This window comes from Pseudomonas sp. Marseille-Q5115 (assembly GCF_916618905.1).
In the GTDB taxonomy this organism is placed as follows: Bacteria; Pseudomonadota; Gammaproteobacteria; order Pseudomonadales; family Pseudomonadaceae; genus Aquipseudomonas; species Aquipseudomonas japonica_A.
Window position 1 is genome coordinate 1 of record NZ_CAKAKI010000004.1, and the last position, 55,267, is coordinate 55,267.

A 55,267-nucleotide genomic window follows, 5' to 3' on the forward strand; every position below is an offset into this window, starting at 1 on the left:
TGAAGGGCCGCTTGCGGGTAGTTACGCCTGAGGCCAAGGAACAGGGTTACCGCCCTATGGCATTGCTTACGATCGGGCTATGACCCGGCTGCAGGTAGTGCTTTGCGCAGGTGACACAGCCAGGGTTTTCCACGATGGAGTCGCATAAGTCTTTATGTCGCTATCCGAAGGGAGGATCGCACCACACCATCATGAGCTGTCGTGCGTGGCTATTCGTCACACCGCGGACAAGTGCTCATAAAGGATGGTCGACCCAACCGCCATCAGCACTACACCCCCGATGATCTCAGCTCGTTTACCCACGACCGTTCCCAGCACGCGGCCCAGCATCATGCCGACCGTGACCATCACCGTCGTGGCCACACCGATAGCCGAGGCGGCAACCAGGACGTTCACATTGACGAAGGCCAAGCCAACCCCGACGGCTAAGGCGTCAATACTCGTGGCAACGGCCGTCGCGGCCAGGATGAAAAACGAGTGCTGGTTGGGCTTCTCTTCCTCGGCTTCCTCGTGCTTGAGGCCGTTGTAGATCATGTGCACGCCCAGCGCCAACAGGAGGAAGAAGGCGATCCAGTGGTCCCAGTTTTCAACGTATTGGGCAGCGGCTTGCCCGATGACCCAACCTACCAGGGGGGTGATCGATTCAATCACGCCAAAGATAAGGCCGGTGCGCAGCGCTTCGGCAAAGCGTGGTTTATGGAGGCTTGCGCCCTTGCCAATGGCCGCTGCGAAAGCGTCCGTGGACATCGCCAGGGCAAGGAACAGAAGGGAAATGGGGCTCACGGTTAACGTCCAGTCGGGCTTTGAGTCAACGACACAACCACACGCCCGACTTCAGGCATGGATGCATCGTCGGTCTCGCCAACCAGAGGGTGTTCGTGCCACGGCATGCTGCCGAGAATGTTGACACGAACGCTCTATACCAGGTCTAGAGCAGGCTACTCCCCGACAAGGGGCGCCACTATAGCGGCGTGAATGTAAAAAAGCATCAATAGGATCTGCCGGTTACCCATCACCCGATGGCGCGCGCGGACCTCAAGCCCAACCTTACAGAAACGTAATTAAACTCTAGAAACCCCTACCACCAGGCTGAGTCGGACCTCATGTGCCTTGGAAAAAGGCCTTGGATGTAAACGCGAGAATCGACCGTCAACCTCGGAGATAACTCATGAACGGTGGTTATGATGATTGCATTGAGGAATGCCTGCGCTGCGCCCTAGCCTGTGAGCGCTGCGCTTCAGCCTGCTTGCAAGAGCAAGATGTTCAAATGATGGCTAACTGCATAAAGCTGGACAGGGACTGCGCCGATATGTGCAAGCTCGCGGCGAGCCTGATGGCGCGCCAGAGTCCCCTAGCGAAGGAATTCTGTGCCCTTTGCGCGAAGGCCTGCAAAGCTTGTGGTGAGGAGTGCGGCAAGCATGACGCTGACCATTGCCAGAATTGCGCCAAGGCCTGCCACGCCTGCGCCCAGGCCTGCGAGGCCATGGCGGCTTGAGTTCCGGTCCCGGCAAGGAGCATAAAGACCACGGAAGGGTTGCCGAGCCGACAGCGCGCGCCAGCATTACGGGCGATCAGGACGTAGAGCGTCAGGATGAAGGCCGTTCTGTCACCACAGGCTTGCATCAATAGTCGGCGCGGCAGCAGTTCTATGGCACGGTACTGCTATCGCGACCGGCAAATCGTAGGCACAAAAAAACCGCCTTAGGAGGGCGGTTTTTGCCTCGAAGCCGGTCAGTCTTGCGCATTGGGTGGATACAAAAATCTGGTAAATGCGTATGAGTTCCAAGCCACCACCTCGACCTTGATTCATTCCTGTAAGGAGGGTCGAGGAAGCCGCTTGGTGTCAAAGCCGAGGTGATTTTTTATGCATTTCAGCCGCTCTGCTCGCGCTGACCCGCTAAAAAAATCACCATGCTGCGAAAAACCAGTCATCGTCAGTGTTTGCCCAGCCAGGATTTTAGTTCCGCAATACTTTTGCTTTGCTCTTGTATATTTTTTTCAGCCATCTGTTTAATAGCAGGATCTTGAGTATTTTTAAGCACAATCCTGGACATGTCGATGGCGCCTTGATGATGTTCGACCATCATCTGAGCCCAGCTTTTCGACGGGTCAGGCGCCATACCACTCATCATCCCTTTATTCATCTTCTCCATCGCTTGCTTGTATTCTGTGGACGCACCTCCACCCGTCGTGACCGAAGCCATATTGTCAGCACCGCCTTTCTCATTAAAAGCAGCATGAGAATCGTTGTTATCAGCGAACGACAAAGGAACTGAACTTAAAAAAAGAATACTTGTAAGAGCGACACCGCTTAGATGCTTATTAAGCATAGTAGACCTCTTGGCGAGCGTTATTCGATTGATATTTGTATCGGCTTCGGCAGTAAGAATATCCGACGTCTTCGGAAGGGTAGCTAAGAAAAGGGCGCTGGTAGGGTTTGCCACGATTACATTTCTGTAAGGTTTACGCGAAAAAAGCGCAGCCGTTGAAGCTGACCATTTCGTCTCAGTGGGCCAAGCGCTGGTTATAGCTGTCCAAACTGTAATCTTCCCCTCAGCTGTCTGAAAGGTACAGACCCTTAATATTGCCTCAGCGCCAAACGCGCTCCACCTGAACGGGCTAACCCTTACCGGGTACCTTGAACTGAGGATTTACCTATGAATGCTGTCAAAATTCTTCTCGTTACCCTCGCGCTGGGCGCATCTTCCTTGGCACTTGCCGAAGGTGGGAGTGAGCGGGTATCTGCTCGCATGGCCGAAGCTCGTGAGACGGCCATGACCGCCCATAACGCTAAAGCCGCTTCGCAGGAGGCTCCGGAAGTGGCGCAAGAAGGGCCAGAAACGAAGCCAAAGCATTGCTAACCGCTCTGGCAAGCTTACAGAAATGTAATCGCCGTGTTGGTTAGGCTGTGCCACTCTTTGAGACGAATTCGTCCAAGTATTGTTTTCAAGCGCAACCGCAGTAGATTTTTCTAACTATCAGGCAGATATATGCAATCGAAAACGTCGCGACGCACTTTCGTCAAGGGCCTGACGGCCATGGGGGTTCTAGGTGGCCTGGGTCTCTGGCGAAACCCGTCGTGGGCGCTTTCAGGGCCTGGTCAACTGAACACGCTTACCGGCACTGATTTTGATCTTTCAATCGGTGAGATGCCTGTAAACATCACCGGCAAACCGCGTACGGCAATGGTTATTAACGGTGGGCTTCCGGGGCCCCTATTGCGCTGGAAAGAAGGCGATACTGTAACCCTTAGGGTGCGCAACAAGCTGCGCGATCACACATCGATCCATTGGCACGGTATTATTTTGCCCCCCAATATGGACGGTGTACCAGGACTAAGCTTCGCCGGCATCGAGCCGGACGGGATGTACGTTTATAAAATCCACGTCAAGCAGAATGGCACTTACTGGTACCACAGCCATTCCGGTTTCCAAGAGCAAGCCGGGGTTTATGGGCCATTGGTGATTGAAGCCAAGGATCCCGAGCCTTTTACGTATGATCGCGACTATGTGGTGATGCTGACTGATTGGACTGACGAAGACCCCGCTTCGTTGATGCGAAAGCTGAAAAAACAATCGGATTACTACAATTATAACAAGCGCACGGTTGGCGATTTTATCGAGGATGTCCACAAGCAAGGCTGGTCAGCGACCGTGGCTGACCGAAAAATGTGGGCTGAAATGAAGATGAACCCCACTGACCTGGCCGATGTGAGCGGGGCTACCTACACCTATCTCCTGAATGGCCACGCGCCGAACACGAACTGGACGGGCGTTTTCCGCCCGGGTGAAAAGATTCGGCTTCGCTTCATTAATGGCTCCTCCATGACGTATTTCGACATGCGTATCCCTGGCCTGAAAATGACGGTGGTCGCCTCGGATGGGCAATACGTAAAGCCAGTCACCGTTGACGAGCTGCGCATCGCGGTTGCCGAGACCTATGACGTCATTGTTGAGCCTACCGAGCAGGCTTACACCTTGTTTGCTCAGTCGATGGACCGTACTGGTTTCGCACGCGGCACCCTGGCGGTTCGTGAAGGCCTCGTAGCGCCCGTACCGTCGCTTGATCCTCGGCCACTGGTGACCATGGCCGACATGGGTATGGGCGGTATGGATCACGGTTCGATGGGCGACATGGGCAGCATGGAAGGCATGGAAGGCATGGATCACGGCGCCATGGGCGCAGGTGACATGCAGGGCATGAACAGTATGTCTGGCGTACCCATGCAGGGCATGGACGGCGGGCAGATGCAGGGCATGGACCATAGCAAAATGGCAGGCATGGACCATGGGGCCATGGGAGACATGGCCGGCATGGCGGGAATGTCAGGCATGGGTGACATGCCGATGCAAGCCCACCCGGTTACCGAGAAGGACAATCCCTTGGTTGACATGCAGGCCATGAGTCCTACGCCAAAATTGGATGATCCCGGATTAGGCCTGCGCAATAACGGTCGTCGGGTGCTTACCTATTCCGACCTGCGAAGCACCTTTGAAGACCCGGACGGCCGAGAGCCCGGGCGAACGATCGAGCTGCACCTCACAGGCCATATGGAAAAATTCGCCTGGTCATTCAATGGGGTCAAGTTCGCCGATGCTGAGCCCCTGCGATTGAAATATGGCGAGCGAGTGCGCGTGGTCCTGGTAAACGACACCATGATGACCCACCCCATTCACCTGCACGGGATGTGGAGCGACCTCGAGGACGAGAACGGCAATTTCATGGTGCGCAAGCACACGATTGACATGCCTCCTGGCTCCAAACGCAGTTATCGAGTCACCGCGGATGCGCTAGGCCGTTGGGCCTATCACTGCCACCTCCTGTTCCACATGGAGATGGGCATGTTCCGTGAAGTCCGGGTAGAGGAATAACAGGTATGGACACATTACTAACGCGTAATGGGGTGCGTCTGGCGGTCACGGCAAGTCTGATGCTGGCCCCATTTGCCTATGCGGCAGCGGAGGACACCATGCAGGGGATGGATCACAGCCAGATGCAGGACATGGATGACTCCATGACGGGCATGGCCTCGTCCCCCCAAAAGCCTGCTCCGACTCAGAGCCGTACGCCCATTCCAGCGATTAACGCAGCGGACCGCGCCGCCGTTTATAAATCGGACGCCGGCCACACGGTGCATGATGAGTCGGTCAACTACATGCTTCTGTTCGATCAGCTTGAATGGCAGGACGCTGACAGCGGCAGTGCGCTGAACTGGGATTTCACCGGCTGGGCTGGTGGCGACATCGACAGACTGTGGGTGCGCTCGGAAGGTGAGCGGCTCAATGGCAAAACCGAAGAAGCGGAAGTTCAGGCCCTGTGGGGCCATGCCGTTGGCCCCTGGTGGGATGTTGTGACAGGCGTTCGCCAGGATTTCAAGCCAGGAGATCCACAGACCTGGGCCGCTTTTGGTCTCCAAGGTCTGGCGCTGTACAACTTCGAAGCCGAGGCTACGGTCTTTGTTGGCGAAGGTGGCCAAACAGCCATGCGGCTTGAAGGTGACTACGACATCCTTCTGACCAATCGACTCATCCTGCAGCCTACTGCCGAGGTCAATTTCTACGGCAAGAATGACCCACAGAGGGGTACCGGTGCGGGTCTGGCCGAGAGTGAAGTCGGCGTACGACTGCGCTACGAAATCCGCCGCGAGTTTGCCCCCTACATCGGTGTGACCTGGAACCGGTCATATGGGAACACGGCCGATTATGCCCGCGACGAGGGTGAGGATCGTAGTGAAGCCCGCCTGGTCCTCGGCGTGCGCCTGTGGTTCTAACCGCTACATTCACCCAATAATTACCCCCAATCGAACAGCCATCCGCTGTGAGGAGCGTTTTATGTCTCTCTTGAAGTCCACAGGTATCGCCACCCTTCTGGCTGCCGGCATGCTGGCAAGCGCCCTGGCTCAAGCCCATCCGAAGCTTGTGTCTTCCACGCCTGCGCAAGGGGCCGATGGTGCTGCGCCGGAGAAGGTCGAGCTTCATTTCTCGGAGAACTTGGTCACTCAGTTTTCCGGTGCCAAGCTGATCATGACGGACATGCCTGGCATGCCTAATTCCCCCATGCCGGTAAAAGCAAGCGTGGCCGCTGGCAGCGATCCTAAGACGATGGTCATTACCCCAGCGTCGCCGCTCACAACGGGCAGCTATAAGGTGGAATGGCGCGCGGTCTCGTCCGATACCCATCCCATTACAGGCAACGTCACCTTCAAGGTGAAATAAGCATGGCCGACCCACTCAGCATCGCGCTTCGTTTTGCGCTTTATACCGACCTGATGGTGTTGTTTGGCTTGGCCCTTTTCGGTCTGTACAGCTTGAGGGGAACGGAGCGCCAGTCAGGCGCGGTGCTGAACTTCAAGCTATTACTCACCGGGACAGCCGTGCTGGGAGCGTTGCTGTCCCTTGCCGCGCTGTTGCAGATGGCTAAAGCCATGAGTGGTGCTACTGAGTGGGAGGAGCTTTTCCCTCATGTCAAAATGATGCTGGCAGAAACCGAGGTGGGTTTTTCCTGGGACGTACGCATGGCGGCCCTTGCCATGATAGCGGTCGCTGGCCTGCTAACCAGCCGCAGCCCGACAGGCAGTCTTTGGGTGGTCACAGCACTCAGCGGGGTTGCCTTGGCCACACTGGCCTGGACAGGCCACGGTGCTATGGACGAAGGAAGTCGCCGTTTCTGGCATTTTGCGACCGACATCGTGCATTTGTTTGCCGCAGGCGGCTGGGTAGGTGCTCTGGTCGCCTTTGCCTTACTGCTGCGAGCTAAAAAGGTAGATAACCACGGTTCTGTGAAGATCTTGGCGCGGACGCTGACCGGCTTTGAATCGGCAGGTGGTGTCATCGTCGCGACCATCCTGGTCACAGGGATAGTCAACTACCTGTTCATCGTTGGCCCCCAGTTGGACAGCCTGGCTGATACCACGTACGGGTGGTTGCTGATGGCTAAACTGGTGCTGTTTGCGGCAATGATTGGTTTGGCCTCGTTGAACCGCTTTCGGCTCAGCCCTCACCTTGAGCATTCCATTGGGCACGGGGACTACACCGGGGCCGCCAAGGCCTTGCGTTGGAGTATGGCCACAGAGCTTGCTGCAGCAGTCGTTGTTCTTGGGCTGATCGCCTGGCTGGGTACGCTGAGCCCGGAGGTGGACATGGCGATGCAATAGTTGCCCTACTGGCTGTGCATTAAGCCTGGCTCAGCCTCCAAGAAGAACCAGGCGGCTCCTCCTGAGGAGCCGCCTGTATGGAAGCCTTAGGGCCTGGCGTCATACGTTGCGACCGTTTCCTGCTGTCCGGCAACAGTCACCCCAATGACCTTGTAAGCGTGCCGGGCAGTGCCGTGCTCCATGCCCGGCGAACCCAGCGGCATGCCGGGGACCGCAATCCCCACCAGGTCAGTACGTTTGCTCAGCGCTTTGAGCTGTTCTGCCGGCACATGCCCTTCCACAAAGCGACCGTTGATGACGGCGGTATGGCACGAGCGCAGCCCCTGTGGCACACCAAGCTGCCCCTTCACAGCCGCCATGTCTTGCTCCACCTGGTCATTTACCGTGAAGCCCTCAGCCTCCAAATGTTTGATCCAGCCTTTGCAGCACCCGCAATTGGCATCACGGTGGACATCGACCTTAAGCGTCTCCGCCGCCTGAGTGGTACCGGCGATAAGCAGGGTCGCCAAGGTCATGATTGTCTTTCTTTTCATCGTTGCTCCTGATTGAAGCCAGGCCCTTTGGCAAGAGGCTGCTCGAATAGTCACCTGGAATGGAATAGCCCAAGGATATCTTCCAAGCTGCCACGACCCCATTACAATGCTGTAAGCAAGGCGCGCCATAGCTGGCCCAGCAAGCGTTTCGCTCTATAATCAGCCTCGGTGACAGCCAATGGTTTGGCTCGCTTCATGGAATCCTATGGCTCGCGTGGTTTTCGTACTTGCTCTTATTCTAAGTCTTCTTCTCCCCGCTTATGGCCAGGGTGGCGGGCCGCTGCCAGCGGAGCCATGTCCAATGCAAGCAGTCCAAAAGCGCGCTCAGACACCGTGTGCGGATATGGAGAAAAAGGTCAAGGATAGCCAGACAGCGCCATGCAAATGGGGACAGGATTGCAAAACCAGCTCTCTGATCAGCCTGTTCATCCTACAAATCCCAAAGCCGGGCCCCCTGCCGGTTCACGCCTGCGTAGCTAGGCCAGCGCCTCAAGAGGCCTTCGCTACGCCTTGGCGTCCACCACGCTTCGTGTAATTCCTTTGTCCGAACGCATTACCAACGGCGCAATACCGCTGGGGCTGCGTATACATTGGTTTCGCATGGAGGCAGGTCATGCCTGTTCGTCCCGCTTTTGCCGCTGGCATACCCAGCGCGCTTGCACTCTTGCTGCTTGTAACTGCGGCGCAGCCGGCCCTGGCTGACGCCCTTACTTTCGATTATGCGCTGAAGCTGGCAGAGACAATGGCCCCTGAAAATCTAGCCAGGGCCGCTCAGGTCGCGTCGGCAAATGCCGCCATTCGCCCCGCTGATGCGCTACCTGATCCCAAGCTCTTTCTGGGCATCGACAACTTGCCCGTAGAAGGGCAGCAGCGCTACTCATTGGACGACGACTCAATGACGATGCGTCGGATCGGGGTTATGCAAGAGGTTCCTAACAGCGACAAGCGCCGTGCACGGCGCCATTCGGCTGAAGCCTTCGCTGAGCTTGCGCAAGCCGAGCAGCGCCAGGCTCTGATCAAGGTCAAGCAGGACGTTGCCGCCAGTTGGCTGAGGCTCTTTTATGCTCAGCAACGCTTTTCCGCTTTTGATGACCTGTTGAAACAGCTCAACCTACAACGCTCTACGGTACCTGCGCTGATTGCCGGGGGAACAGCAAAGCCTGCTGATGCTGTGGCGCTCGAACAGGAGACGTTGGACCTTGAAGACAGGCGCGATCAGCTGATCAGTGATGTAGCCGGCGCCAGGGCGCAACTGCGCCAGTTCCTGGGTGCGCAAGGTGACCAACCCTTGGCTGGGTCGGCGCCTGTATTGGAGTGGTCAGCTACTCATAGCCAGCATGGGCTGGCCCATCATCCCGATATCCAGGCCGCCGCCGCTCGGGTCGGTGAGGCCAAGGCCGAGCTGGGCGAAGCAGTCGCCGAGAAAAAGCCCGACTGGGGCGTGGAGCTTGGTTATGGCAACCGCGACAAGCGATTCGGCGATATGGTCAGCCTACAGGTGACGTTCGACCTTCCACTGTTCACCGGGGCCAGGCAAGGGCCGCGAATCACATCAAGGGAAAAGAACCTCTCGCGCATGGAGCAAGAACAGGAAGTGATGCTACGCAGTCACCAGATGGAGTTGGAATCGGGGCTGGCTGAACAGGATCGCTTACGTGCGGTACTCAGGCGAAGCACCGAGAGCGCTATACCGCTGGCCCAGCGTAGGTTCTCCTTGGAAATGGCAGCTTACAAGGCTGGCAGCGCTGACATCGGCACGGTCGTTTCTGCGCGCCGGCAGCTGATTGAAGCGACTTTGCGCAAGGTCGGGTTGGAGGAAGAGCTGTCGGTTCTGACCGCCAAACTCTTCTTTGCCTACGCGGAGGGCGCGCAATGAAGGGCTCATACGTGATGGGTACGTTGTCCGCCGCCTGCCTGGTAGGCGTGGGGGCTCTGCTTGGCTTTTGGCTCGGCACGGCAAGCGAATCGACAGCTGTCGAACCTGGCACTACCACGACCCAAGCGCGCAAGGCGCTGTATTGGTATGACCCCATGAAGCCAGACCAGCATTTTGATAAGCCTGGTCGATCGCCGTTCATGGACATGGCCCTGGTTCCAAAATACGCCGATGAGCAAGCGTCAACATCCTTGGGACTGGCGGCAGGAACAGTGCAAAGCCTGGGTGTTCGAACCGTGCGGGTGCAACGGGGGGCATTGCCATCAAGCATTGATGCCGCCGGCACTTTGGGATACAGCCAGCGGGAGCTGGCCACGGTCCAGGCCCGTGCCGACGCCTACGTTGATAAGGTCTACGGCCGGGCTCCGGGCGACGTATTAGCCGCCGGCACACCGCTTGTAGACCTGCTCATCCCTCAGTGGTCCGCGGCGCAGCTTGAATACCTGGCTGTAAAACAGACCGGAGACTCTCAGCTCACTGCCGCTGCGAAAGAACGCCTTCGCTTGCTGGGAATGCCCGGATCCACCATTGCAGCTGTAGACCGCACCGGCCGAGCGGCTGCCGTACAAACCATCGTGATGCCCATCGCCGGTGAGCTGCTGACCCTCGACGCCAAGGCCGGAATGGCTATCTCCAAAGGCCAGGACCTGGCTCGGATCAATGGGCTTTCGAGGGTATGGCTGGACATCTCCGTACCTGAGGCTCTGACATCCAGTGTGGCGGTGGGCAACCCCATTTCTGCCTTTTTCGTCGCCTGGCCTGGCCAAGCTATACAGGGAAAGATCATTTCCATGTTGCCCTCCGCTGACAGCGCAACGCGGACGGTCACGGTGCGCGCTGAACTACCCAATGCCAACGGGAAGCTTCGTCCAGGCATGTACGCTCAGGTTCGCCTGCAGGGTGAAGAGCAGCCCTCTGTACTCCTAGCCCCGAGCGAAGCCGTAATCCGCAGCGGTAAGCGGTCCTTCGTCATGGTTGCGTTACCCGAGGGGCGATATCGACCGCAGGTGGTCGAACTGGGCAAAGAATCTGGGGGGCAAGCAGAAATCATCAAGGGCCTGACCGAAGGAGATGAGGTAGTCAGTTCAGGGCAATTTTTGCTTGATTCGGAAGCGAGCCTCCAAGGCCTGCTCGCGCGTGGGGGGCCCTCCGAGGGAGCACAATGGCACACAAGTACGGGTCAGATCATTGACCTGGACAGCGAGACCGTCACACTGGCCCATGGCCCGTTCCAAAGTCTTGGCATGCCCGGCATGACCATGACCTTCCCACTGGCGAGGCCGGACGTGGCTAAAGGGCTCAAGGTGGGTGATCACGTCGCCATTGGAATTTCCCAAAGCGACGCTGGGCTTATCGTTGAACAGCTCTCCAAGCAGGAGACTGGCCAATGATTCGCCGGCTGATCTACTGGTCTATCGCCAACCGATTCCTGGTGTTGCTAGCTACGCTCGTCGTGGTAGCCGCAGGGCTCTGGGCCGTGCGCAACACACCACTGGACGCGCTGCCTGATTTGTCTGATACCCAAGTCATCATTCGAACCAGCTATCCCGGTCAGGCTCCACAGCTTGTGGAGAATCAGGTGACCTACCCTCTGACCACGATGATGCTTTCGGTGCCAGGCGCAAGGACGGTCCGAGGTTACTCGTTCTTTGGCGACTCGTTTGTCTATGTGCTCTTTGAAGACGGGACTGACCTGTACTGGGCGCGATCAAGGGTGTTGGAGTACCTCAGCCAAGCGCAGGCGCGCATGCCAAAAGGCGTTACGCCTAGTCTGGGGCCTGATGCAACGGGCGTGGGTTGGATTTACCAATATGCGCTCGTTGACCGCTCGGGTAGCCACGACCTCGCTCAGTTACGGTCGATCCAGGACTGGTTCCTTCGGTACGAGCTCAAGTCCCTCCCTAACGTGGCTGAAGTCGCGACAATCGGCGGCATGGTCAAACAGTACCAGGTGGTACTCGATCCCCTGAAGCTGGCAGCGTACGGAGTAACCCAACAGGAAGTGACCCAGGCCATCCAGGGCGCCAACCAGGAAGCGGGTGGTGCGGTATTGGAGATGGCCGAAAGGGAATACATGGTCAGGGCGTCCGGCTATCTGGAAAGCCTGGAGGACTTCAAAAACATTCCTCTTCGGACCTCTCGCAATGGCATCCCGGTGTTGCTCGGGCAAGTTGCCAATATCCAGCTTGGGCCTGAAATGCGGCGCGGCGTTGCTGAGCTGGACGGCAGAGGTGAGGTTGTGGGCGGGGTCATTCTTTTGCGCTCCGGCAAAAATGCACACGATACCCTGATTGCCATTAGGGAGAAGCTGGAACACTTGCGCACCAGCCTGCCGGCTGGGGTTGAAATAGTCACGACCTATGACCGCTCACAGCTTATCGATCGCGCCATCAGCAATCTGGGTTTCAAGCTGCTTGAAGAATTTGGGGTGGTCGCGCTGGTCTGCCTAGTCTTCCTCTGGCACGTACGTTCCTCGCTGGTGGCCATCGTGACCTTGCCCCTGGGCATCTTGGTTGCCTTTCTTGTGATGCACTACCAGGGCGTCAATGCCAACATCATGTCACTGGGGGGGATTGCGATTGCCATCGGGGCGATGGTCGATGCTGCAGTAGTGATGATCGAAAATGCGCACAAACACATCGAGGCGTGGCAACAGCAGCATCCTGGAGAGCCGCTGGAAGGCCAGGCTCACTGGCACGTAATCGCTCAAGCCGCTGCCGAGATCGGGCCGGCTGTGTTTTTCAGCCTGCTGGTGATTACGTTGTCTTTCTTGCCTGTTTTCACGCTACAGGCCCAGGAAGGCAAGCTATTTGGGCCTCTGGCCTTCACCAAGACCTATGCAATGGCAGGCGCGGCAGGGCTCTCGGTGACGCTGGTCCCCGTGCTGATGGGTTACTGGATCCGGGGAAGGATTCCATCCGAGCATCAGAACCCTCTCAACCGCGGGCTGATCGCGGTGTACCGCCCGGCAATCGACACGGTTCTGGCGTGGCCAAAACTCACCTTGCTTATCGCCGCCCTGGTGTTTTTCTCGACGCTTTTGCCTTTAAGCCGACTGGGGGGAGAGTTTCTTCCTCAAATGGATGAAGGCGATTTGCTGTACATGCCATCGGCCTTGCCTGGTTTATCGGCCAGCAAGGCGAGCCAGCTCCTCCAGCTTACTGACCGAATGATCCTCTCAGTTCCTGAAGTGGAGCGGGTATTCGGCAAGGCGGGACGTGCGGATTCAGCTACCGATCCTGCGCCGTTGGAAATGTTCGAGACTACTGTACGGTTCAAGCCCAGGGAGCAATGGCGAGCCGGGATGACCCCTGAAAAGCTGATCGAGGCGCTGGACAAGGCGGTACAGGTCCCAGGCCTCTCGAACATTTGGGTGCCCCCCATTCGCAACCGCATCGACATGCTTGCCACGGGCGTTAAAAGCCCGGTGGGGATCAAGGTGGCCGGCACCTCGCTTGCGCAGATAGACCAGGCAACTCAACAGATCGAGGCCGTGGCCAAGCAAGTCGCCGGTGTCCAATCCGCACTGGCGGAACGGCTGACAGGAGGACGCTACGTAGACGTACGTATCAATCGCCAGGCCGCAGCGCGTTATGGCATGAATATCAGCGAGGTGCAGGCAGTGGTTTCTGGTGCCATTGGCGGAAGCAACATCGGCGAAGTCGTGGAGGGGCTCGCCAGATACCCTATAAACCTGCGCTACGGGCGCGAATGGCGAGATACGGCACAGGCGCTAAAAGGGCTCCCCGTCGTCACCAGCAGCGGCCAGCAAATTACCCTATCGATGGTGGCAGATGTCAGCATCACCGACGGCCCACCGATGCTGCGTAGCGAAAATGGCCGGCTTTCGGGTTGGGTCTATGTGGACGTGCGTGGGCGCGACCTTGCCACGACAGTGAAAGAGCTTCAGACACAGATAGCATCCAGAGTCCAACTGGCTCCCGGCCTCACTGTCTCGTACTCGGGTCAGTTCGAGTACCTGGAGCGGGCAAACCAGCGCCTGCTGTGGGTGATACCGGCTACCCTGGCGATCATTTTCGTGTTGCTGTACTTCACCTTCGGTACGGCCAGCGAGGCGCTACTCATCATGGCGACGCTGCCTTTTGCGTTGTCCGGCGGAATCTGGCTGTTGTATGTCCTGGGCTATAACCTGTCCATCGCTACAGGCGTGGGCTTCATCGCCCTTGCCGGCGTTTCTGCCGAGTTTGGCGTCATCATGCTGGTGTACCTGCGCAGCGCCTGGTCGCCCCGCCTCGCAGCAGGACATGGAACCGAGCAGGATTTGACAGAAGCTATCAAGGAAGGCGCAGTGCTCAGGGTGAGGCCCAAGGCGATGACGGTGGCCGTGATCATCGCGGGGCTGCTGCCCATACTCTGGGGGTCAGGGGCCGGTTCGGAGATCATGAAGCGAATAGCAGCACCGATGATAGGGGGTATGCTTACCGCACCGCTGCTATCGATGCTACTGATTCCAACATGCTATTTCCTCCTCCAGGCTCACCGTATTCGAGCGCGACGATTAAAGATCTGAGTACCTGAACGTACCCTGATTCGTAGGTACCGCAAGTGCAGGGCGCCTGGCTTAACACGCTGGCTGGCCTGACATCAGGGCTTTGCGCTATTTGCCCTCGACTCCGGCCAGCGAGTCGAGAATGGCGCAGGTAGAATCGTTGTTGCCCTGGCATTCATTGATCAAGGCCTGCAGCGTATCGCGCAGGCTGATGAACTCCTCGATTTTGCGGTTCAAGTCCTGCACATGAGCATTGGCCAGCGCTTTTACGTCGGCACTGGCACGGTGTCGGTCGCGTTGCAGTTCGAGCAGGGTGCCGACTTCCTCCAAGGAAAAGCCCAGGTCTCGAGCACGTTTGAGAAAAGCCAGGGTATCCAGATCGGCAGGCCGGTACTGGCGATAACCGCTTGCTGTTCGTATGGCAGGCTCAAGCAAACCAATGCTTTCGTAATAGCGCAGCATCTTGGGCGTCAGCCCACTGGCGTGTGCAGCTTGGCTGATGTTCAGGGTGTGTCCTCCAATGCCGGTTGCCAGCGTTTGAGCAGCAGGGCATTGCTCACCACGCTTACGCTTGAAAAGGCCATGGCTGCGCCGGCAAAAACCGGATCGAGCAGACCGAACGCTGCCAATGGGATGCCGATCACGTTATAGACGAAGGCCCAGAACAGATTTTGGCGGATTTTGCGGTAGGTGCACCGGGCGATATCCAGCGCTGCCGGTACAAGTCGTGGATCACTGCGCAGTAGGGTGATTCCGGCAGCATGCATGGCCACATCGGTACCGCTGCCCATGGCAATGCCGACATCGGCAGCCGCCAGGGCGGGCGCATCATTGATACCGTCGCCGACCATGGCCACCCGTGTGCCCTTCGCCTTGAGGCCTGCAACGACGGCCGCCTTTTCGGCCGGCAGTACCTGGGCATGAATGTTCTCAATGCCCGTCTGAGCAGCGACCTGCCGGGCACTGCTCCAGGTATCCCCGGTAATCAAATGGCTGCTGATCTGACGTGCTGCCAAGGCCGCTACAGCCTGCTGGGCGCCAGGCTTAAGCGCATCGCCAAACGCGAGCAAGGCCAGCACCCTGGGCGCAGCGCCCAGCTCGATCAACCAGGACAAGGTCCGGCCTTCGGCGTCCCATTGCTGAGCGTGTTCAGCTAACGCGCCTGGCTCGAGCCCTAGCTCTTCAAGCCATCGGCCATTGCCCAAGGCAAGCTGCCGGCCTTCGACAGAGCCTTGGACACCACGACCAGACAGCGCACGGACGCTGTCAGCCACTGGGGTATCAAGGTCGCGTTCACTACAGGCCGCCAGAACAGCACGACCCAGGGGATGTTCACTACCTCGTTGCAAGCGGCCCGCCAGCGCCAAGGCTTCCGCTTCGGGGATCGAAGCTACCGCTATATGCACCAGATGGGGCTCCCCTGAGGTCAGGGTACCGGTTTTGTCAAAGGCCACCGCTTGCACGGCATGGGCGACTTCCAGGGTTTGTGCATCCTTGATCAGGATGCCGTGACGTGCCGCAACGCCGGTGCCTGCCATGATTGCAGTTGGAGTGGCCAAGCCCAAGGCACAAGGGCAGGCAATGACCAGTACGGCTACCGCGTTGATCAGCGCCGTCTCCCAGCCGCTCCCTGCCAGCAGCCAGCCCACAAGCGTTAACAGGGCAATGCCGAGCACCACCGGCACGAAAATTTCGCTGACCTTGTCCACCAGGCGTTGGATGGGTGCCTTGGCCGCCTGCGCGTCTTCAACCAGACGAATGATCCGCGCCAGTACGCTCTCTCCCCCAAGGGCTGTGACCTGGACGATCAGCATGCCTTCACCGTTGATGGAGCCACCAATGACCTTGTCGCCGGCTTGTTTGGCCACCGGGCGGCTCTCGCCACTGATCAGGGCTTCGTCCGCATGGCTGTCGCCTGTCTCAATGAGGCCATCCACCGGGATGCGCTCGCCGGGCCTGACCCGTACGCGTTCTTTCAGGCGTAAGTCAGCCACCGCAACCTCCTGCTCACGGCCATCAGCTTCCAGACGTAGGGCGCGCTCGGGCCTTAACCCCTGAAGCGCACGTATGGCTTCACCGGTCTGCCGCTTGGCCCGGCTTTCAAGGTATTTGCCCAGACGGACCAGGCCAATCACGACAGCTGCAGCTTCTAGATAAAGGTGGGGGAACTGGCCGGGCACAGCGGTCGCGGCTTGGTAGACGCTCAAGCCATAAGCAGCGCTGGTCCCCAGGGCGACGAGTAAATCCATATTGCCAGTGCGGGCCCGTAGCGCTTTCCAGGCTGCGCGGTAAAAACGGGCACCGAGCAGGAATTGCACCGGTGTGGCCAAAGCGAACTGAAGCCACACCGGCAACATGATGTGAATGCCTAACGGTTGCAGCAGCATGGGCAGCACGAGCGGAGCGGCCAGCAGCAAGGCTGCGATCAACGCCCAGCGCTCCTGTGTGAGTCGAGTATTTTCAGCGGCTGGGACCTTGGTAGTGGGAGGTTGAGCCTGGTAGCCCGCGTCCCTTACGGCGGCGATCAAGGCCTGCACAGACGTGCCTGCTACGGCAGTGACATGGGCCTGTTCGGTGGCTAGATTGACGCTGACCTCGCCCACGCCGGGCACTTTGCGCAAGGCCCGTTCGACACGGTTAACGCAACTGGCACAGGTCATGCCGGTGATGCTCAATACGAGGGTTTCGTCCGGGACTCCATAGCCGGCGCGGGTAATCGCCTCACGTAAAGCCGGCATGGCGTCCTGCGGCGCTTCAATTCGGGCTTGCTCGTTGGCCAGATTCACACTGGCTTCCTGTACGCCGGCCACTTTCTTCAGCGCACGCTCCACGCGACCGGCACACGCGGCGCAGGTCATCCCTTGGATAGGTAGATTAAATTCAGCCATGGCGGATTCCTCGCTATCAATGCGTAGAGGATCAACCTTGACCTCATGTAAAGGTCAACCTCCAACCGCGCCTAACGCTTCAGAACAGAAGAGGCTTGACCTTGACCTCATGTCAACGTTGAAAGTAGCGCTGCCCCCCATGATTTGGAGACACGCTATGTATCAGTTCAACGTGCAAGGCATGAATTGCGGTCATTGTGTCAAATCGATCACCGCAGCGGTCACTGCTTTGGATAGTGAGGCCGCGGTCGATGTGGACTTGGAAAGCCGTACCGTACAGGTTCAAAGCCGCCAGCCAGCGCAGGCCCTGCTCGAAGCAATCCAGGAAAAAGGCTATCCCGCTGAGCTTGCCTGATTCCTGTCCTTCCCTTGGGTTCAGGCTTTCCTAAGACGGTTCTTTGCAAAAGAAACGGCGCCTGGACAGGCGCCGGAGACCAAGGAGCGGAGGTCTTTGAAGGGAGCTGAGCCCAGACTAGCCCTTGGCAGCTGACGTGCACCTGATTTGCCGATTACATTTGTGTAAGGTGGCACCAAACCTATCGGTTTGTCGGCAGACTAAACCTCATCTGTAAATGAGGTTGCTGTCATGAAACTGTTGGTGGCTGAAGACGAACCTAAAACCGGCATGTATCTGCAGCAAGGCTTGATGGAAGCTGGATTTAGCGTAGATCGGGTAATGACCGGTACCGAGGCACTAAACCAGGCACTAAGCGAAGCCTATGACCTGCTTATTCTCGATGTGATGATGCCAGGCCTCGATGGCTGGGCAGTCGTCAAGAGCGTGCGCGACGCTGGCCAGTCTGTCCCCGTGCTGTTTCTCACGGCACGAGACGGCGTCGATGACCGGGTGAAAGGGCTTGAATTGGGAGCTGATGACTACCTGATAAAGCCTTTTGCCTTCTCCGAACTATTGGCACGTGTGCGAAGCCTGTTGCGTCGGGGCAGTACTGCCCAGACCCAGACAACCATGCAGATAGGTGATCTTCAGGTGGATTTGCTCAAGCGCAGGGCCACCCGCTCAGGCAAGCGAATTGACCTCACCGCAAAAGAATTTGCCCTCCTCGAACTGCTTATGCGCAGACGGGGCGAAGTGCTACCAAAGTCGCTCATTGCCTCTCAGGTCTGGGACATGAATTTCGACAGCGACACGAACGTGATCGAAGTGGCGATCCGAAGGCTGCGCGCCAAGATCGATGACGGTTTTGAAACCAAGCTGATTCATACCTCGCGTGGCATGGGCTATATGCTCGACACTCAGGAAGACGTATGAAGCGTGGGTCATTGACGCTGCGCTTGAGCATCATGTTCGTGGTTTCAGTCGTAGCCGTGCTGGTAGTAGCGGGCACCGCTTTCAACGAGCTGAGCAGACATCACTTCAGAGCCCTGGATAAACAAGCGCTCGTCGAGAAGCTTGAAGCCACACGGCTAATCCTTAACAGCAGTGAAAGCGCAGAAGCCCCATCAGGTATTCAGCTGCAGTTACGCGCCTTACTGAGCGCACACCCTGACCTATCGGCATTAGTCCTGGCATCAGACGGGTCCGTTGTTTTCTCAGCCCCGCCTGACCTTGAGCTTCCGTCTCTGGATGACGGTAAATTGCGCGATGACGTCTGGGAATGGGGGCATGGTCACCATCTCTACCGTGGTTTGACCGCCAAAGTGGTGCAAACAGCCCGAGGGCAAACCTTCACGGTCTGGTTAATCCTGGACGTAACTACCCACATGCATTTTTTTGCGCTATTGCAATGGTGGTTCGGTGTGGTTTTGCTAGGCAGCGCAGTATTGAGCGCCCTCCTCGGCTGGCTGGTGGCCAAAAGCGGCTTGAAACCGGTCGCTCAGGTAACGCAGGTCGCAGCCTCGATGTCGGCAGGCTCGCTGAAAAGTAGAATACCGCTTGAGCCGGTGCCGGATGAGCTACGGGAGCTGATAGTTGCGTTCAACTCCATGCTCGCGAGGCTCGAAGAGTCGTTTGTCAGGCTCTCCAATTTTTCTGCGGACATTGCCCATGAGTTGCGGACCCCGCTTAGCAATCTCAGGACCCACGCTGAGGTGATCCTGGCCAAAAAGCGCACGCCCGATGCTTACGAAGAAAATCTGTTCTCGAACCTGGAGGAGCTTAACCGACTTTCCACCATCATCGATGGCATGCTTTTTCTGGCCAAGTCGGACAACGGTTTGGTATTGCCAAACGCCTCGTCATTCGAGTTAAGCGACGCGGTAAAAAAACTCTTTGGCTACTATGAGCTCCTAGCTGAAGATAATGGTGTGAATCTATTCCTAGAAGGACAGGGTAAAGTAGTTGCGGATGCGGTCATGGTGGACCGGGTTGTGTCGAATCTTCTTTCAAATGCCCTGCGCTACGCCCCGGCGGGAACGACTATAAAGGTTAATATCCGCAGCGATGAGAGCACGATTCAGCTAGCGGTCCAAAATGCTGGACCGGCAATATCTGCAGAGCATGTTGAGCGTATTTTTGATCGTTTTTATCGGGTTGATCCAGCAAGAAGGGAAGGGTCAGGAAATTCTGGGTTGGGCCTTGCCATTGCCCGATCGTTGATGCAAGCGCACGGTGGTCAAATATCCTGTAAATCAAACGAACATATGACTACGTTTACACTCGTGTTCCCTCGGAACAATTGATTCAGTTTAAGCCACAGCCAGCGATGCTCATGTAAATATTGAAATAGATACCAGTAATTGCTACAGCTATAAGGGATCATATGGAACATGGGGGCCGCAATTCTGCTCAAGACCTCATAAAATGGCTTGCCATGGCCAGTATGCTGGTTGATCACCTCCGGTATCTTTTCCCAAAAGCTGAGGTTCTTTTTATTCTTGGACGGTTCGCGTTTCCATTTTTTTCGTTAGCAATGGCAATAAATATCGCGCGGGCACCGAGCGATTCCATGATTACGGACGCCAATAGCCGCTATCTTATATGGCTGATAGTATTCACTGTCATTTCAGAAATCCCCTATCGGTGGCTTGACTGGTCCTCCAGCACTACGAATATCATGCCGACACTCATGCTTGGCCTGCTAGTCGCCTGGGGGATTCACTATCGCTCAAAGCCCTCTTTGTTTCTGTCCATAGGCGTTACGTTACTGGCTGTGGCTCTTAACTCCTCTCTGATGTACGGAGTCTATGGCGTACTGTTGCCAGGAATATTCCTTATGGCCCTCAAATATAAATCCTGTTGGCCCCTTATCGCAGCATTGGTGTGTGTGGCGGCAAACAATCGTAATGTGTGGGTAATAAGGGGAGATGCACACGGGTTTGTCCGGGTCATCTGGATAGCCGCTTTTCTTGCTCCGCTGGTTGGCTTATATTTGGCCAATATTAGTTTAGGATTTCGAGTATGGCGTGTTGGCCGTTGGGGCTATTTCTTCTATCCTGCGCATCTGTTGGCGATAAAGCTGATAAAAATTCTGTAGTGGACGCGCATGGACTGCAAGTTAAATGCTGTCGGCCAGGAACGCACAGCGTGCAATGTTGACTAGAGTCAGATAGATAAAATACGGTGCGGTTAGACTTTAAATTGAAAGCCTGTTTTGTTTTAGGTAGTATGTCAAGGATACATGATAACTACTTTAGGGAGAAGATGATGCCGCCTTTGACTTCAAATCAGTGCGATAGCTTTGCCCAGCATATGAGCGATCCCTACGTGTTGTACCAACAACGAATCCGTTATTTTATCTATGCGTGCAAAGAACAGCTTTTCGGTCAGCATCGAGTAGGCATTGTCAAGCGTCTCGATCAGATCTTAGCGGTCGCTGTGCTTCAAAAGCAAGAATGGCACGACAGCATGAAGTTGGTTCTTTCGCAGGCCGTCGAACTAAACGCACTTCATAGTAGTGATCATGAGTTCTTCTTGTCGCACCTGGGTCGCTGCACGCCGGGCAAAAACGACAGGCCGCCTGCCCGTCAGTATCGTCGTGTTGGTCAGCCCCGCGCTTACTGACCAGTGCCTTAGCCAGTCCCGACATCGAGGACTGGCTCCACCAGTTCCTCGTTAAGCCTCCCCTCCCCTCCCCCGCTGCTCTCATTAAATAGTTACCTTGTCAATGGGTTTGGGCCTTAACGGCTATTTATTTTCGGCGCTCAGTTCAAGGTTGCACCTATGTATGATAATGCCCTGTATCAGTACTTCACCTTGTAGGTAGGCGAGTCCTCCGGCCGGTTCTGCCGGCGATCATAGATCCGCGTGGTACTGATGTTGGCGTGTCCCAACCAGGCTTGGACCTTGGCAATGTCGGCCTCATGCTCAAGGGCGTTGGTTGCCGCTGTAGCGCGCAGGCCATGTACGCCCAGGCCGTCTACCTTGATGCCTGCTTTTTTCGCATAGGCTTCGACCAGCTTATAGATGCCATCCGCCGTGATGCCGCCTCGGTCAACAGGACCGCGCAGGGGTAGGAAAAGCGGGCCTTTCGGCGCGACCAGGTGATGCCCGGAACGCTCTAGGTAATCATGGATGCGGTCCGCCGCTACGGGGTGTAAAGGTAGATACCGCACCTTGCCGCCTTTGCCGTGGACCAGCAAATGCTTGATACCGCGGCGTTCCAGGATATCGCTCACCGTCAGCTGCGCCGCTTCCTCCCGGCGCAGCCCGTGGTACAGCAGTACCGCGAGCAGTGCGCGGTCTCTCAGCCCTTTCAAGGTGGCCATGTCCGGCGCATCGAGCAGCGCCTTGGCCTGGTGATCGCCCAGCGCTGGTGTCTTGCCTTCGTTGGTTTCGATCCTGGGCCGTTTTACCCCATGCACGGGATTACCGCCGGCGACGGCGTTGCATTCCAGCAGGTGGTCGAACAGGCTGGCCAGCGCTGCGAGTTTGCGCCGGATGGTCGCTCCGGCCAGGCCCCGTTGTTCCAGCTGGGCACGCCAGGCCAGGACGTGGGCACGGTTCACCACGCGAAACTCTTCTGCAGTGGTCAATCCTATAAAGGAAGAGAAATCCGCCAGGTCGTTCTGGTACGCACGGCGCGTGCGCGGGTTATCAATGTTCGCAACCCATTCGACCGCCGCTGGTACCGTGGCCAGGTGCTGAAACTCGACCGCCGTCAACCGGCGTTCGCCCGCCTCCTGGTGCGCTATTAGCTTCCCCATCTCCCCTGCCCTCCCCAAATCGACCCAAACGCCATGCTAACCGAAAACTCTTGATAACCTATTTTATCAATAGTTTTAGGGCCACGCCTATGGATGGGCATTTTTTGAGCAGCAAAGACCAAGAATCATGCACTAGGCGCATTGTGCCTAGAAAAGCCTTGACCGCTAGGCGCAATGCGCCTAGTATGGATCCTGTTGGTGGCGAGCACAAAGCCACTCGACTCTGAGGGGGCTAGTCACGCCGCCAGCGGAGAACGAGATGAAACTAGCTGCGGTGGCGACCATCCAGACGAACTTTCCAGAGGCACATTTTTGGTTAGTTCGTCGGGGCTCAGCAGAACGGTGTGGCGAGGTAAGCCGAGTGTTCAACCCTGAACACATCGGAATCCGAGTTGATCGAACCGACCTGTTGTTACCTGACTACCTGTTTTATGCCCTGGCTCATGTACATCAGACAGGGCATTGGAAACAGCTAGCCACAGGGACGTTGAGTCTGGTCAATATCCGTGTTTCAGACGTTCGAAGCATCGAGCTGTCACCACGGTGAAGAAGGGGCCGAAAGGCCCCAGCTTCTTAGGTACCACCGAAGGAATCAGATATGAAGCTAGAGATACCCCTGCCTTCTATAGAGGAGCAGCAAAGAATAGTTTTCGAGGCCGCTACAACGGCGGCTATCGAACAGCTGAAAGCAAACCTGGATGCCCCCCGGTGTCAGGGCCAAACGGAGGTGGACGAGAGCACGCTGGGTCGTGCTCATCTTTTGCGTGAGCATGAAGGCTGGGAGGCGCCTTCCCCGGACATAGTGGGGGCGTATTTCCGGCATTTCCAAGGCCACTTTCCCGAATACGGCACAGATGGAAGGCTGGCAACGCTGCTAGGCGTGTCGTCAGATCGTCGCGTGCGTGACTATAAACAGGGCGTCAGGAAAGTCCCCTACGGTGTCTGGAGGCGCTTTCTGGTGCTTACGGGACGTGTGCCCCAGGACATCCTCCCAGTGCTTGCCTTTATGGCATAAGTCGAACAGACGAGGTGCTGAGGCGTGGCTGCAACCACCCCCAGCGCGGAACACACTCATCCCGATCAGGTACAAATATGCTCGACCGTGACTATACCACGCCCGCCGAATCGCTCTTGGCTTTGCCCTTAAATGACCTAGGTAATCCTCATTACCTGGCATCGCTAATCGCATTTGCAGGCAGTGATGCGCCGCCCTGCGTGGCCGAGGCTTTAGCCCGGTTTACTGGGTGGAAATGCTTAGTGTCCCTGCTAACCATAGCCAAGATATCGTGCGATATCGGTTGCTATTGGATGCTATCGTATTGTTGCGCAGCTATTGATATCATACGATATCGCACGCTATCATAATTATCATATCTAGCGATATCGATTGATATCATTTTCAATCTGCTCTAAGCTCAGCTGGCGATAGGACGCGCTATCGCACGATAACTTTTTGCGATATCGAACGATAGCGCATGCTATCGTACCTGTTCGGTCCTATCGTCGCTGCTTTGAATTGAGGTGCCTATGCCTACAGTCCCGTTCATTTGCCCTAAAGGGGGGGTGGGCAAAACAACCACCTGCCTTACTGTTGCTCTGCAATTTGCCAAAAACGGTGCAGATGTCACTATCATTGATGCCGACCCAAATACACCAATGATGAAATGGGCAAAAGGGGGGTACTGCCCGGCGAATTTGCATATTATTTCGGATGTCACCGAAAACAATATAGCAAGCAAAATTAGAGAAGCAGCAAAAAATGATCCTTTTGTCTTTGTCGATCTAGAAGGAACGGCAGCTAAAATAGTCGTTCATGCGCTGCAAGAATCAGACTTTGTAATAGTACCAATGCGCGGCTCATACCTCGATGCTGAAGAAGCGTCCAAAGCCATAGAGTTAATCCATGACCAAGAGCTTTCTGTAAGACGCCACGCACCTGGATATAGACTGCCACACGCAATACTTTTTACAGGAACACCAGCCGCTTACACTACGCGGACTACCGCAAGCTTAAGGGGAAGTCTTTTAGACCAGGGCGTAACCGTATTTGCTTCTGAAATGTGCGAGCGAGATGCATTCAGGGCAATGTTTACGTTTAAACGGCCTTTGGAAGACCTCGATAGTAGCCAAGTACCTGGTTTAGACACAGCATTGATCAATGCTCAAGCCGTATCTGGGGAAGTGCTAGCCCTGCTAGAAAGAGAGTTGAAGCTATGACAGAGTCAAACAGGCCCGATCCGTTTGCTAATTTGAAAAAATTCAAACCCAAAGATGAAGATGCTAACGTAACGATAGCGAGCGATATCGACGCGATAGCGCAAGCTAACAACTGGCCGTCGCGTGAGCCAGTAAGGCCCCAGGAGCCCGAAGGTGCTAGGCGACGTCCTTTTGGGAAGTCAGCGGAGCCCCCGAAGGTACAGTTCAATATCCGTGTGGACGAAGACGATAAGGAACGGTTCTACCGCATTGCCGAACAGAAGGGAATCAACAAGCTAGGTGTACTGTTCAAACAATGTTTGGATGCGTTAGAAGCTTCTGAAGGAAAAAAATAATTATTCTGGTAGCGCCTACGTATATTCTCGAAGGCGCTCTAGGGAATTTTACAAATGCTTATAAGCGGTGAACTCGTAAGCATCTTTTTGTAATTTTCCCCTGGCATAAAGACCTATAATGGTATGTTTAGAGTTTTCGTTTGGTGGTGAAATTAAAATTTCTCCCGGAAATTTTAAATCTTCGATCCTTGACTCTATTTCAGCTTTTTTCGTGCTGAACTCATCTTTTCCGACGAATACAGATATTACGTTATGGAACGCTACCATGTAATCTCCATCTTTTAGTGGAATTACTTGGAAATCAACGATGAAACGGGCTTCGTTCATGGCTTTTTTTGCCAGTTCGATCGCGTCTGGCCTTTGTGGAATGGCGATCAGCGTTGCATTTCCGAGAATGAGGACACCTCCCCGGTTGTCGGTAAATTCACGTAATTTTCTTTCGATTTCCTCTATGGGTGTGCCGTTGGTTGGTTCCCATCCAAGCCGAAGCTCGTTCATTGTTATGTCACCCGAGGCTGAAAGTACAAGGTTGTATCTTGTGCAAGCGCTAAACTAGGGGCACTGCCCTAAGCCGGCGTTTTAAAAAAAAGATAGTCTTGACTAGGTTAGACACTTTTATCCATCAAGGATATTAAGATATTACTTATTAACATTTCCTTGTTATATTGAATGTCCAACATTGCTTCGGGGTGTAAACAAGAATCTAGTTGGTAAACATCCCATCCATATAGTTCTGTAGGAAACAAATCCAGCTGCGACTTGGTGAACATAGGAGCCCCCAACTCCTTATGAACTTCAGTCTGACTCTCTATGCGATTAAGTGGTTTGGGTAAAAAAGCTTTGAAATCGTCTGTCACATTCTTTGAGATTCTTGTGAATGATAGTGTAATCATTTCGAAGCGTTGCGTTTCTGAGTAAAAGACAAGTTCAACGCCTGGCGCTATTTCTAGCTCCAATGTGTCGTCATCTTCATAAAGGTGTACCAACTCCGTATCGGGAATCAAACCTTTCTCTATCAAGGCGCTGTGGGAGCTACCCATATTGCTAATAAGGTTGGCGAAATAATTATTATTCATATTTACCCTGACCTATGTGTGGCTGCATAAAGTCAAAAGCTCCGGTTGAAAAGCAACCTTTTACCAGAAAATTCTAGACTTTTCCTTAACGTCCTTTACGATCCGGCGTTGTAAATTCCTGAGCTACGCTAATTAACCGTTCCAGCTGCCTGGGATCGTTGATTTGGAAAATGAGGTCTGTCAGCTCCGAACGCATATCCAGGACTGTCTGGCGGGTCACGTCGGTTTTTACAGGGAGGAAATCCATTGGCGATATGCCGAAGTATTCCGCCATTCTAATTAACTGCTCCCCATCTGGGGCGGTTTCTGCCCTCTCGTACCTACCGATTGATGTCACTTCGCAATCAATAGCCTCAGCCAAAGCAGATTGCGTTACCCCTTTGATTTTACGGTGCGCCTTGATGCGAGAGCCGATGATCTTTTTTATAGAACTCATTTTTTGGCGCCCAAAAGACTTTGATTTTCAAGGGTTTATGTGGTTTTAACAGTGCAAAATCGCATTTTAAGCGAAAATGCTTGTTAAAGAGCTATGAAGAGCCTATTATTGCGGTGAGGAAATGTGTTGTGGCAATTTTTTGTACTGTACGTATAATCAGCCCCCGCAATAGGATCCACGGATTCGGCCAAGGTTACTGCTGCATGGCCAGGAAGAAATACAGACGGCGCGTTTGTGGCGGAGCGTGCCCAGTTGTAGGAGGTAAAAGGATGTCCAGATGGTATCTCATCACTCATAACCCTAAAGCTGCTCAGCTACTCGTACACCGCATCAGGGCTCTAGGAGCCGAGGTTTTTTCTCCGACCAAGCTGAAAGTGACTAAACGAGCCGACTGTAACGGCGTCCGCACCTCAGAAACTCAGCTTTTCCCGGGTTACCTTTTTGTACGGCTGGACCCTGAAATGGTACACACCTCAGCGGTGTTGCAGCTTTCAGGCGTCAATGAGTTCGTTAGCTTCGGTGGTGTCTTGGCGACCATTTCTGATTCCTTGATCGAAGCAATCAAGGGCTCGTTGTTGGTCAGAACTGACAAGAAAATCGCTAAAATCGAACATCGCAATGTCTCCCCTGAGCTTCTTGCCAGGCTTGAAGCCATTACCCTGATAAAGTCGGTGCCGGATAGACAAGTGGCCCTCTTTGAGATTTTGCAGAAAGAGAAAAGCCTCTTGAATCGCCTTCCTGCTAGCTCGCAGATTTACTCTGCAATTGAGCAGCCATTCGTGAATGACCTTATTAGCTAATTCTAGCTAATTCCTTACCTGTCAAATCAAATCTAAAAACACTGCATACGCGGTGTTTTTTTCGTGTCTGGAGATTTTATGTCCCTGAAAGATCGTGGAAAAATTGGCGCTAAAGCGGATGTTCGAGTCATCTATATCGGCGCTGAGCGTTTCAATACACTTTCCGAATCGGCTATTGATGTGAGCTACAGGGGCAAGCGTCAAATCACGGCTTCGCAGATGGCCCAATATGTAGTCGATAACTACCTGGAGGAAGCCATGGAAAAGCTACTGAAAGAAATTCAGGAGTCTTAAATTCCGCTATCCCTCATGGAGTTTTAAATGCTCACCACCAGTGCCTTCTTGGCCCTGGCTATGCAATGCGCCCCCTCGATACACCCCGCCACGCTTACCCCTATCGTCAAAACAGAATCCTCCTTCAATCCCTGGGCCATTGGGGTCGTGGGCGGAGCCTTGCCGCGTCAGCCACAAAGCCTGGATGAAGCGGTGTTGACGGTGAAAAAGCTGGTAGGGCAGGGCGCCAACTTCAGCATCGGCCTGGGCCAGATCAACCGGCAGCATTTCGATGTCAGCCACCCCGAAACCATGTTCGAGCCCTGCACCAACCTGCGCATGACCGCGCAGCTTTTGCAGGACTGTTACACCGCTGCGGCTGAAGCCGACCCCGACCCGCAAGGCGCCTTGCGCAAGGCCATCTCCTGCTACTACAGCGGCAACCTCACACGCGGCTTCCAGGCCGAAGCCGACTTTGGCGGCAGTAGTCACGTTCAACGTGTGCTGGCCAACGCAGACATCAGCGTGCCAGCCCTGGAAGGCGGCGCTCAGCCAGCGCAAAGCCGGCTACAGCGCGCAACCGCCGAACCCGTAACCACCGTGCAGCCGGTGTACGAAAGCTGGGACGTGCTTCGGCAATACCCACGCTATCCACCGCCCGCCCCGGTTTCTGCTCCACCCGCTCCACCTGCTGTTTCCGACGTTCCCGCATCAACCCCGCAAGAAACCTCCCCGACCGTTAAGGAAGATCAATGATGACCAAGCGAAGCCTTGTCCCCAACAAAACCGAACTGTGCATTCTGCTGGTAGCTGTGGCCTGCATGCCGGGCTTTGCCTCGGCTGACTGGCAGGAGACGTTGCAGACCTGGGGCACCAACATCCGCCTGGCCCTGTATGCCCTGGGCGGCACCCTGGGCCTGTGTTGCCTGATGTGGTCGGGTATCCAGTGGCAGATTGCCCGTTCCACGGGTGACCGGTCCCACACCTTCATGGACCACCTGCAACAAGTCGGCGTCTTGGTCGTCGTCGGCGGCACCATGGTGTTAGGCGCTGCGGCCTGGCAGGTCTTCGGCACCGGCGAGCCGGCGTAACCGGGAGCGCTTATGGCCGGTAACGACGCACTCAAGCAACTGACCTTCGAAAGCTACAACGGGATGAGCCGGCCGGCGATGTTCTGGAGCATTCCCATCATGCCGATGGTGGGGCTCCTGATGGGGGGACTGGTGTGCGGCATTGCCGCCACCGCCCTGCTGTCCTGGGTGTGGGGGCTGATCGCCGCCGCGCCCTTTCTGATCGCCCTCATCGCCTTGAGGGTTGTCGGCCTCATTGATCCCCAGTACCTGCGCCGTATCCGCTTTGGGCTACGGCGCCTGAAGCTGGGCCTGAGCTACGGCAAGCCGTTGTTGCTGACCCCGTTCAACCCGCAATGGAGTGAATTCTATGGCGCGCGATTTTCACAGAAGCGTTATGCCCCCGGAAGTGAAGGTGCCGCTGCTGCGGTACCCGGTCCACGAACACATGGTGACCCTGCCCGGTAATCGCCTGGTCAGCCTGATCCGGCTCAAGGGCGTGTCACACGAAACGCGCAGCAATGACGAACTCATTGGGCTGTTTCACAAGCTCAACCGCTTCTTTCTGGCCATGGGCAAGAAGGAAGGCAAAAACCTGATGCTGCAAACCTACATCACCAAGACCGGCATTGAGCTGGATTCGCAGTACACGCTACCGCTGCCCGCCTTGCAGGACTTTGTGGACGCGTACACCGCCCCGTTCCGGGACGGCACCTTCTACCAGGTCGGCTACAGCATCGCCTTGATTCTCAAATATCGCGAGGTCGATGAAGGCATTCAGCGCATGAGCGAACTGCTGACGCTTTCCGACACCATGCTGGCCGACTATGACCCGGCCATCATGGGGATCGAGGAGAACGCGCACGGCGCGCTCTTTTCGCAGATGGGCCGCTACTACAGCCTGCTGTTCAACGGCCATGAAAAGGACATCCTGGTCAGCGACACCCGGCTGGGTGACGCGGTGATCGACAGTGTGACCAGCTTCGCGCAGTACGACTTCATCGAGAACCGGCCCAACCGGGGTGGCCAGCGCTTCGCCACGACCTATGACCTGCGCGACTACCCCGGTTCCAGCTATCCGGGCATGTGGGACGAGGCCATCGAGCAGCAATTCGAGTTCACCCTGGTGCAGTCGTTTCTGTTCGAGGACCGCAATGCGGCCAAGGGCAAATTCAAGCGGCACATTGCGGACCTGGGCTCCGTGGAAAAGGAATCCAAGCAATCGCTGGAGCTGGAAAACGCCATCGAGGCGATCACCCTCGGCGATAAGGCGTTCGGACGCTATTACGCCTCCCTGGTCGTGTTCGGCAAGACACCGGACGCGGCTATAGAGAACGGCTCGAAAATGGCCTCGGTGTTTGCAGTTCATGACGCCACGTTCGTGCGCTCCACCATGAGCAACATCGACACCTGGTACACGCAGTTCCCCGGCGCGACCGATGCGCTGTACCCCATGATCAAGTCCACCGAAAACCTGGCCTGCGGCTTTTCCTTGCACGCGACACCAACCGGCAAGGCCAAGGGCAACCCCATTGGCGACGGCACCGGCCTGATGCCGTTGCTGACCGTGAACAAGGCGCTGTACCTGCTGAACCTGCATGACAGCCCGCCCGGCCAGAACAACCTGGGCGAGCTACTGCCCGGTCATGCGGCCTTCACCGGCCAAACGGGTGTTGGCAAAACCACGGCAGAAGCCACGGTGCTGACCTTCCTCAGCCGCTTCAACCCGATGATTTTCTGCATCGACTACAACGAGTCACTGAAAAACCTGCTGGGTGCGCTGGATACGCAGTACTACACCTTGCAGCCGGGGCATTTCACCGGCGTGAACCCGTTCCAGTTCCGCGACAGCGTAGGGCTTCGCCAGATGCTGTTCGACCTGGTGCTGGCCTGCGCCGGCGGCAAGGACAAGACCAGCGACGAGGAACAGGACGAAATCAAGGATTCGGTGGAAGCCGTCATGCAGCACAGCAACGTGAGTTACCGCGGCATGTCGCTGCTGCTGCAAAACATCACGCACCGAGGCGGCAATTGCCTGCACACGCGCCTTTCGAAGTGGTGTCGCCTGGCCGGGAGCCGGGAAGGGCAATACGCCTGGGTGCTGGACTCGCCCGTCAATCGCTTCGACGCGCACAGCTACCGGCGCCTGGCCTTCGATTGCACGCAGCTGCTGAAAAAGGAGTACGCCGAGAAGCACCCCGAGGTGCTGGAGGTGTTGTTGAACGTGCTGTTCTACATGAAGCGCGAGATGCACCAGGCGCGGCCTGGCTCGTTGCTGGTCAATGTGATGGCCGAGTATTGGGTACCGCTGTCGTTCAAAAGCACGGCGGACGCCATTCAGGAAGTGCTCCAGAGCGGCCGGATGCGCGGTGAAATCCTGATGATGGATACCCAGTACCCCGAGCAGGCCCTGAACACGCCGTATGCGCCGGCGATCATTCAGCAAGTCGTCACCCCCGTGTGGCTGCCCAACCGCAAAGCCCAGGCCGAGAGCTACGAGAAATTCGGCGTCACCGGCAAGGTGTTCGAGGCCGTGAAGGACATGCAGCCGCTGAGCCGGGAAATGGTGGCGCAGCAAGGCCACCAGACGGTGAAGCTGAAAATGGAGCTCACCGGCGCGCTCAAATACTGGTTGCCACTGCTGTCCGCCACCCAAAAGAACCTGGCCGTGGCCGAGCGCGTGCGCAAGCACCTGAACACCACAGACCCCAAGGTATGGGTAGCGCCGTTCCTGGTGGCCGAAGCGGTGCGTCAGTGGCTCAACACCGAAGACCCCGAAGTATGGGTACCCGCGTTCGAGCAGGCCGAGCGGCTGTGCAAGACCTTGAACACGTGGGACGCCGAACGCTGGATGCCAGCCTTCCAGGCAGCGTGGAAAGCCGCCCAGGAACACCCACAGACCGAGGCCCTGTCATGAAGAAGCACGCAATTGCCTGCGCGTTGAGCGCGGTTCTGATCGCCGGCGCGGTTCCCGCGCTGGCCGCAGGCGTACCCACCCTGGATGCAGTGACCGCCGCGATTCTGGAAAGCAATGCCGTGGCCCAGGCCAAGCAGGCCCTGGAAGCGCTCAACACTGCCAAGGACGGTATCCGCCAGGTCGAACAGCAATACAACAACTACAAGAGCATCGTCACCGGCAACGACAAGTTAGGGGCCTTTCTGGATAACCCGTCCGTGAACAAGGTGTTGCCCCTGGGGGAATGGTCCGATGTCTACGACACGGCGCAGAATATTGCGAGTTTGCGTGACCGATACGGCCTGACCTCTGATAATGCCAGCGTTCAAGCCAAGTTTGATCGAGCATTAGCAGCAATGGATGCACTGGAGCGCAATTATAAGGCCACTACAGAGCGGGTCAGCAACGCTGAGCAGCTGCGCGCGAAGCTCAATGAAGTCCAAACCCCCCAGCAGAAAGAAGACCTCCAGTTGCGCTACCAGCAAGAGTTGCTAGAGCAGCAGAACCAGCAAATGCGGATTGCCAACATGAAAATGCTCCAAGATCAACAACAAAGACTTGAAAATGCAAAGCGTGGTCAGAATTTCGAAGACTATATGAGTGGCAAGACGACCACGCTGCCAAATTACAATTGATGGTTTAAAGAGGTATCAAGGGATGAAAAAAACTGTTGTCGCAACATTGCTTTTGGCTGCGCTGCAAATTTCTGGCTGCAAATCAGATAAAGGTGATGGATTTGTTGGGCATTGGACTGGTGAAGGTGCTGCAGCAAAGTCTTCTTTGGATATTTCTAAAGAAGATGGCGTGTTTCACATAGATCACCATTACTACAATCAGTTCATGACTCGCGATGAAGTCAATCGGCTAGAAGCTACCCCCCTTTCGGATACGGTTTTACAGATCAGCACCGCATTAGGAAATGTAAATGTCCGCATGGAAGATAATGCGGTTTGGTTCGAAAATAGGAAGTATTTAAAGTCAAAATAGGAATTTCTTAATGGAGCTTCATATAGCCCAGCAGTTATACGACTCCGTTGATGCCTCTCTCCAAAGCACCCTCGTTACTGGTATGGGCAAGGTAATGCTAGGGGGAGGGGCTCTATTCGGAACCTTCTGGCTCTTAAGTTTTACCTTGAAAAGCATTTTTTGGCTCTATCAAGGCATGACAGTTGCTTTTAGAGAAGCTGTTCTAGAGATTGCGAAAATAGCCTTCATTGCGGGGCTCGCTTGGAATGTGACCTGGTTTGTGCAAACGATTATCCCCTTTGTAACGGGCTTTCCACCCTGGATGGGTGGGATTCTTTCGGGGCAAGAAGGAAACCAGGTAAACCAGATTGATTCCATGATCGTTACCTATGTACAAACCTTCGAAAATCTTTTTGATTCGATGGACTTCTCAATAACAAATCTCAAGCAAGCCTATTTGGGCTTACAGGCGATTGTTTTATACCTTCTAGGAGGCATCCCTTTTCTATTGGTGGCCGTTAGTACTTTGATGATGTTGAAGGTTTCCATAAGCATTATGCTTTGCTTGGGGCCGCTATTCATAGCCTTCGCATTATTTCCCCAAACCAAGCAGTGGTTTTGGGGGTGGGTTGCATTGCTGGCCGGTTTCATGCTTACGCAAGTACTGTTCTCAATAGTTCTTGCATTGGAAGTAGCATTTATAAACACAGAGGTTATAAAAGATGGCGTTATTGATACCAGTATCGCCGGAAATTTCTCTATGCTGTTTTACTTTGCTACTTTCACGGTGCTTGCTACGCAATTACCAAATTACGCCGCGTCTGTCATGGGTGGAGCACCTATGCAAGCAAGCGGTATAGGCGGTTTGCTCAGCAAGGGCACCGGTGTTGGGGCGGCTATTAACGCCTCGCGAGGAGCGTCGAAGCTAATTTCTAAAATAAGGACTAATGCTGGAAATCGAATTCAGTAAGCATAGAGTTCCGGATCCCTTCCCCGCTGTTCGCCATATTCCGCCTTATCGGGTATTTAACATGAAATTTAAACTTGCTTTGAGCGGGCTGCTTTCGGCTGTCCTGCTGACGGGCTGCGGCTCTGCGCCCAAGCTTTCCGAGCCTTCGGGTAGCTGGGAGGACATGCCCTTTACCCACGCATCGACGCCTGGGCAGGCGGTGATTGCGACCCCTGTGCCGCCGCCCCTGGCAGAGCTGGAGCAGCCGGTGGCCAGCGCAGCGCCTGAAGCGCCGCCGCTCACCGTGCGCAAGCCCGCCAAGCGCAAACCGCGCCCGGTCGCCGCTTCGCCGGTCCCCGAGGCCCCTGCAGTAACCCCTCCCAGCGATTCCAAATGCTCCGCGAACTGAACCCCACGCAGCGCGTGTTCGAGCCCAGGTTTTAGGTGATTTTATGATGAAGCTACGCAAGTCAAAGCAGGACGTGATCGAGCAGGAGCGGCAGCTGGCCGCCCGTACCAGCCTCGATGCTGCGACCGCACAGGACATCAGCCTGGCCGAGCAGGCGTACCTCCATGCGGCGCGGTATTTCGAAAAGAACATTGCCGCTGATGAGCGCGCCAAGGCCCAACGGGCCACCCGCCTGAACTATGTGTTCGGCGCGCTGGCTTTTATGTCGGTCGGTGCAGTGATCGGCCTGACCCCGCTCAAGACCGTGGAAACCTACCTGGTGCGGGTAGACAACAACTCCGGTTTCACCGACGTGGTACAGCCGGTTAGCAAGGCCAAGTCGCCCGAGCAGATCGACGATGAGTTCTGGCTGGCCAGCTATGTGCGCTTTCGCGAGAGCTACAACTTTTCCAGCAACGACGCCAATTTCAACATGGTCAAGCTGATGTCCTACGACGCGACCTTTGCGGACTACCGCAACTTTCAGCTGTCGTCCAAGGGCTACCTGTCCGTGCTGGGCCTGAACCGCCAGATCCGCACGGACGTTACCAACATTAGCTTCCTGGACCGCAAGGACGGCAAGGGCACCGCCCAGGTGCGCATGACCAAGACCGTCCTGGACCGCAACGGCGTGCCTGATCCCCAGCTGGACCCGGCCACCTGGATCGCGACCGTTACCTACGACTACAAGAACCCGACCAAAAAGGCCGGCGATCAATGGCTTAACGCCCGAGGCTTCGGCGTGAAGGCGTACACCATGACCCAGGAAGTGGGGGTGCCGCATGACAAGTAGATCGAAGGTCGCGAGCAGCGTCGCCGCCGCGCTGCTGATGGCGTGCGGCCCCTTGGCCCAGGCTGAAATCATGGGCAACGGCTCACCGCTGGATAAGCGTGTGCAGACTGCCGTGTACAGCCCCGACAACGTGTACCGCGTGCAGACCGCGATAGGTCGCACCACGCTGGTCCAGTTTCCGCCCAATGAAACCATCAATGAGGACTCCGGCCTGATGGCCTCGGGCGATCCCAGGGCCTGGGCCATTGGCCCCAACAAGGCTGGCAACCTGGTGTCGATCAAGCTCATCACGGACCTTCAGCCCGACACCAACCTGGTCATCAACACCAACCGGCATACCTATCTGCTGGAACTGAAGATGGTCAAGCGTACCGAGGACATGACCTACGCGCTGCGCTTTACCTACCCCGAAGCGCTCAAGAAGCCCGCAGCGGTGCGCCGTGACCCTGGCAACCCCTGCGCTGGCCCCGTACAGAACGGCCCTTACCAGCGCCGCTCGGACGACACCAGCCGCTCCATTGCCCCGGCAGAAGGCTGGGACAACGGGATGCTGACCTGCTTCCGCTTCAATGGCAGCGGCCCGCGACCGGTGCTGTACCAGGTGCTGCCCGATGGCACTGAAACCCTGGCCAACACCCACAACGAGCAAAACGTGGTCGTGGTGCATGGCGTCAGCCAGCTGTTCCGGTTCCGGCTGAACAAGATGGTCGTGGAGGCCCGACCCAAGACCCCGATAGACACCGGGTACAACTTCAACGGGACCACGACCGGCGAGATTCGGGAGCTTAAACATGCAGCACAATGACGACACCCAAGCCCCGGATCATTCCCCCGGGCCGGACAGCATCGGGCCCGCCGTGCCGGACGCAGCCAGCAGCCAGGCACGCGGCGCGTTTGACGTGCGTACCCAGCGCAAGGCGGTGACAGCGGACAAGAAGCGGCTTTACCTGGGTATCGCTCTGATGGCCGTGCTGTTCATAGTCATCATCGCTGGTGTCTGGACCGTGGTTATCTCAAAGATGAAGCAGGGCAGCACCAAGGTGGATGAAACCCACGTCAAAAGGGACGCCACCCTAGACGTCAATCAGGGTGAGGACGACAGCATGCGCCAGGCCAAGATGGCCAAGCTGCGCGCCGAAGCCGCCGAGGAGGACCGTAAGGCCCGTGCTGAACGAGAGCGCCAAGCCCGCGAGCAGCAAGCCAAGGCGAACCCGGAGCAACCGCCCCAGGCGCCGGCCTCTCAGGCGACACCTGGAGTCAGCAACAAGACTCAGCCATCGGTGATCACGGCCCGGCAACGCAAGCTGGACCCGGCCATGTTCGTGCAGTCGGACGAAGGCCCTGCCAATGGCGCCGTTGGCAGCTCGCAACCCTCGCAGGGCGGCGAGCAATCGTCTAGACCGCCGTCGCTTTTGGCCGATGGTCAATCCGGCTCTGGTGGCTCGTTAGGCTCAGGCGGCCCCCTAGGCGGTGATGCGTCATCGGGGACACGCGGCAGTTTGAGCGACCTCGGCGGTACGGGGTTCGCCTCGGCAAAGGCGTACCTGGCACCGCCGCGCAAGTACCTGGTCACGCATAACACCTACACCCGCTGCGCGCTGTACACGGAAATCATTTCGACTCATCCGGGCATGGTGGATTGCCGGCTGACCGAGCCGCTGTACTCGGCCGATGGCAGCACGGTGATCGCCGACGCCGGCGACAAGCTCACCGGCGAGCAGCGGGTACAGGTCGGTCGCGGTCAATCCAGCGTGTTCACCACCTGGACCGAGCTTGAAACCCAATCCGGCGTGCGCGCCCAGATCAACAGCCTGGGCGCCGGTCCCCTGGGGGCCAGCGGCACCGAAGCGTGGATCGACCACCACTACCTCCAGCGCTACGGCGGTGCGGTGATGCTGTCGTTCATCCAGGATGCGCTCCAGGCCGCGGCCAACAGCACACAGCAAAGCTCAAGCGGCTACACGGTGAACAACAGCGAGCAGAACGTGGAGAGCATGGCCAACAAGGCGCTGGACAGCACCATTAACATTCCCGACACCGCACACGTCCTGCCGGGCACCGTAATCACCGTCATCGTCGCCCGCGACATCGACTTTTCGCCGGTTTTCGAGAACCGCTAAGGAGGCTGCATGACAACGCTAGTGCTACCTGACGAACCCCAGGGATTGACCGAAGACACCCTGGTTCAAGACTTCCTGGACCAGTCCGGCGTGACCGAGCGGCTGAGCCGCCCAGGCACCACGGACGTGGCGATCAACCGTCCTTTTGAAATCTGGGTAGACGGCCCCAACGGCTGGACACGGGAAGACGCGCCGTGGCTCACCTATACCCTGTGCTGGAGGCTGGCCAACGCCCTGTGCGCCTTGAATTTCCGTGTCCTGTCGCCGCACACACCGATTCACACGGTCGAGCTACCGGGCGGCGAGCGCGGCCAGATCGTGATGGCCCCGGCGTGTGAAAAGGGCACGCTGTCGATGACGTTCCGTAAGCCTTCCTTGCAGCGGTTCACGCACAAGGATTACGTCAACAGTGGCCGCTACGACCGGGCCAAAGCCATCTCGGCACCCGTGCACGAGCTGCAAACCTGGCAGCGGCAGATGCAGGACGCACACGCGGTCGGTGATTGGGACCGGCTCATGGAACTGGCCGTGGCCAACCGGCAAAACATCATCGTGTTTGGCGGACCCGGTTCGGGCAAAACCACTTACGGCAAGTCGCTGATGGACCTGTTCCCCAGCGGACGCCGGATGCTCACCATCCAGGAAATCAGCGAACTGCAACTGCCTCTCCACCCCAACCATGTGCACCTGTTCTATGGCCATGTGGTGATGCCCAAGGCGCTGGTGGCCAGTTCGCTACGAATGAAGCCTGACCACCTGTTCCTGGCTGAGCTGACCGGTGACGAGGTATGGCACTTCATCGAGATCCTGAACACCGGCACCAAGGGCACCGTAACCACCGCGCACGCCAACAGCAGCGAAGAAGGCTTTGCCCGTGTGTGCGGCCTGGTCAAGCAATCGGAAGTCGGCAAGGGCCTTGATTACGAGTATATCGAGCGCCTGGTACGCACCTCGTTTGATGTCGTGGTGTACATGGAAGGGACGCACATCCTGGAGGTGCATTACGAGCCCGAACACAAGCTGGCCTTGCTCAATGGCAAACGCCGTCAAGTCGCCTAGGAGGCGTGTATGTGGTGGAAAGTCTCGCTGTCCATTCTGTTCCTGATGGCCGTGGGTTTTGTGATCGGCCTGTACGCAGGCGGCGCGCTGTTCCTGCACCTGACCCATGCCCCGCTGGCCGGCCTGTCCTGGGACACGCTCTGGCAGGCCCGCACCATTCCCTGGAATGACAGGCGTGTGCTGTATCTGCCCTGGTCCTTGTGTGTCACAGCTGGCCTGACCTTCATGCCGACCGGCGTCGCGCTGCTGGCCGTGTTCTTTCGGCTCAAGCCCAAGACCACGCTGCACGGCGATGCGCGCTTTGCCAACAACCGCGAGCTTCGCCAGTTCGAGTACGCCGGCGAATATAAGAACACCAGCAAATAAAGAGGGAGCCGCTAATGGCCAAAGCCAAACCCATCAGCCCTTCGAATCCGCAAAAGCGGATCGAGGAGTACCCGGCCTTTCTGCTGGGCAAGCACCCCACCAAGGACACTTTTCTGGCCAGCTACGGGCAACAGTTCGTAATGCTGGCCGCGCCACCCGGCACGGGTAAAGGCGTCGGGGCCGTGATCCCCAACCTGCTGAGCTACCCCGATTCGATGGTGGTGAACGATCCCAAATTCGAAAACTGGGACATCACTTCGGGCTTTCGGGCATCAGCGGGCCACAAGGTGTTCCGCTTTTCGCCGGAGCGCCTGGAGACGCACCGCTGGAACCCCATCAGCGCCATCAGCCGCGATCCGCTGTACCGGCTGGGGGAGATTCGCACCCTGGCCCGCGTGCTGTTCGTCTCGGACAACCCGAAGAACCAGGAGTGGTACAACAAGGCCGGCAACGTCTTTACCGCCATCCTGCTGTACCTGATGGAAACCCCGGAAATGCCCTGTTCGCTGCCCCAGGCGTATGAAATCGGCGCGCTGGGCACGGGGATCGGCGTGTGGGCTCACCAGGTCATCGAGCACCGCGGCAGTGGGCCTCACGCCTTGAGCGTTGAAACCCTGCGCGAGCTAAACGGCGTGCTGGAAGCGTCGAAGAACAAGAGCAGTGGCTGGTCCACCACCGTCGATATCGTGCGCGACGTGTTGTCCGTGTACGCCGAAAAGACCGTGGCCTGGGCCGTGTCGGGTGACGACATCGACTTTTCCAAACTGCGCGAGGAGAAGACCACCATTTACTTCAGCGTGACGGAGGGATCGCTGAAGAAATACGGCCCGCTGATGAACCTGTTTTTCACCCAGGCGATCCGGCTCAATTCCAAGGTACTGCCCGAGCAGGGCGGCCACTGCGCGGACGGTACGCTTCGGCTCAAGTACCAGCTGGCCTTGCTGATGGACGAATTCGCCATCATGGGCCGCATGGAAATCATGGAAACCGCGCCGGCACTGACCCGAGGCGCCGGCTTGCGGTTCTTCCTGATCTTCCAGGGCAAGGACCAGATCCGAGCCGTCTACGGAGACGAAGCGGCCAACGGCATCATGAAGGCGATTCACAACGAAATCGTGTTCGCCCCCGGCGACATCAAGCTGGCCGAGGAGTACAGCAAGCGCCTGGGCAACACCACGGTGCGCGTACAGAACCAGTCGTTCAACAAGCGGGACATGAACAACCGGGGCCAGACGGACAGCTACAGCGAGCAGGCACGGCCCCTGATGCTGCCTCAGGAAGTGAATGAGCTGCCCTATGACAAGCAGTTGATCTTTGTCCAAGGCACCAAGCAAACGGAGCCGATCAAGGTGCTGTCGCGCAAAATCTTCTTTTACGAGGAGGAGGTGTTCAAGTCGCGGGCCAACATGACGCCGCCGCCGTTGCCGATCGGAGACGCCTCGAAGATCGACGCGCTAACCGTGCCGGTGCGCACGATCGAAGCCAAAGTGGCCCTATCGGACGAGCAGCCGCTGCGCGCCGAGCAAGAGCAGCGCTGGAGCCCCAGGACAGCTGAGGCCGCCGCAACAGACTCACGCCCTGCAGAAGCCATCGAGCACGCTGAAACGCCCCTCTGATTGACCGGCGCACCCACGCCTTTCAGGAAATCCACCATGAAACCACCCGTACACGCGGCTGACCGCCCAGGTCAGCCCGAAGGCAACGCCGTGCCTGGTCGCGGCAAAAAACTGCTCTATGCCGTGTTCGCCGCTTGCCTGTTTGGCAGCGGTCCCGCCTTCGCCGGCGACGCCTGCAAATCGGTGCTGTGCATGTTCGGCAAGCTCACCGGCAACAGTGGTGGCAGCGCGTGCAGCAGCGCCGAACGGGACTACTTCAGCATCCTGGTCAAGAAGCACGGGAACATCAAATGGAGCAAGACGGCCACGGCCCGCCTGAACTACCTCAACAGCTGCCCCGGTGCGGACCGCAGCTACACCCAACAGATCAATGCCAAGTTCGGCACCGTCCGGGGCTAAGCCCTGGCCAATAAACGGAGACAACCATGCGCGTATTTATCGCGGAAAAGCCCGCGCTGGGCCAGGTCATTGCCGAAGCGCTGGGCACGGTCATCCGCAAGGATGGCTATTTTGAGTGTGGCAGCAATGACATCGTGACCTGGTGCATCGGTCACTTGCTCGAACTGGCCCCGCCCGAGGTCCATAACCCCGCCTACAAAGCCTGGAACCTGGCCGACCTGCCGCTGAAGCTGCGCCCTGCCAAGTACCAGCCCATTGCGCGCACGCAGGCCCAGTTGAAGACGGTCCAGCAGCTGATCGGCCGCGCCTCGGAAATCGTCCACGCCGGCGATCCGGACGACGAAGGCCAGCTCCTGGTGGACGAGGTCCTAGAGCATTTCGGCAACACCGCGCCGGTCAAACGCATCCTGATCAACGACCTCAACGCCAACGCTGCCCGCAAGGCCCTGGCGGGGCTGCGCAACAACCGCGAGTTCTTCGGCCTGTACCAAAAGGCGCTGGCCCGCAGCATTGGCGACCAGCTGTACGGCTTCAACATGACCCGCGCCTGTACCCTGGCCGGCCAGGCCAAAGGTGTCAAAGGCGTGCTGTCGGTCGGCCGCGTGCAAACCCCGATCCTGGGCCTGATCGTGAACCGCTACCTGGCCAACAAGCACCACGCCAGCGCGTTCTACTACACCGTCGCGGCCAGCCTGGCCTTTGATGGCCATCGCGCCCAGGCGCGCCTGGTGGTAGCTGCTGATGCGCCGGTGGACGACAAGAACCGAATCATCGAGGAGGGCTACGCCAACCAGGTAGCTGACGCCTGCCGGCTCAAACCTGCCAGCGTGATCGAGGCCCGCGTGGAGGAAAAGCAAACGCCGGCGCCATTGCCGTTCGCGCTGCTGGACCTTCAGGTGTACATGAGCAAGGCGCACGGCATCGATGCCGAAAAGACCCTGGCCCTGACCCAGTCGCTGCGTGAGAAGTACAAGGCCATCACCTACAACCGCTCCGATTGCAGCTACCTGTCCAGCGACCAGTTTGCCGAAGCCCCGCAGACCTTGGGCCTGTTGAGCCAGGCCCTACCGGACCTGGCCGGGATGTTTGCCGAGGTGAAGCCCGAACGTAAAAGCCGCGCTTTCGATGACAGTAAGGTGTCGGCCCACACCGCGATCATTCCAACAGCGGTCAAGATCAACCTGGAGCAGCTGAGCGCGGATGAACGCGCCGTGTACCTGGCCATCGTGAAACGCTACGTCGCCCAGTTCCTGCCGGAGAAGCACTACCTGAGCGCCGAGGTGCGGTTTGACGTGAGCGGGCACGCCTTCGTGGCCCGCTCCACCCAAGTGACCTACCCCGGCTGGACCGCACAGGTAGCCGAGGAGCGCGAAGACGACGAGGAAGGCCAGGACGTGGACGCCGCAAGCCCATTCGATGCCCTGGCGGCACTGAAGGCCGGCGACACGGGACGCTGCGACGGCATCACGGTGGCCAAGGAGAAGACCAAGCCCCTGCCGCTGTACACGGAAGCGACGTTGCTCAAGGATCTACAGCGCGTGGCCAAGTATGTGAAGGATCCGCGCATCAAGCAGCTGCTGATCACCCGCGACCACGGCAAGAAAGGCGAAAACGGAGGGATCGGTACGCCGGCGACCCGTGCTGCGATGCTGGCCAAGCTTCAGGAACGCGGTTTCTACGCGGTCGAGAAGAAAAAGCTGATCCCCACCCCGCTGGGCCTGGAGTTCATCGCCGCGCTGCCGGCGATTGCCACCACGCCGGATATGACGGCGCTCTGGCACGAACAGCAACAGATGATCGAGGCCGGCGAGCTCACCGTAGATGCGTTCCTGGACGAGCTCGAGCGCTTCATTGCCGACCAGGTGCAAGGCGTGGACCTGGGCAACGTGCAGGGCACTGCCAAGCCGGTACCGGCCGCGCTGAACGCCAAATGCCCCATGTGCGGCACTGACCTGGCGGTGACGCCGCGTGTGATCGGTTGTCGTGGTTGCGCCTTCAAGCTTTACCCGGAGGTCAGCGGCAAGATGCTGACTCCCGGCCAGATCGAAACCCTGCTGACCAAGGGCAAGACCGGCGTGCTGAAGGGCTTTCACAGCAAGAAGACCGGTAAGTCCTTCGACGCCGCGTTGAAGCTCAACCACGAAGCCAAGCTGGAATTCGTGTTCAGCCGCTAGCAGTTCTCCACCCACCGACCACCGCGGAGCTGGCCATGTCAGGTGCCGCGCTCCCGGCTCGTCGTGACGCGCTCCATTGTCGCGGCGAACGGAAGCACGGGCGAAGCGAACACTTGACGTTACCTCGCCCAGAAAAGGCTCACCGCAGGAGTGTGGGGTAGCTTCACCACCCCGCGCTCCTGAGGTCAACGCGGCCGTTGCGGGATGACAAGGGCAGAGCCCTTGGTCTTGATCTTCACAAAACACTGGACACACACCACCAAGCGCATCGGGTGACTGCACCCGGTGCGCTATCTCCTGTCTGAAGGAAACCCACATGAAAGTAGTCACCATTAATTACACCGGCACCGTTGGCAAAACCACCCTGGCCGCGAACTTCCTTTCGCCCCGCATGAGCGGCGCACCGATTTATGCCGTTGAATCCATCAACGAAACCGCAGAAACCCTTGGGCTTGACGTTGAGAAGCTGCGCGGCAACAAATTTCGCGAGCTTTTCAAGAAATTGATGCTGGAGGACCATGCAATCATCGACGTTGGGGCTTCCAACGTCGAAGACTTCATGGCCAACCTGGAAGGCTTCGACGAAGCGCATGAAGAAATTGACTTCTATATGGTTCCGGTGACTTCAGGCACCAAAGAACAGAAGGAAACGATGACACTGATTAGCAGCCTCTCCGCCATTGGCGTTCCGCCGGAGAAAATCAGGGTTATCTTCAACCGCGTTGAGCGCGATGTTCGGGCGGAGTTTCCCATTATTTTCGCCTACCACGACACTTCCAAGTCATTCTGGATCAATGAGCGTTGCGCCGTATTTGAAACTGAGCTTTTCGATGCGCTCTCGGTCAACCGCACGTCTATGCAAGCGCTGATGGAAGACGAAACGGACTATAAGCAACTGCTTAAAAACAAAGAGGCGAGCCCAGAGGACCGCAATCGTTGGTCCGATATGTATGGGCTGCGCGCACTGTGCCGTGGGGTCAACCGTAAACTTGACGCGGTATTTGCTGAGTTGTTCGATAAGGAGGCGGTCTAATGAATGGACAAGTCGCCATGCCTGCAACGGCCAGGGATGCGCTAATCACGGAATTGTTAAGTGATGTTGGACGCTTGCACGACGATATTAAAAGCATCCCCAGGGTGCTTGAACTGTCCATGCGGGATTCGCTAAACATCGTGGCCGACGCGGTTGAAGACGCCGAAGACACCGCGTTATCTCTGCAAAAAAGTACCAAGGACTTTATCCAGGCAGCCACGGCTCAAGCGGGCATGGATGTCGGCATCCAGCTAACCGAGGCGATACACCAAAGCCTAGGCCGCGCTTTCGAACCTGCTTTGACCAAGGCAGCCGTTCAGATCGAACAGCTTGAAAGCAGGGTTAAGGCGCTTTCCGGCAGTGTGCGTGACACGCAGGCGACCCGGTTCAATTACATCCTATTGGCCGGGTTTGTTGCCGTAGCGCTCACGATGATTGGCGCTATGGGGTGGCTTGCAATCAAAGCCCAGGATGCTAGCGAGACGAATAAATGGTTCTTCGATGAATACCAGGCACAGCGGAAAGCGATTGACGCTTTACCGCAGAACATCAGGGACCGGTACAAGCTACAGCCGTAAACCTCACTTTTCGGCGTAGACGATCCCTTTGCCTGAAATGAGCGCGTTCAGGTCCATCTTGTTCACATCCTCCCTGATCTTCCTAAAGTCCGCTTGCGTGAGGGGCGCTTTAGGGGCGGAAGGAGCTTCTACCGCGCTCATAGCGGCCTGCTGGGGACGTTCACCGGGCTGTTCGGCAGCTGGTGCTGTGCGATTTCCTCCGGGAGCGCGTGCCGGCATCTGAACGCTGGCCGTAAGGCCGAACGCCTTGATGTACCGGCTGAATTGCGCGGCGCTCATCTCGAAATCTCCGCCCTGGCTCAGTGCCTGGCGAATCGTGGTTTGGGTTTCGCCGGCGTTCAGCCGCGCCTGAATCGCTGCCAGGTGCTTCACAAACTGGGCTTTGCCGGTTCGGGGTTTGCTTCTCCAATCGGCCATTTTTGCCGCCCTCATTGGTCGTTCGAGCTTCAAACCTACCAGCCCATGCCTATTAGTGCAACGTAGTGCAAGCTAGTGCAATGGTGTGCACGCTAGTGAACGTTTGTGCAATCTAATGAACTGGGATGCACGCCAGTGCATGACAGTGCAACACAGTGAAAGCCGCCCGAATTTCCTGGGTCAATCCCCATCCTCGGGGGCGATAAGCAGGCACGTTGACGACTGTTTACAAAAGGGCTTCGCCCTTTTCTAAACATCGTCCGTGCCAAAGGGGAAACCCCTTTGAAACCCCGCAGAGCGGCACAGCGTTGTCGGTCAGTTGTCGTCGTCGTTGGGGGCTAACGGAGGTGCCGTCATGGCCAAAAAAACCAATAAGGACCGGATCATTTCGTTCCGCTTGACCGAGGAGCAGTACGCGCCCTATGCGGAGCTGATGGAGAAATCCGGGGTGAAATCCTCCGTGTTTTTCCGTGAGCTTTTGCTGAGCAAAACCCCGGTATTCAAAGCGGCATCGCTCAGTGATGACCGCCTGCTGTTCATCTACAACAAGTCCGGCAACAACCTTAACCAGATCGCCAAGAAGGTTCACCGCGCCCACTTGCGCGGGATTATTTCGGAGGCGCTGTTTATCAAGCTGTTCAATGCACTGAACGCGATTCGTGATTTGCTTCTGGCGGGGGTTCATCGTGCTGATTAGGGTCCGTGGTTATAATGCGGGTGTGCAGGAGTATTTGGAAAAAGGTACTAAGTCCGGTCGTGAATTTACCCGTGATGAACTCGACCACCGTGTCATCATTGATGGCGACCTGGACCTGACTCGCCTTGTTTATGAAAGCATCGAAGACAAAGGCCAGGACCGATATCTATCCTTTACTTTGGCGTTTCGTGAAGACGATATTTCCAACGAGACGCTGGCCGCTATCACTCAAGAATTTAAACAATTCATGATGTATGCCTACCAAGAGGAGGAATACAATTTTTACGCCGAGGCGCATTTACCGAAGATTAAATCCATCGCCGATAAGAAAACGGGGGGAATGATTGAGCGCAAGCCCCATCTCCATATTATCATTCCTAAGAAGAATTTGTTATCGGGAAATATCTTCGATCCGGTAGGCTCCAATTATGCTCAGTCGGAAAAGCACCTGGAAGCCTTTCAGGAATACGTCAACCAGAAATACAAACTGGCTTCGCCCCGCGAGCATGTTCGGGCGAACATCGGTGACGCGGCCAGTGTGCTATCCCGTTACAACGGCGATGATTTTTACGGCAAGAATCGCCAGATGAAACAAGACCTGGTGACGCAAGTGATCGAGCGCGGGGTGACCACCCGAAAAGATTTTTACGCCCTAGTAGCGACCATTGGCGAGACAAAAATTCGAAACCAGGGCAAGCCCAATGAATACATTGCCGTCAAAGTCCCAGGGGACGCCAAGTTCACGAACTTGAAGGACACCATCTTTAGCGATGACTTCATCGTTCGACGTGAGTTGAAGAAAGCACCGCTGGACCCGAAGGTCATTGCAGACCGATTGCTGGGATGGCCCCAGCGTGCCAAGGAAATCAAATACATCAGCAAGGCCGGCCCCGATTTTCGACAGGTGTATGTGAACGCCTCGCCTGAAGGTCGGGTGCAGCTTTTAAAAGAGTCCGAAGCGAGATTTTACCAAGCCTATGGAGATCGCTATGACAGCGTACAGCCCACCCAACGGAAGACTGATAGCCAGCGACGTTCTGCTCAAGCTCAAGGGCGAAGCCGTCGCCGCGCTGCCGATGGCCTGCAAAACCTGCCCGTCAGCGATGTGGCAAATCACCGGCAAGCCGGACCGGCCCGAGGCGGTGACGGTGCGCTGCTATTGCCCAGTGATGCACACGTTCACCTGGGACAGCCGCAACCAGGAGGAAATTCTGGATTGCGACCATCTGTACCAGCCCGAGGAGGACGAGGAGGATCTTCCCGAGAGCGAGCAGGACGACGAGGAGAACCTTCCGCCGTTCCTTCGGCTTCAGCGGGAAAGGCAACTCAAGGCGCAGGCGGACGCGGAGCCCGAAGCGTTCGAAGTCCCCGAGCAACCCGAGGTGCCCGAGTTCGAGGCGTAATCCCGCCCTACGCCAAAAACCCATACCGGGTGGCCAGCGTGCAGGACATCGAGCAGCGCGCCCGGATGTTGTTCGACCCACTCAAGCGGCCTGCAGAAAAGCCGTTGGTGTTCAAACGGGCTCCCATGAAGGCCCTTACCGCCAACAAACACGCCTCTACGGTCGCCGCGTATTTCACCCGTGAGGCCCAGTACAACCAGATTTTGCCCGCCCACCGTCACGCGCTGCGCCGCCTTGACCAGCAGTTCTACTCGACCCGGCGAGCGGTGTTTGCCGACGAGCGTTTGACCCGCCAGGACAAGGCTCAGCTGATGTCCGTGCTGACCTTCGAGCGGCTGCGAGCGCGTGAACAGCTTCACTCCCCCCAACCCAGCAAAGAGGTAGACCTAATGGGCAGCGCCGCCATACGCGAGCTTATCGAGGACGAGAAGGAAGAACCGGGCTTCACCATCAGCGGCGCGAAGGGGTCTAGCCCCGAAGGCGTGCGCGACCGGGTGAAGCGCATCATGGATCGGTTCGCCAAGCAGGTTGATCCCGCAGCCGCCAGTGAGCGTGCCCGCGACCTTAGCGCCAAGGATCTCTATACCCGCAAAGCCAAATTCAGCCAGAACGTGCATTACCTGGATAAATCGACCGATAAGACCCTGTTTGTCGACACCGGCAAGGCCATTTCAATGCGCCGTACCGGCATTAGTGAATCAGGCGTTGCTGTGGCCCTGGAGCTGGCCAAGGAGCGCTTTGGCAGCACGCTGACGATCAACGGCACCGCTGAATTCAAAAAGCTGGTGATCGAAGCCGTGGCCAAGAACGGGCTTGATGTGCATTTCACCGACAAGGCCATGAATCAGGGCCTAGCCGCCCGGCGTGCAGAGCTGGATATCGCCAAAGATGGGCAAACCATCGAGCCGGGCAAGGATACGGCGCGGGGCGTTGACCAGGCCGATGCCGAGCAGACCGATGAACCTGGCCAAGCCCAGCCGCCCTCGCCGGCACCGGCTCAGGCCAGCGCTGAGCCAGACCCTGACGCCCAAAGCCCAAGTGAGATGGTAAGGCGCGAAGCGGCCTGGCGGCAGGCAATGCCACTGTCAGAAGCGGACGTGCGGGCTTCGGACACGGTGATGAGCCTCAGGGCTGAAGATCACGCGGTGTGGCTGATCGCAACCGATGACAAGACGCCAGAGGCCACCGCCATGCTCGCCTCCTACATGGAAAACGATGCCTACCGAAAAACCTTCAAAAGCGCGATCGAAGCACTGTACACCCAGGCCAAAGGCTCACCAGAAACTGTCCAGGCTCTGGACGCGGCCACGGAAACGGTAGTCGGGATCGTTCACCAGGTGGAAGATCGTATGCGGTCAGCGCCGGCGCCCGTGTCGTCTGATAGCGTGCAAAAATCCAGTTCCAAGGTAATTGAGGGTGAGCTGGTGGACCATGGCGCAGCGCGCTACCAGCACCAGGACGATAAGCAAATGAGCTATTTCGTTACCCTCAAGACCGACGCGGGCGAACGCACCCTGTGGGGAGTCGGCCTTGCCGATGCCATGGCGGATTCGGACCTCAAATCAGGCAACCAGGTGCGCTTGGAAGACTTGGGCACTCGGCCAGTGGTGGTGCAGGAGGTCGCCGAAGACGGAACCGTGAAAGAGAAGACGACCCACCGCCGCGAGTGGTCAGCCGAACCGGCTCTGCCCGAGCGCGAAGTGGCCGACACCACCCCTAAAGGGCTGGCCGCCGCCGAAGGCACACCAGAATTGCCAGAGCCTGAACAAGAGCCTGGCATGAGTTGAAACTGTGCTCCAGGAAGCGCCCACTCTCAAGCGTTAAACTACTGTTACTTAACGCTAATACCCGCAGCCTCTCAAGCCCAGGCAATCCCGTCTGCGCGATCTATTCACCTCGCTGCTTCGTATGAAAAAGGAAGATAAATGGCTACATATATTGGCTGGGAAACCTCCGTCTCGCTCCTTCTCGCCCACGAAACCCTCGCAAAAAACCATCTGAAAATGGTCCATGCGGGCTCAGAGGGAGGCAAAGATCCAGAACCCTATTTTATGTACAAAAATACCTTTGCGCTGCTGATCCTCAACGCTTCGATCGTGGAGGGAACCCTACGGAGTATTCTCACCGAGCTTGTTAAAGCGGATCTCAACGCGGCGATTGATCTCGGCAGGCAGCAAGGGCGAACCGCACATGATGCCCCGACCCGCGTTTTGCAAAAATTCCTGGCTGACCTAGAGGGTGGTGGCTCTTGGAGTACCTTAACCGCGAGCGCTACCCTTTACTTGGGCGCAAAACTGGCTGACGGTATAGATGAAGGAGCTCAAGAAGGAATCGAGAAGCTTTTCGTCCTGCGCAATGTGCTCGCTCACGGTACTACCCTGATCCAGCCTAAAACCAAGATGGCTGATGATCTTAAGGACGAATACCCCTTCAATTGGCAGTCGAAGCTGCACGGCGTCACTATGTACCTTGAAAAGCATCTCGGTCGTAAGGGCATTTTTGAAAACCTGGCCCATCCAGATTGCCCAAAGCATTTTATTGACGTTACCAAGCAATATTTCACTGACCTCGAGGCGAAATGCGCACCCTTGCCCGAGCGTGTTGCCAAGACGATTGAGATGGTCAAGGGGTATAGCTTCGGCTACTACAACTGGCATCACTAGCCTTGGTCACGGAAGTTAATGCCAACACGGGCAACGATTCCTGACTCGCCACCACGCTGCGCTTAAGTGTAAGGCTATGCCATACATAAAAGGCTTGCTATGTGTAAGCATTAGCCTTACGCTTATCCCATGATAAAAAGCTTCCGACATAAAGGCATCAAAGCTCTGTATCTGAGCGGCAGCGCCAAAGGCGTTCGGGCTGATCATGTTGCCCGGTTGCGCCGCATTTTGGCTTCGCTGGACGTGGCCAAAGCGCCGGATGACATGGACGAACCAGGGATGCGCCTGCATCCGCTCAAAGGCGAGCTTGTAGGGTTCTGGTCAGTGAGCGTGTCGGGCAACTGGCGGGTAATTTTCCGCTTTATCGAGACTGATGTAGAACTGGTGGATTACCTGGACTACCACTGACAGGAGAACGTCAGATGACCATGCACAACCCGCCCCACCCAGGCGAGGCGCTACGCGAAGACGTATTGCCTGAAATGAAGCTGTCCGTCACGGCTTTGGCCAAGCACCTCGGGTATTCCAGGGGGCAGCTGTCCACGATCCTTAATGGCCGTGCGGCCATTACCGCTGACCTGGCTTGGCGCTTGGAGCTGGCGGGCTTGGGCAAGGCCCACATGTGGCTTGCTCGGCAATCGGCCTATGACTTGTGGCAGGCCCAGCACAAAGAAGTGCCTGAAATCACTAGGTTACACGCGGCCTAGGCACCTACAGCGTCCGGAACAGAGCCTGTTTCTAGGATGATGCCCTAGGTCATTGATAGCAGCGGATTTGTACAGCGGAATGCGGAACGGCCGTGGTACTATCCAGCGCAGCTTTATTCGCAGGAAAAGCAGACGATGTAAATCTCGAATCGCAGAAACCAAAAAGCCCCGGTTGGCGCCGGGGCTTTTTGGAAAATCCTGAACAGGCCGTTTGACTAGCGGTTCACCTGTTCAGCACACTTAACGTGAGCCAATTATGGCGATCACTACGGCTTCGTGCAAGCCCCAAAAAGTGATCCCAAGTGGCTCACCGCTGAATGGCGGACTTATGGAAAAGATTCCTCCGCAGGCGGTGCCGTTTCCCGGCCCTGGCCTGTACACCACGCAACACCCAGACCTGACTGTCGTCACCGCAGCGCATGGACCCAGTGCCCCAGGCGGTGACGCATGAGCCACCTCAAGGCCGTCAGGCTCGCCCCCTCTGACCCTCATTCCGCGTTACGCCGCCCCGGCCGGCCGATGCCTGCCCGCTATGCCGCGCCGCGTCACCTCACCGAACAGCAGCTGAAAAACCCCCTGATCCGCAGCGCCTATGAGCGGCTGAGCAACATGGTCAGCTACCGCGGCCGCTACCTGCGCCGCCTGGACGGCGTTCATGGTGATCGCCGCACCCGGCGCGAGAAATTCTGCGCCATCGAGCGCGTGGCCGAGCAGCTGCTGGTACGCCTGGACCTGGCCACCAGCGTGCTGGGCTACATCGACCCGCAGAACGGGCGCTTTGTGCTCAATACGCAGCGCGGCATTGCCGAGGACGCGGGGATTTCCGCGCCGGCGCTATGCCGGTTGCTGAAAACCCTGGACGATGCCGGCTATGTGTACCGCCGCATCGAGCGGGTGCGCCTGGATGAAAGGGACGACAACGGGCTGCACCTGGTGCGCACCCGTGTCCTGGTGCGCTTCACCAAGCTCTTCTGGAAAGACCTGGGCCTGGCCTACGTCTACGAGCGCGTGCAGAAGTCGGCCAAGAAGCGCCGTGACGCCGCGCTGCGCGACATCGGGCAACAGCGCATGGCCGAGTTGGAACGCCACTCCCTGGAGCTCCAGCGCCGTGAAGTGTCCCGGCAGCGCTGGCAAGCGAAGGAGGCACGTGAGGCGGGCATAGATCGCCCACGCAAGGCGCCCGTCCAGCCTCAACCCGAGGTGCGGAGTAACACGGCCGTCAAGGCCGCGAACAAGGTCCAGAGCGCGATGGACAAGCTCTTTGCGTCGGTGGCCAACAAAGCCAAATAACCCCCTCCCTGCCCAAAATCCGTATCCGCTCACGCGGAGGCGTTGTCACGCCTGCGATTTGGTGCGTTGTTAACCGAGGTTTCAAGCGGGTACCGCCCAGCCAGGCAATGGCCCCAATTACCCCGATTTTGTCCCGGAATCGCCCTTACCTGAAGCGGTCCGCGCCGCCGCTTGTGGAGGCTTTGAAATAAATGAAATTTTATACCCCCTTCAGTTTCCCCGTCCCGGAAAAACAGGGAATTACGAGATGTGGAGCCCCCCTCGTAGAGCATAATGCCCACGCATTTCGTGCCGATGGCACGGCGTGGACGGGTGAACTTCAGCTCCTACAAAAGCCTGTCTAGGCGGCCCAGGGCGGTCCCCGCCCTGCCCTGGCCTGCGGCCACCCTACGGGCGCCAAGACCCGGATAAATCGCCCCAGCCAGGCCCCGCCTGGCTGCGCCTCAACCGGGCGCGCGTGCGCGCAGGCTTTCAGAGCAGGCAGCGTTTAAACGTCCGCACGGTGCCTTCGGTGAAGGCATGCGTTTTAAGCCCTCGGCCTGACCAGATGATGGTGCTGACGCGGCAATCGCCACGGCGGCGGTACGCGGCTTTTTTTCAACGTGACAAGGCGTGTGGCTCTGCTACAGTAGGTGCATTAAACGCACCTTTGACCTGTGATGACCGTGATTGCGACCTACCCTAAAGGCGACCTGCGCCGAATGCTCGCGGTCCTCGCCGCCATCGAGGCAACGCCCGACGCGACCCTGGTCAAGGTCGCGGCCAGGACCGGCCTTGATAAAAAGACCGTGACGCACCTGGTCGCCCAGGCGGGCGAGCAGGCCGGCGTAACACTCAGCAAAACCGGCCCGATCTACACCCTGGACGACTGGGGACCGGTGTTCAACCCGGCCGGCGCGCACCAGGCGTTGGCGGGCGCGCTGAAGGCCCCGGATACCCGGACGTCTACCGGTGGCCCCGACCCTGCTACGCCGGCCATGGGCCGGCAAACGGGGGCAATGACCTGTGGTCAACGGTATGGCCGTGTGAATTGATCCTGCCGCTGGGGCACGGCTGGGTGGCCTGTAGCGACGCCCTGCCCTGGAATGACTATCAGGGAGAGCTCGAATACATCGTCTACAGCCCCGCGTATGGCGGTGACTTGCACCGGTGCACGTTCAGCTTGAGCGGAGCGCGCTGGTACGACGAACGCCAGGCACTGGGCATCAGCGGGGTGACCCACTGGCGCCTGACCCGCCGCGATGAGCCCCGCGACAGCACTTTGGATGGCCCGCCCCCGACGGTGACGCAAGTGGATGGCGAGCGCCTGGCCCTGCTGCACCAGTGGTGGGAGTGGTATCGCCACCATACTGGCATTGAGGAGGCCTAATGTCTCAGGGATGGCTTGTAAGCCGCGCTGCCGCCGGCGTGCCGTGGTACGCGTTCTCGTAGATCGCGGCGCTGTTGCCGGCGGCTTCACGGGCCATGGCGGCGACAAGCCGGTCCTTTAGCCGCTTCACTTCGGTTTCAAGCTCACCGATCCGGGCCTGCTGGTGTTTGAGCCGCTGCTGGTCGCTGTCGTGCTGGGTCACCAGCTGGGCGATCCGGCGCCGGCCATTGGCGAGTTCGCGGCACGCCTCGTCCAGCTCATGATTGAGCAACGTGCAGTGGTGTTTCCACGCGGCGAGCATGGACGGGATACCCAGGGAGAACGCGTCCTGGTCGGGCGCGGGCAGTGAGTTTGAAGGCTGTGCGTCCATGGCGGCTGTCCGGTTATAGTGTATGAATATACAGTATAACCCTAAGCGCGTGGTTGGGAATGGGCCTGCTGTCGCCATCCTGGAGAACGGCGCGCGCAATCGCTATCCGCCGCGAAGCCCTGCGTTTTGAAACCGAAGGCGCTACCTGATCATTTCGTCGCTGTAAACGACCCTGGCGTCCATCCTTGGCCTAACGTTAGGGGCTGACGCTAAGGAGGATACAGATGAAAGCGGCTAACGAAGTCTGGACCCTGGCCCGCCCCTTGCGTGCCTTCTGGATCGGGGAAGATGCGGTGTATGCCGCGTTTGATGCGCAGGGTGCCTTGCAGCTGGCCAACGCCGAATACGGTTATGTGCGTTTCAGTTTGGAGGACGTGATTCCCTGCGACAGCACGGCGCTACAAGGTCCGGCGTATTCGGCGGCCGGTCCGCGGCTGGGCACCCTCTGGCAGCAGCTGGCCCTGATGCCGGGACCGGGTTACCTCTGTGCGAGGCGGCCATGATGGGTAGCTACGTAGGGCCATCCTAATTATTCCCAAGTAAGTCTAATTGGCTAGACCGCTGGTGTGATGCCGCTGAGCAAATAGGGAATTTAGAGTGATGGTATTTCTCATTCATTACAAAATTGTAATTTTTCGATCATTTTTAGGTTATTAATACAAGCTTATTATAGGGAATGCATGAATGTGGATTGCTCCTGCGGTTCTCACGTGCGGCCTATTCACCTTTCTGCTCCTTTGGTTGGAGGTGAATTTTTTAGCGCTCATCGAGCGCTTTTTTTATTTCTGGATTGTCATTTTCAAGCAACCCTCTCGTTAGGAAGCGTTTTGGATAATACCTCCAACTTGAAACGAGGCACCTCCAGAATGAAACCTAAAAACATGATTTTGACAGTGGTGATGGCTTTGCTCGCTCCCGTCGCATTGGCGAAAGCTAACCCTAAAGCACTGGACCTGGAAATTGAGAAACAAAACCAGAAATCCTTGGAAGCCTATTCCCAGCAAACGGGTAAACCCGTACCAGAGGTAGTGGATTACCGTTACGGTATGAAGCTGGATGTAGCAAAACTGATCTACACTTCCCGCCCTGTAATATATTGCGGAGTCGTCAGTAAAATCATGAGCTTTGAGGACTCGCAAGGGGAGCCTCAATCGGTTCGGTACCGCGACCAAGGTGAATGCCGCACCAGGCATTAAGGTTGGTTTTTGCACTCGGACTTTTGAGCTTTAGTGAATGTAGAATTATATCGAACATTTCAGAATTGTAATTCTACGATCACCTTGCCGTTATCCTATTCCGTTGAAGATGGTGGTACCGCTTTGCGGTAAACAATAAATGGAGCGCGCTATAACGTTGCCCAGCCTTATTATCCAGGTACTGCCAAGGAATCAGGAGCAGATGATGTACAAAATCCCAATTTTCAGCCTGAGCGCATTGTGCGCCGTGCTGGCTTGCCAGGCCAATGCCGAGGATGCCGTTGAAGCCAAAGAAGGCTTTATCCAGGGCAGTAGCTTGAACATACTTAATCGCAATTTCTATATAAACCGGGATTACCGTAAGGGGCAGTCCGATGCGTCCGGCGACAGCTACTCCGAGGCCTGGGCCCAGGCAGCCATCGCCCGCTTCGAATCCGGCTTTACCGCCGGCACAGTAGGCTTTGGTTTTGATGCCTTCGCCATGGTGGGTTTGAAGCTCGATAGCGGTAAAGGCCGCTATGGCCCGGGCGGTAGTATCAATGTAATGCCCGTCAATGATGACGGACGGGCAGATGATGAATATGTCAAAGCGGGTGGAGCTCTCAAAGCCCGGCTATTTGATACCGTTATCAACGTCGGAGACGTCTCCCCCTACACGCCGGTTCTGGCCGCCGGTGATTCCCGGTTGCTGCCTGAAAGCTTTAAAGGGTTTACCGTTACCAACACCAGTATCGACAAGCTGACACTGATGGGCGGCCGGGTCCACGCCATGAGCCAGCCACAGGACACAAGTCTTAACGAGAATTTTGCGACCTTTTACGCAGGGCCAGTCGATTCGCCCTGGGCTGGATATGTAGGGGGAAATTACGAGCTGAATAAAAACCTCACGCTGGGTTTATACACCGGTCGCCTCAAGGACGCCTGGGACCAGCATTACTTTGGCGTCAACTACAGCTACCCCATAAACGACAACCTTGCGCTGTTCGCGGACTTTAACTATTACAATGCTACCGATGAAGGAAAGCGCTTGCTGGGTGAATTCAGCAACAATATCTTCAGTGGTCGTATTGGCGCTACTTATGGCCCTCATACCCTGGCGTTTTCAGCGCAGAAGAACAACGGGAGCGATGACTTCGATTATCTTCGGCAATCGGACTCCATATACCTTAACAACTCTATCCAATACAGCGATTTCAACTCGCCGAAAGAAAAATCCTGGATGGTCAGCTACCAAATTGACATGGGCCATTTTGGCGTGCCCGGTTTGACGCTCATGACGCGTTACGCCCAAGGGCGTGATGCCGACTATTCAGGGGCAAACGATGTGTACATGCGTCGCGATGGTGATGGCAATCCGCTCTCTGACCA

At 57.1% G+C, this 55,267-nt stretch carries 61 protein-coding genes and 1 riboswitch (1 of these 62 cut by a window edge); of the genes, 50 read left to right on the forward strand and 11 right to left on the reverse strand.

The features are described from left to right. Positions 1-216 precede the first annotated feature (216 nt). On the reverse strand, positions 217-783 hold the full coding sequence (gene mntP / locus LG385_RS24985; RefSeq protein WP_040259186.1) for a manganese efflux pump MntP: 567 nt from the start codon (positions 781-783) through the stop codon (positions 217-219). 8 nt (positions 784-791) lie between these two features. After that, positions 792-956: riboswitch (yybP-ykoY riboswitch) on the reverse strand. Between the two features lie 212 nt (positions 957-1,168). Here mntP and LG385_RS24990 point away from each other — a divergent pair. Next, on the forward strand, positions 1,169-1,495 hold the full coding sequence (locus LG385_RS24990; protein WP_181118285.1) for a four-helix bundle copper-binding protein: 327 nt from the start codon (positions 1,169-1,171) through the stop codon (positions 1,493-1,495). Positions 1,496-1,934: 439 nt separating this feature from the next. On the opposite strand, the gene LG385_RS24995 is transcribed toward LG385_RS24990, so the two are convergent. After that, positions 1,935-2,444 (reverse strand): DUF305 domain-containing protein, encoded by a 510-nt coding sequence (locus tag LG385_RS24995; protein WP_225776512.1) that lies wholly within the window; start codon positions 2,442-2,444, stop codon positions 1,935-1,937. Positions 2,445-2,657: 213 nt separating this feature from the next. Between LG385_RS24995 and LG385_RS25000 the strand changes: the two genes are divergently transcribed. The 5 genes from LG385_RS25000 (at position 2,658) to copD (ending at position 7,153) form a co-directional block, all read left to right on the forward strand. Further along, positions 2,658-2,861, forward strand: a complete 204-nt coding sequence (locus LG385_RS25000) for a co-regulatory protein PtrA N-terminal domain-containing protein (RefSeq protein ID WP_181118286.1) — start codon at positions 2,658-2,660, stop codon at positions 2,859-2,861. Between the two features lie 129 nt (positions 2,862-2,990). Further along, entirely contained in the window at positions 2,991-4,871 is a 1,881-nt protein-coding gene (locus LG385_RS25005; RefSeq protein ID WP_040259182.1) for a copper resistance system multicopper oxidase, read from the forward strand. 59 nt (positions 4,872-4,930) lie between these two features. Next, a complete protein-coding gene (locus LG385_RS25010; RefSeq protein ID WP_052469087.1) occupies positions 4,931-5,770 on the forward strand; it encodes a copper resistance protein B in 840 nt (279 codons plus the stop codon). A 61-nt stretch (positions 5,771-5,831) separates the two neighbouring features. Beyond that, positions 5,832-6,215, forward strand: a complete 384-nt coding sequence (copC, locus tag LG385_RS25015; RefSeq protein WP_040259180.1) for a copper homeostasis periplasmic binding protein CopC — start codon at positions 5,832-5,834, stop codon at positions 6,213-6,215. 2 nt (positions 6,216-6,217) lie between these two features. Continuing rightward, complete coding sequence (gene copD / locus LG385_RS25020; protein ID WP_040259179.1) at positions 6,218-7,153, forward strand: copper homeostasis membrane protein CopD; 936 nt, start codon at positions 6,218-6,220, stop codon at positions 7,151-7,153. An 86-nt stretch (positions 7,154-7,239) separates the two neighbouring features. On the opposite strand, the gene LG385_RS25025 is transcribed toward copD, so the two are convergent. Then, positions 7,240-7,686: a DUF411 domain-containing protein gene (locus LG385_RS25025; RefSeq protein WP_040259178.1), complete on the reverse strand. Its 447-nt coding sequence runs from the start codon at positions 7,684-7,686 to the stop codon at positions 7,240-7,242. A gap of 613 nt (positions 7,687-8,299) precedes the next feature. Between LG385_RS25025 and LG385_RS25030 the strand changes: the two genes are divergently transcribed. Genes LG385_RS25030 through LG385_RS25040 form a run of 3 tightly spaced genes read left to right on the forward strand, consistent with a single transcriptional unit; the run spans position 8,300 to position 14,153 of the window. Further along, the gene (locus LG385_RS25030; protein ID WP_052469086.1) at positions 8,300-9,562 is read left to right on the forward strand and encodes a TolC family protein; all 1,263 of its coding nucleotides are present in this window, start codon (positions 8,300-8,302) and stop codon (positions 9,560-9,562) included. Then, positions 9,559-11,013: an efflux RND transporter periplasmic adaptor subunit gene (locus tag LG385_RS25035; protein ID WP_181118287.1), complete on the forward strand. Its 1,455-nt coding sequence runs from the start codon at positions 9,559-9,561 to the stop codon at positions 11,011-11,013. Before LG385_RS25030 ends, LG385_RS25035 begins: the two co-directional genes overlap by 4 nt. Further along, positions 11,010-14,153 carry an efflux RND transporter permease subunit gene (locus LG385_RS25040; protein ID WP_040259176.1) on the forward strand — a complete coding sequence of 1,048 codons (3,144 nt, stop codon included), beginning with the start codon at positions 11,010-11,012 and terminating at the stop codon, positions 14,151-14,153. The genes LG385_RS25035 and LG385_RS25040 overlap by 4 nt, the downstream gene beginning before the upstream one ends. Before the next feature lie 87 nt (positions 14,154-14,240). On the opposite strand, the gene cueR is transcribed toward LG385_RS25040, so the two are convergent. After that, complete coding sequence (gene cueR, locus LG385_RS25045; RefSeq protein ID WP_040259175.1) at positions 14,241-14,639, reverse strand: Cu(I)-responsive transcriptional regulator; 399 nt, start codon at positions 14,637-14,639, stop codon at positions 14,241-14,243. Next, the gene (locus LG385_RS25050) at positions 14,636-17,020 is read right to left on the reverse strand and encodes a heavy metal translocating P-type ATPase (RefSeq protein WP_040259174.1); all 2,385 of its coding nucleotides are present in this window, start codon (positions 17,018-17,020) and stop codon (positions 14,636-14,638) included. Before LG385_RS25050 ends, cueR begins: the two co-directional genes overlap by 4 nt. A gap of 157 nt (positions 17,021-17,177) precedes the next feature. Here LG385_RS25050 and LG385_RS25055 point away from each other — a divergent pair, with 157 nt between their 5' ends. The 5 genes from LG385_RS25055 to LG385_RS25075 all read left to right on the forward strand — a co-directional run bounded on the left by LG385_RS25055 (position 17,178) and on the right by LG385_RS25075 (position 20,981). Continuing rightward, complete coding sequence (locus tag LG385_RS25055) at positions 17,178-17,375, forward strand: heavy-metal-associated domain-containing protein (RefSeq protein ID WP_040259173.1); 198 nt, start codon at positions 17,178-17,180, stop codon at positions 17,373-17,375. Positions 17,376-17,606: 231 nt separating this feature from the next. Next, complete coding sequence (locus tag LG385_RS25060) at positions 17,607-18,290, forward strand: heavy metal response regulator transcription factor (RefSeq protein ID WP_040259172.1); 684 nt, start codon at positions 17,607-17,609, stop codon at positions 18,288-18,290. Beyond that, complete coding sequence (locus LG385_RS25065; RefSeq protein WP_040259171.1) at positions 18,287-19,660, forward strand: heavy metal sensor histidine kinase; 1,374 nt, start codon at positions 18,287-18,289, stop codon at positions 19,658-19,660. Before LG385_RS25060 ends, LG385_RS25065 begins: the two co-directional genes overlap by 4 nt. 80 nt (positions 19,661-19,740) lie before the next feature. Next, entirely contained in the window at positions 19,741-20,454 is a 714-nt protein-coding gene (locus LG385_RS25070; protein ID WP_225776513.1) for a TraX family protein, read from the forward strand. A 170-nt stretch (positions 20,455-20,624) separates the two neighbouring features. Then, positions 20,625-20,981: a hypothetical protein gene (locus tag LG385_RS25075; RefSeq protein ID WP_148485225.1), complete on the forward strand. Its 357-nt coding sequence runs from the start codon at positions 20,625-20,627 to the stop codon at positions 20,979-20,981. A 179-nt stretch (positions 20,982-21,160) separates the two neighbouring features. Here LG385_RS25075 and LG385_RS25080 read toward each other — a convergent pair whose 3' ends face one another. After that, positions 21,161-22,123 carry a tyrosine-type recombinase/integrase gene (locus LG385_RS25080; RefSeq protein ID WP_225776514.1) on the reverse strand — a complete coding sequence of 321 codons (963 nt, stop codon included), beginning with the start codon at positions 22,121-22,123 and terminating at the stop codon, positions 21,161-21,163. A gap of 259 nt (positions 22,124-22,382) precedes the next feature. On the opposite strand from LG385_RS25080, the gene LG385_RS25565 reads away from it, so the two are divergent. From LG385_RS25565 to LG385_RS25095, 4 genes are all read left to right on the forward strand, one after another. After that, on the forward strand, positions 22,383-22,670 hold the full coding sequence (locus LG385_RS25565) for a hypothetical protein (protein ID WP_318781430.1): 288 nt from the start codon (positions 22,383-22,385) through the stop codon (positions 22,668-22,670). 51 nt (positions 22,671-22,721) lie between these two features. After that, positions 22,722-23,138: a hypothetical protein gene (locus LG385_RS25085; RefSeq protein WP_225776515.1), complete on the forward strand. Its 417-nt coding sequence runs from the start codon at positions 22,722-22,724 to the stop codon at positions 23,136-23,138. A 512-nt stretch (positions 23,139-23,650) separates the two neighbouring features. Continuing rightward, complete coding sequence (locus tag LG385_RS25090; protein WP_225776516.1) at positions 23,651-24,340, forward strand: ParA family protein; 690 nt, start codon at positions 23,651-23,653, stop codon at positions 24,338-24,340. After that, complete coding sequence (locus tag LG385_RS25095) at positions 24,337-24,675, forward strand: stability/partitioning determinant (RefSeq protein ID WP_225776517.1); 339 nt, start codon at positions 24,337-24,339, stop codon at positions 24,673-24,675. Before LG385_RS25090 ends, LG385_RS25095 begins: the two co-directional genes overlap by 4 nt. Positions 24,676-24,723: 48 nt before the next feature. Here the strand turns inward: LG385_RS25095 and LG385_RS25100 are convergent, their stop codons facing one another. The 3 genes from LG385_RS25100 to LG385_RS25110 all read right to left on the reverse strand — a co-directional run bounded on the left by LG385_RS25100 (position 24,724) and on the right by LG385_RS25110 (position 26,187). Further along, positions 24,724-25,173 (reverse strand): hypothetical protein, encoded by a 450-nt coding sequence (locus tag LG385_RS25100; RefSeq protein WP_225776518.1) that lies wholly within the window; start codon positions 25,171-25,173, stop codon positions 24,724-24,726. 107 nt (positions 25,174-25,280) lie between these two features. Further along, positions 25,281-25,751: a DUF6392 family protein gene (locus LG385_RS25105; RefSeq protein WP_225776519.1), complete on the reverse strand. Its 471-nt coding sequence runs from the start codon at positions 25,749-25,751 to the stop codon at positions 25,281-25,283. Positions 25,752-25,836: 85 nt separating this feature from the next. Next, a complete protein-coding gene (locus LG385_RS25110; RefSeq protein WP_225776520.1) occupies positions 25,837-26,187 on the reverse strand; it encodes a helix-turn-helix domain-containing protein in 351 nt (116 codons plus the stop codon). Between the two features lie 269 nt (positions 26,188-26,456). On the opposite strand from LG385_RS25110, the gene LG385_RS25115 reads away from it, so the two are divergent. From LG385_RS25115 to LG385_RS25210, 20 genes are all read left to right on the forward strand, one after another. After that, positions 26,457-26,987, forward strand: a complete 531-nt coding sequence (locus LG385_RS25115) for a transcription termination/antitermination NusG family protein (protein WP_225776521.1) — start codon at positions 26,457-26,459, stop codon at positions 26,985-26,987. Between the two features lie 78 nt (positions 26,988-27,065). Beyond that, positions 27,066-27,281: a hypothetical protein gene (locus tag LG385_RS25120; RefSeq protein WP_225776522.1), complete on the forward strand. Its 216-nt coding sequence runs from the start codon at positions 27,066-27,068 to the stop codon at positions 27,279-27,281. Between the two features lie 27 nt (positions 27,282-27,308). Further along, complete coding sequence (locus LG385_RS25125; RefSeq protein WP_225776523.1) at positions 27,309-28,016, forward strand: lytic transglycosylase domain-containing protein; 708 nt, start codon at positions 27,309-27,311, stop codon at positions 28,014-28,016. Next, positions 28,013-28,351 carry a conjugal transfer protein gene (locus LG385_RS25130; RefSeq protein WP_225776524.1) on the forward strand — a complete coding sequence of 113 codons (339 nt, stop codon included), beginning with the start codon at positions 28,013-28,015 and terminating at the stop codon, positions 28,349-28,351. The genes LG385_RS25125 and LG385_RS25130 overlap by 4 nt, the downstream gene beginning before the upstream one ends. A gap of 12 nt (positions 28,352-28,363) precedes the next feature. Next, positions 28,364-28,798: a VirB3 family type IV secretion system protein gene (locus tag LG385_RS25135; protein ID WP_225776525.1), complete on the forward strand. Its 435-nt coding sequence runs from the start codon at positions 28,364-28,366 to the stop codon at positions 28,796-28,798. Then, the gene (locus LG385_RS25140) at positions 28,701-31,247 is read left to right on the forward strand and encodes a VirB4 family type IV secretion system protein (RefSeq protein WP_225776526.1); all 2,547 of its coding nucleotides are present in this window, start codon (positions 28,701-28,703) and stop codon (positions 31,245-31,247) included. The genes LG385_RS25135 and LG385_RS25140 overlap by 98 nt, the downstream gene beginning before the upstream one ends. Then, complete coding sequence (gene virB5 / locus LG385_RS25145; RefSeq protein WP_225776527.1) at positions 31,244-31,921, forward strand: P-type DNA transfer protein VirB5; 678 nt, start codon at positions 31,244-31,246, stop codon at positions 31,919-31,921. The genes LG385_RS25140 and virB5 overlap by 4 nt, the downstream gene beginning before the upstream one ends. 22 nt (positions 31,922-31,943) lie before the next feature. Further along, positions 31,944-32,273: a hypothetical protein gene (locus tag LG385_RS25150; protein ID WP_225776528.1), complete on the forward strand. Its 330-nt coding sequence runs from the start codon at positions 31,944-31,946 to the stop codon at positions 32,271-32,273. A 10-nt stretch (positions 32,274-32,283) separates the two neighbouring features. Further along, positions 32,284-33,222, forward strand: a complete 939-nt coding sequence (locus LG385_RS25155; RefSeq protein ID WP_225776529.1) for a type IV secretion system protein — start codon at positions 32,284-32,286, stop codon at positions 33,220-33,222. Between the two features lie 61 nt (positions 33,223-33,283). Next, positions 33,284-33,610, forward strand: coding sequence for a conjugal transfer protein (locus LG385_RS25160; protein ID WP_225776530.1), 327 nt, complete (start codon positions 33,284-33,286; stop codon positions 33,608-33,610). A 43-nt stretch (positions 33,611-33,653) separates the two neighbouring features. Further along, a complete protein-coding gene (locus LG385_RS25165) occupies positions 33,654-34,442 on the forward strand; it encodes a virB8 family protein (protein WP_225776531.1) in 789 nt (262 codons plus the stop codon). A 37-nt stretch (positions 34,443-34,479) separates the two neighbouring features. Continuing rightward, positions 34,480-35,247, forward strand: coding sequence for a TrbG/VirB9 family P-type conjugative transfer protein (locus tag LG385_RS25170; protein ID WP_225776549.1), 768 nt, complete (start codon positions 34,480-34,482; stop codon positions 35,245-35,247). Further along, a complete protein-coding gene (locus LG385_RS25175; protein ID WP_225776532.1) occupies positions 35,234-36,562 on the forward strand; it encodes a TrbI/VirB10 family protein in 1,329 nt (442 codons plus the stop codon). Before LG385_RS25170 ends, LG385_RS25175 begins: the two co-directional genes overlap by 14 nt. 9 nt (positions 36,563-36,571) lie before the next feature. Then, a complete protein-coding gene (gene virB11 / locus LG385_RS25180; protein ID WP_225776533.1) occupies positions 36,572-37,621 on the forward strand; it encodes a P-type DNA transfer ATPase VirB11 in 1,050 nt (349 codons plus the stop codon). Between the two features lie 9 nt (positions 37,622-37,630). Continuing rightward, complete coding sequence (locus LG385_RS25185) at positions 37,631-37,987, forward strand: hypothetical protein (RefSeq protein WP_225776534.1); 357 nt, start codon at positions 37,631-37,633, stop codon at positions 37,985-37,987. 14 nt (positions 37,988-38,001) lie between these two features. After that, positions 38,002-39,603 carry a type IV secretory system conjugative DNA transfer family protein gene (locus LG385_RS25190; RefSeq protein ID WP_225776535.1) on the forward strand — a complete coding sequence of 534 codons (1,602 nt, stop codon included), beginning with the start codon at positions 38,002-38,004 and terminating at the stop codon, positions 39,601-39,603. 36 nt (positions 39,604-39,639) lie between these two features. After that, on the forward strand, positions 39,640-40,002 hold the full coding sequence (locus LG385_RS25195; protein WP_225776536.1) for a TrbM/KikA/MpfK family conjugal transfer protein: 363 nt from the start codon (positions 39,640-39,642) through the stop codon (positions 40,000-40,002). Between the two features lie 26 nt (positions 40,003-40,028). Next, positions 40,029-42,176, forward strand: a complete 2,148-nt coding sequence (locus LG385_RS25200; RefSeq protein ID WP_225776537.1) for a type IA DNA topoisomerase — start codon at positions 40,029-40,031, stop codon at positions 42,174-42,176. Positions 42,177-42,492: 316 nt separating this feature from the next. Next, positions 42,493-43,209 (forward strand): StbB family protein, encoded by a 717-nt coding sequence (stbB, locus tag LG385_RS25205; RefSeq protein WP_225776538.1) that lies wholly within the window; start codon positions 42,493-42,495, stop codon positions 43,207-43,209. Further along, on the forward strand, positions 43,209-43,787 hold the full coding sequence (locus tag LG385_RS25210; protein ID WP_225776539.1) for a hypothetical protein: 579 nt from the start codon (positions 43,209-43,211) through the stop codon (positions 43,785-43,787). Before stbB ends, LG385_RS25210 begins: the two co-directional genes overlap by 1 nt. Before the next feature lie 3 nt (positions 43,788-43,790). Here the strand turns inward: LG385_RS25210 and LG385_RS25215 are convergent, their stop codons facing one another. After that, the gene (locus LG385_RS25215) at positions 43,791-44,237 is read right to left on the reverse strand and encodes a hypothetical protein (RefSeq protein ID WP_225776540.1); all 447 of its coding nucleotides are present in this window, start codon (positions 44,235-44,237) and stop codon (positions 43,791-43,793) included. A 322-nt stretch (positions 44,238-44,559) separates the two neighbouring features. Between LG385_RS25215 and LG385_RS25220 the strand changes: the two genes are divergently transcribed. The 9 genes from LG385_RS25220 to LG385_RS25260 all read left to right on the forward strand — a co-directional run bounded on the left by LG385_RS25220 (position 44,560) and on the right by LG385_RS25260 (position 52,333). After that, positions 44,560-44,901, forward strand: coding sequence for a plasmid mobilization protein (locus LG385_RS25220; protein WP_225776541.1), 342 nt, complete (start codon positions 44,560-44,562; stop codon positions 44,899-44,901). Between the two features lie 989 nt (positions 44,902-45,890). Then, positions 45,891-46,304, forward strand: a complete 414-nt coding sequence (locus LG385_RS25225; protein ID WP_225776542.1) for a hypothetical protein — start codon at positions 45,891-45,893, stop codon at positions 46,302-46,304. A gap of 506 nt (positions 46,305-46,810) precedes the next feature. Next, positions 46,811-48,091, forward strand: a complete 1,281-nt coding sequence (locus tag LG385_RS25230) for an LPD7 domain-containing protein (RefSeq protein ID WP_318781431.1) — start codon at positions 46,811-46,813, stop codon at positions 48,089-48,091. 138 nt (positions 48,092-48,229) lie between these two features. Further along, positions 48,230-48,967 (forward strand): hypothetical protein, encoded by a 738-nt coding sequence (locus tag LG385_RS25235; RefSeq protein WP_225776543.1) that lies wholly within the window; start codon positions 48,230-48,232, stop codon positions 48,965-48,967. A 129-nt stretch (positions 48,968-49,096) separates the two neighbouring features. Then, positions 49,097-49,375, forward strand: a complete 279-nt coding sequence (locus LG385_RS25240) for a type II toxin-antitoxin system RelE/ParE family toxin (protein ID WP_225776544.1) — start codon at positions 49,097-49,099, stop codon at positions 49,373-49,375. 14 nt (positions 49,376-49,389) lie between these two features. Further along, positions 49,390-49,674 (forward strand): HigA family addiction module antitoxin, encoded by a 285-nt coding sequence (locus LG385_RS25245; RefSeq protein ID WP_225776545.1) that lies wholly within the window; start codon positions 49,390-49,392, stop codon positions 49,672-49,674. Positions 49,675-50,193: 519 nt separating this feature from the next. Beyond that, a complete protein-coding gene (locus LG385_RS25250; RefSeq protein WP_225776551.1) occupies positions 50,194-50,964 on the forward strand; it encodes a MarR family transcriptional regulator in 771 nt (256 codons plus the stop codon). 659 nt (positions 50,965-51,623) lie between these two features. Continuing rightward, positions 51,624-51,998 (forward strand): hypothetical protein, encoded by a 375-nt coding sequence (locus tag LG385_RS25255; RefSeq protein ID WP_225776546.1) that lies wholly within the window; start codon positions 51,624-51,626, stop codon positions 51,996-51,998. Continuing rightward, positions 51,995-52,333 carry a hypothetical protein gene (locus LG385_RS25260; protein WP_225776547.1) on the forward strand — a complete coding sequence of 113 codons (339 nt, stop codon included), beginning with the start codon at positions 51,995-51,997 and terminating at the stop codon, positions 52,331-52,333. Before LG385_RS25255 ends, LG385_RS25260 begins: the two co-directional genes overlap by 4 nt. A gap of 4 nt (positions 52,334-52,337) precedes the next feature. On the opposite strand, the gene LG385_RS25265 is transcribed toward LG385_RS25260, so the two are convergent. Next, on the reverse strand, positions 52,338-52,703 hold the full coding sequence (locus LG385_RS25265) for a hypothetical protein (protein WP_040259207.1): 366 nt from the start codon (positions 52,701-52,703) through the stop codon (positions 52,338-52,340). A gap of 224 nt (positions 52,704-52,927) precedes the next feature. Between LG385_RS25265 and LG385_RS25270 the strand changes: the two genes are divergently transcribed. From LG385_RS25270 to LG385_RS25280, 3 genes are all read left to right on the forward strand, one after another. After that, positions 52,928-53,206, forward strand: a complete 279-nt coding sequence (locus LG385_RS25270; RefSeq protein WP_040259206.1) for a hypothetical protein — start codon at positions 52,928-52,930, stop codon at positions 53,204-53,206. A 363-nt stretch (positions 53,207-53,569) separates the two neighbouring features. Then, on the forward strand, positions 53,570-53,899 hold the full coding sequence (locus tag LG385_RS25275; protein ID WP_088776173.1) for a DUF2790 domain-containing protein: 330 nt from the start codon (positions 53,570-53,572) through the stop codon (positions 53,897-53,899). Positions 53,900-54,104: 205 nt separating this feature from the next. Beyond that, on the forward strand, positions 54,105-55,267 hold the 5' portion of the coding sequence (locus tag LG385_RS25280; RefSeq protein ID WP_040259205.1) for an OprD family porin. It continues 163 nt past the right edge of the window; the window shows 1,163 of its 1,326 coding nt (coding positions 1-1,163); it begins with the start codon at positions 54,105-54,107; its stop codon lies off the right edge, out of view.

Excerpts from the sequence above, each read along its gene's own strand:
- LG385_RS25235 (WP_225776543.1), top strand. The coding sequence starts at position 48,230 with ATGGCTACATATATTGGCTGGGAAACCTCCGTCTCGCTCCTTCTCGCC.
- stbB (WP_225776538.1), top strand. The coding sequence starts at position 42,493 with ATGAAAGTAGTCACCATTAATTACACCGGCACCGTTGGCAAAACCACC.
- LG385_RS25070 (WP_225776513.1), top strand. The coding sequence starts at position 19,741 with ATGGAACATGGGGGCCGCAATTCTGCTCAAGACCTCATAAAATGGCTT.
- LG385_RS25250 (WP_225776551.1), top strand. The coding sequence starts at position 50,194 with ATGCCTGCCCGCTATGCCGCGCCGCGTCACCTCACCGAACAGCAGCTG.
- LG385_RS25175 (WP_225776532.1), top strand. The coding sequence starts at position 35,234 with ATGCAGCACAATGACGACACCCAAGCCCCGGATCATTCCCCCGGGCCG.
- LG385_RS25125 (WP_225776523.1), top strand. The coding sequence starts at position 27,309 with ATGCTCACCACCAGTGCCTTCTTGGCCCTGGCTATGCAATGCGCCCCC.
- LG385_RS25165 (WP_225776531.1), top strand. The coding sequence starts at position 33,654 with ATGATGAAGCTACGCAAGTCAAAGCAGGACGTGATCGAGCAGGAGCGG.
- LG385_RS25240 (WP_225776544.1), top strand. The coding sequence starts at position 49,097 with ATGATAAAAAGCTTCCGACATAAAGGCATCAAAGCTCTGTATCTGAGC.
- LG385_RS25025 (WP_040259178.1), bottom strand. The coding sequence starts at position 7,686 with ATGAAAAGAAAGACAATCATGACCTTGGCGACCCTGCTTATCGCCGGT.
- LG385_RS25115 (WP_225776521.1), top strand. The coding sequence starts at position 26,457 with ATGTCCAGATGGTATCTCATCACTCATAACCCTAAAGCTGCTCAGCTA.
- copC (WP_040259180.1), top strand. The coding sequence starts at position 5,832 with ATGTCTCTCTTGAAGTCCACAGGTATCGCCACCCTTCTGGCTGCCGGC.
- LG385_RS25130 (WP_225776524.1), top strand. The coding sequence starts at position 28,013 with ATGATGACCAAGCGAAGCCTTGTCCCCAACAAAACCGAACTGTGCATT.
- LG385_RS25195 (WP_225776536.1), top strand. The coding sequence starts at position 39,640 with ATGAAACCACCCGTACACGCGGCTGACCGCCCAGGTCAGCCCGAAGGC.
- LG385_RS25120 (WP_225776522.1), top strand. The coding sequence starts at position 27,066 with ATGTCCCTGAAAGATCGTGGAAAAATTGGCGCTAAAGCGGATGTTCGA.
- LG385_RS25035 (WP_181118287.1), top strand. The coding sequence starts at position 9,559 with ATGAAGGGCTCATACGTGATGGGTACGTTGTCCGCCGCCTGCCTGGTA.
- LG385_RS25210 (WP_225776539.1), top strand. The coding sequence starts at position 43,209 with ATGAATGGACAAGTCGCCATGCCTGCAACGGCCAGGGATGCGCTAATC.
- LG385_RS25245 (WP_225776545.1), top strand. The coding sequence starts at position 49,390 with ATGACCATGCACAACCCGCCCCACCCAGGCGAGGCGCTACGCGAAGAC.
- LG385_RS25565 (WP_318781430.1), top strand. The coding sequence starts at position 22,383 with ATGAAACTAGCTGCGGTGGCGACCATCCAGACGAACTTTCCAGAGGCA.
- LG385_RS25090 (WP_225776516.1), top strand. The coding sequence starts at position 23,651 with ATGCCTACAGTCCCGTTCATTTGCCCTAAAGGGGGGGTGGGCAAAACA.
- LG385_RS25110 (WP_225776520.1), bottom strand. The coding sequence starts at position 26,187 with ATGAGTTCTATAAAAAAGATCATCGGCTCTCGCATCAAGGCGCACCGT.
- LG385_RS25140 (WP_225776526.1), top strand. The coding sequence starts at position 28,701 with ATGGCGCGCGATTTTCACAGAAGCGTTATGCCCCCGGAAGTGAAGGTG.
- LG385_RS25075 (WP_148485225.1), top strand. The coding sequence starts at position 20,625 with ATGCCGCCTTTGACTTCAAATCAGTGCGATAGCTTTGCCCAGCATATG.
- LG385_RS25095 (WP_225776517.1), top strand. The coding sequence starts at position 24,337 with ATGACAGAGTCAAACAGGCCCGATCCGTTTGCTAATTTGAAAAAATTC.
- LG385_RS25105 (WP_225776519.1), bottom strand. The coding sequence starts at position 25,751 with ATGAATAATAATTATTTCGCCAACCTTATTAGCAATATGGGTAGCTCC.
- LG385_RS25135 (WP_225776525.1), top strand. The coding sequence starts at position 28,364 with ATGGCCGGTAACGACGCACTCAAGCAACTGACCTTCGAAAGCTACAAC.
- LG385_RS25265 (WP_040259207.1), bottom strand. The coding sequence starts at position 52,703 with ATGGACGCACAGCCTTCAAACTCACTGCCCGCGCCCGACCAGGACGCG.
- LG385_RS25085 (WP_225776515.1), top strand. The coding sequence starts at position 22,722 with ATGAAGCTAGAGATACCCCTGCCTTCTATAGAGGAGCAGCAAAGAATA.
- LG385_RS24990 (WP_181118285.1), top strand. The coding sequence starts at position 1,169 with ATGAACGGTGGTTATGATGATTGCATTGAGGAATGCCTGCGCTGCGCC.
- LG385_RS25230 (WP_318781431.1), top strand. The coding sequence starts at position 46,811 with ATGGATCGGTTCGCCAAGCAGGTTGATCCCGCAGCCGCCAGTGAGCGT.
- LG385_RS25030 (WP_052469086.1), top strand. The coding sequence starts at position 8,300 with ATGCCTGTTCGTCCCGCTTTTGCCGCTGGCATACCCAGCGCGCTTGCA.
- LG385_RS25050 (WP_040259174.1), bottom strand. The coding sequence starts at position 17,020 with ATGGCTGAATTTAATCTACCTATCCAAGGGATGACCTGCGCCGCGTGT.
- LG385_RS25225 (WP_225776542.1), top strand. The coding sequence starts at position 45,891 with ATGACAGCGTACAGCCCACCCAACGGAAGACTGATAGCCAGCGACGTT.
- LG385_RS25160 (WP_225776530.1), top strand. The coding sequence starts at position 33,284 with ATGAAATTTAAACTTGCTTTGAGCGGGCTGCTTTCGGCTGTCCTGCTG.
- LG385_RS25155 (WP_225776529.1), top strand. The coding sequence starts at position 32,284 with ATGGAGCTTCATATAGCCCAGCAGTTATACGACTCCGTTGATGCCTCT.
- LG385_RS25000 (WP_181118286.1), top strand. The coding sequence starts at position 2,658 with ATGAATGCTGTCAAAATTCTTCTCGTTACCCTCGCGCTGGGCGCATCT.
- LG385_RS25040 (WP_040259176.1), top strand. The coding sequence starts at position 11,010 with ATGATTCGCCGGCTGATCTACTGGTCTATCGCCAACCGATTCCTGGTG.
- LG385_RS25150 (WP_225776528.1), top strand. The coding sequence starts at position 31,944 with ATGAAAAAAACTGTTGTCGCAACATTGCTTTTGGCTGCGCTGCAAATT.
- LG385_RS25005 (WP_040259182.1), top strand. The coding sequence starts at position 2,991 with ATGCAATCGAAAACGTCGCGACGCACTTTCGTCAAGGGCCTGACGGCC.
- LG385_RS25010 (WP_052469087.1), top strand. The coding sequence starts at position 4,931 with ATGCTGGCCCCATTTGCCTATGCGGCAGCGGAGGACACCATGCAGGGG.
- virB5 (WP_225776527.1), top strand. The coding sequence starts at position 31,244 with ATGAAGAAGCACGCAATTGCCTGCGCGTTGAGCGCGGTTCTGATCGCC.
- LG385_RS25270 (WP_040259206.1), top strand. The coding sequence starts at position 52,928 with ATGAAAGCGGCTAACGAAGTCTGGACCCTGGCCCGCCCCTTGCGTGCC.
- LG385_RS25065 (WP_040259171.1), top strand. The coding sequence starts at position 18,287 with ATGAAGCGTGGGTCATTGACGCTGCGCTTGAGCATCATGTTCGTGGTT.
- LG385_RS25170 (WP_225776549.1), top strand. The coding sequence starts at position 34,480 with ATGGCGTGCGGCCCCTTGGCCCAGGCTGAAATCATGGGCAACGGCTCA.
- LG385_RS25220 (WP_225776541.1), top strand. The coding sequence starts at position 44,560 with ATGGCCAAAAAAACCAATAAGGACCGGATCATTTCGTTCCGCTTGACC.
- LG385_RS25255 (WP_225776546.1), top strand. The coding sequence starts at position 51,624 with ATGACCGTGATTGCGACCTACCCTAAAGGCGACCTGCGCCGAATGCTC.
- LG385_RS25060 (WP_040259172.1), top strand. The coding sequence starts at position 17,607 with ATGAAACTGTTGGTGGCTGAAGACGAACCTAAAACCGGCATGTATCTG.
- LG385_RS25055 (WP_040259173.1), top strand. The coding sequence starts at position 17,178 with ATGTATCAGTTCAACGTGCAAGGCATGAATTGCGGTCATTGTGTCAAA.
- LG385_RS25080 (WP_225776514.1), bottom strand. The coding sequence starts at position 22,123 with ATGGGGAAGCTAATAGCGCACCAGGAGGCGGGCGAACGCCGGTTGACG.
- LG385_RS25275 (WP_088776173.1), top strand. The coding sequence starts at position 53,570 with ATGAAACCTAAAAACATGATTTTGACAGTGGTGATGGCTTTGCTCGCT.
- LG385_RS25200 (WP_225776537.1), top strand. The coding sequence starts at position 40,029 with ATGCGCGTATTTATCGCGGAAAAGCCCGCGCTGGGCCAGGTCATTGCC.
- virB11 (WP_225776533.1), top strand. The coding sequence starts at position 36,572 with ATGACAACGCTAGTGCTACCTGACGAACCCCAGGGATTGACCGAAGAC.
- copD (WP_040259179.1), top strand. The coding sequence starts at position 6,218 with ATGGCCGACCCACTCAGCATCGCGCTTCGTTTTGCGCTTTATACCGAC.
- LG385_RS25190 (WP_225776535.1), top strand. The coding sequence starts at position 38,002 with ATGGCCAAAGCCAAACCCATCAGCCCTTCGAATCCGCAAAAGCGGATC.
- LG385_RS25185 (WP_225776534.1), top strand. The coding sequence starts at position 37,631 with ATGTGGTGGAAAGTCTCGCTGTCCATTCTGTTCCTGATGGCCGTGGGT.
- LG385_RS25100 (WP_225776518.1), bottom strand. The coding sequence starts at position 25,173 with ATGAACGAGCTTCGGCTTGGATGGGAACCAACCAACGGCACACCCATA.